This is a genomic window from Sphingomonas natans (assembly GCF_030546695.1).
GTDB classification, from domain to species: Bacteria; Pseudomonadota; Alphaproteobacteria; order Sphingomonadales; family Sphingomonadaceae; genus Sphingomonas_I; species Sphingomonas_I natans.
Window position 1 is genome coordinate 455,051 of record NZ_JAUOTP010000004.1, and the last position, 50,663, is coordinate 505,713.

The 50,663-nt window shown below is 67.4% G+C and carries 45 protein-coding genes and 2 tRNA genes (1 of these 47 cut by a window edge); 18 read left to right on the forward strand and 29 right to left on the reverse strand.

Translation table 11 applies throughout. The features are described from left to right. The 3 genes in view from Q4F19_RS11665 to Q4F19_RS11675 are tightly spaced (at most 47 nt apart) and all read right to left on the reverse strand, a layout consistent with a single transcriptional unit that may run on beyond the window. Positions 1-335: the 5' portion of a DSD1 family PLP-dependent enzyme gene (locus tag Q4F19_RS11665; protein ID WP_303542714.1), read on the reverse strand. Its footprint begins 811 nt before the window's first position; 335 of the gene's 1,146 nt are visible here — the first part of the coding sequence; the start codon lies at positions 333-335; its stop codon lies off the left edge, out of view. Further along, a complete protein-coding gene (locus Q4F19_RS11670; RefSeq protein WP_303542716.1) occupies positions 332-1,027 on the reverse strand; it encodes a VC0807 family protein in 696 nt (231 codons plus the stop codon). Before Q4F19_RS11670 ends, Q4F19_RS11665 begins: the two co-directional genes overlap by 4 nt. 47 nt (positions 1,028-1,074) lie before the next feature. Next, on the reverse strand, positions 1,075-1,842 hold the full coding sequence (locus Q4F19_RS11675) for a Coq4 family protein (RefSeq protein WP_303542718.1): 768 nt from the start codon (positions 1,840-1,842) through the stop codon (positions 1,075-1,077). An 80-nt stretch (positions 1,843-1,922) separates the two neighbouring features. Between Q4F19_RS11675 and Q4F19_RS11680 the strand changes: the two genes are divergently transcribed. After that, positions 1,923-2,597, forward strand: coding sequence for a TetR/AcrR family transcriptional regulator (locus tag Q4F19_RS11680; RefSeq protein WP_303542720.1), 675 nt, complete (start codon positions 1,923-1,925; stop codon positions 2,595-2,597). Between the two features lie 20 nt (positions 2,598-2,617). After that, on the forward strand, positions 2,618-2,989 hold the full coding sequence (locus tag Q4F19_RS11685; protein ID WP_431312395.1) for an HU family DNA-binding protein: 372 nt from the start codon (positions 2,618-2,620) through the stop codon (positions 2,987-2,989). A gap of 51 nt (positions 2,990-3,040) precedes the next feature. Here Q4F19_RS11685 and Q4F19_RS11690 read toward each other — a convergent pair. The 4 genes from Q4F19_RS11690 to Q4F19_RS11705 all read right to left on the reverse strand — a co-directional run bounded on the left by Q4F19_RS11690 (position 3,041) and on the right by Q4F19_RS11705 (position 5,644). Continuing rightward, positions 3,041-3,116 (reverse strand) — tRNA-Thr (locus Q4F19_RS11690). Between the two features lie 16 nt (positions 3,117-3,132). Further along, on the reverse strand, positions 3,133-3,999 hold the full coding sequence (locus Q4F19_RS11695; protein WP_303542722.1) for a hypothetical protein: 867 nt from the start codon (positions 3,997-3,999) through the stop codon (positions 3,133-3,135). Further along, a complete protein-coding gene (locus Q4F19_RS11700; RefSeq protein ID WP_303542724.1) occupies positions 3,996-4,331 on the reverse strand; it encodes a hypothetical protein in 336 nt (111 codons plus the stop codon). The genes Q4F19_RS11695 and Q4F19_RS11700 overlap by 4 nt, the downstream gene beginning before the upstream one ends. Continuing rightward, complete coding sequence (locus Q4F19_RS11705) at positions 4,328-5,644, reverse strand: replication-associated recombination protein A (protein ID WP_303542725.1); 1,317 nt, start codon at positions 5,642-5,644, stop codon at positions 4,328-4,330. The genes Q4F19_RS11700 and Q4F19_RS11705 overlap by 4 nt, the downstream gene beginning before the upstream one ends. A gap of 217 nt (positions 5,645-5,861) precedes the next feature. Between Q4F19_RS11705 and Q4F19_RS11710 the strand changes: the two genes are divergently transcribed. The 4 genes from Q4F19_RS11710 to Q4F19_RS11725 all read left to right on the forward strand — a co-directional run bounded on the left by Q4F19_RS11710 (position 5,862) and on the right by Q4F19_RS11725 (position 8,506). Then, on the forward strand, positions 5,862-6,461 hold the full coding sequence (locus Q4F19_RS11710) for a PadR family transcriptional regulator (protein ID WP_303542726.1): 600 nt from the start codon (positions 5,862-5,864) through the stop codon (positions 6,459-6,461). A gap of 166 nt (positions 6,462-6,627) precedes the next feature. Continuing rightward, complete coding sequence (locus Q4F19_RS11715; protein ID WP_303542727.1) at positions 6,628-6,963, forward strand: DUF2218 domain-containing protein; 336 nt, start codon at positions 6,628-6,630, stop codon at positions 6,961-6,963. 125 nt (positions 6,964-7,088) lie between these two features. Next, on the forward strand, positions 7,089-8,150 hold the full coding sequence (locus Q4F19_RS11720) for an NF038122 family metalloprotease (protein WP_303542728.1): 1,062 nt from the start codon (positions 7,089-7,091) through the stop codon (positions 8,148-8,150). Between the two features lie 77 nt (positions 8,151-8,227). Then, the gene (locus Q4F19_RS11725; RefSeq protein WP_303542729.1) at positions 8,228-8,506 is read left to right on the forward strand and encodes a hypothetical protein; all 279 of its coding nucleotides are present in this window, start codon (positions 8,228-8,230) and stop codon (positions 8,504-8,506) included. Positions 8,507-8,580: 74 nt separating this feature from the next. Here Q4F19_RS11725 and Q4F19_RS11730 read toward each other — a convergent pair whose 3' ends face one another. Then, positions 8,581-9,072, reverse strand: coding sequence for a MarR family winged helix-turn-helix transcriptional regulator (locus Q4F19_RS11730; protein WP_303542731.1), 492 nt, complete (start codon positions 9,070-9,072; stop codon positions 8,581-8,583). Between the two features lie 81 nt (positions 9,073-9,153). Between Q4F19_RS11730 and Q4F19_RS11735 the strand changes: the two genes are divergently transcribed. Together Q4F19_RS11735 and Q4F19_RS11740 are read left to right on the forward strand one after the other, a co-directional pair. Further along, entirely contained in the window at positions 9,154-10,248 is a 1,095-nt protein-coding gene (locus Q4F19_RS11735) for a branched-chain amino acid aminotransferase (RefSeq protein ID WP_431312396.1), read from the forward strand. 43 nt (positions 10,249-10,291) lie between these two features. Beyond that, positions 10,292-10,366, forward strand: a tRNA-Gln gene (locus Q4F19_RS11740). A 27-nt stretch (positions 10,367-10,393) separates the two neighbouring features. Here the strand turns inward: Q4F19_RS11740 and Q4F19_RS11745 are convergent. Together Q4F19_RS11745 and Q4F19_RS11750 are read right to left on the reverse strand one after the other, a co-directional pair. Further along, positions 10,394-10,951, reverse strand: a complete 558-nt coding sequence (locus Q4F19_RS11745; protein WP_303542732.1) for a hypothetical protein — start codon at positions 10,949-10,951, stop codon at positions 10,394-10,396. 9 nt (positions 10,952-10,960) lie between these two features. Further along, entirely contained in the window at positions 10,961-11,629 is a 669-nt protein-coding gene (locus Q4F19_RS11750) for a peptidylprolyl isomerase (RefSeq protein WP_303542733.1), read from the reverse strand. Positions 11,630-11,741: 112 nt separating this feature from the next. On the opposite strand from Q4F19_RS11750, the gene Q4F19_RS11755 reads away from it, so the two are divergent. Both Q4F19_RS11755 and Q4F19_RS11760 read left to right on the forward strand, forming a co-directional pair. After that, positions 11,742-12,872, forward strand: coding sequence for a purine-nucleoside phosphorylase (locus Q4F19_RS11755; RefSeq protein ID WP_303542734.1), 1,131 nt, complete (start codon positions 11,742-11,744; stop codon positions 12,870-12,872). 63 nt (positions 12,873-12,935) lie between these two features. Then, entirely contained in the window at positions 12,936-16,229 is a 3,294-nt protein-coding gene (locus Q4F19_RS11760; protein ID WP_303542736.1) for a TonB-dependent receptor, read from the forward strand. An 87-nt stretch (positions 16,230-16,316) separates the two neighbouring features. Here the strand turns inward: Q4F19_RS11760 and Q4F19_RS11765 are convergent, their stop codons facing one another. From Q4F19_RS11765 to Q4F19_RS11805, 9 genes are all read right to left on the reverse strand, one after another. Beyond that, positions 16,317-17,063, reverse strand: coding sequence for an HAD-IIB family hydrolase (locus tag Q4F19_RS11765; RefSeq protein WP_303542738.1), 747 nt, complete (start codon positions 17,061-17,063; stop codon positions 16,317-16,319). Then, complete coding sequence (rpe, locus tag Q4F19_RS11770; protein WP_303542739.1) at positions 17,060-17,740, reverse strand: ribulose-phosphate 3-epimerase; 681 nt, start codon at positions 17,738-17,740, stop codon at positions 17,060-17,062. The genes Q4F19_RS11765 and rpe overlap by 4 nt, the downstream gene beginning before the upstream one ends. Next, positions 17,737-18,549: a Cof-type HAD-IIB family hydrolase gene (locus Q4F19_RS11775; RefSeq protein WP_303542741.1), complete on the reverse strand. Its 813-nt coding sequence runs from the start codon at positions 18,547-18,549 to the stop codon at positions 17,737-17,739. The genes rpe and Q4F19_RS11775 overlap by 4 nt, the downstream gene beginning before the upstream one ends. Continuing rightward, positions 18,546-19,979 carry a glucose-6-phosphate dehydrogenase gene (gene zwf / locus Q4F19_RS11780; protein WP_303542743.1) on the reverse strand — a complete coding sequence of 478 codons (1,434 nt, stop codon included), beginning with the start codon at positions 19,977-19,979 and terminating at the stop codon, positions 18,546-18,548. The genes Q4F19_RS11775 and zwf overlap by 4 nt, the downstream gene beginning before the upstream one ends. Positions 19,980-19,989: 10 nt before the next feature. Further along, complete coding sequence (gene gnd, locus Q4F19_RS11785) at positions 19,990-20,967, reverse strand: phosphogluconate dehydrogenase (NAD(+)-dependent, decarboxylating) (protein WP_303542745.1); 978 nt, start codon at positions 20,965-20,967, stop codon at positions 19,990-19,992. Next, the gene (gene tkt / locus Q4F19_RS11790; protein ID WP_303542747.1) at positions 20,964-23,057 is read right to left on the reverse strand and encodes a transketolase; all 2,094 of its coding nucleotides are present in this window, start codon (positions 23,055-23,057) and stop codon (positions 20,964-20,966) included. The genes gnd and tkt overlap by 4 nt, the downstream gene beginning before the upstream one ends. A 50-nt stretch (positions 23,058-23,107) precedes the next feature. Beyond that, on the reverse strand, positions 23,108-23,800 hold the full coding sequence (gene rpiA, locus Q4F19_RS11795) for a ribose-5-phosphate isomerase RpiA (protein ID WP_303542748.1): 693 nt from the start codon (positions 23,798-23,800) through the stop codon (positions 23,108-23,110). A 5-nt stretch (positions 23,801-23,805) separates the two neighbouring features. Continuing rightward, positions 23,806-25,464 (reverse strand): M28 family metallopeptidase, encoded by a 1,659-nt coding sequence (locus Q4F19_RS11800; protein ID WP_303542749.1) that lies wholly within the window; start codon positions 25,462-25,464, stop codon positions 23,806-23,808. Positions 25,465-25,573: 109 nt separating this feature from the next. Further along, positions 25,574-26,779 (reverse strand): L,D-transpeptidase scaffold domain-containing protein, encoded by a 1,206-nt coding sequence (locus Q4F19_RS11805; protein WP_303542751.1) that lies wholly within the window; start codon positions 26,777-26,779, stop codon positions 25,574-25,576. A 213-nt stretch (positions 26,780-26,992) separates the two neighbouring features. On the opposite strand from Q4F19_RS11805, the gene Q4F19_RS11810 reads away from it, so the two are divergent. After that, complete coding sequence (locus Q4F19_RS11810) at positions 26,993-27,175, forward strand: hypothetical protein (protein WP_303542753.1); 183 nt, start codon at positions 26,993-26,995, stop codon at positions 27,173-27,175. A gap of 39 nt (positions 27,176-27,214) precedes the next feature. Here the strand turns inward: Q4F19_RS11810 and Q4F19_RS11815 are convergent, their stop codons facing one another. Then, positions 27,215-27,706 (reverse strand): superoxide dismutase family protein, encoded by a 492-nt coding sequence (locus Q4F19_RS11815; RefSeq protein ID WP_303542755.1) that lies wholly within the window; start codon positions 27,704-27,706, stop codon positions 27,215-27,217. Between the two features lie 121 nt (positions 27,707-27,827). Here Q4F19_RS11815 and polA point away from each other — a divergent pair, with 121 nt between their 5' ends. The 3 genes from polA (at position 27,828) to Q4F19_RS11830 (ending at position 32,907) form a co-directional block, all read left to right on the forward strand. Next, positions 27,828-30,611, forward strand: a complete 2,784-nt coding sequence (gene polA / locus Q4F19_RS11820; protein ID WP_303542757.1) for a DNA polymerase I — start codon at positions 27,828-27,830, stop codon at positions 30,609-30,611. Positions 30,612-30,734: 123 nt separating this feature from the next. After that, positions 30,735-32,309, forward strand: coding sequence for a lipopolysaccharide biosynthesis protein (locus tag Q4F19_RS11825; protein ID WP_303542759.1), 1,575 nt, complete (start codon positions 30,735-30,737; stop codon positions 32,307-32,309). 217 nt (positions 32,310-32,526) lie between these two features. Then, positions 32,527-32,907 (forward strand): VOC family protein, encoded by a 381-nt coding sequence (locus tag Q4F19_RS11830; RefSeq protein WP_303542761.1) that lies wholly within the window; start codon positions 32,527-32,529, stop codon positions 32,905-32,907. Between the two features lie 25 nt (positions 32,908-32,932). Here Q4F19_RS11830 and Q4F19_RS11835 read toward each other — a convergent pair whose 3' ends face one another. From Q4F19_RS11835 to Q4F19_RS11855, 5 genes are all read right to left on the reverse strand, one after another. Then, on the reverse strand, positions 32,933-34,219 hold the full coding sequence (locus Q4F19_RS11835) for an MFS transporter (RefSeq protein ID WP_303542762.1): 1,287 nt from the start codon (positions 34,217-34,219) through the stop codon (positions 32,933-32,935). Positions 34,220-34,691: 472 nt separating this feature from the next. Beyond that, positions 34,692-35,333, reverse strand: coding sequence for a GDSL-type esterase/lipase family protein (locus Q4F19_RS11840; RefSeq protein ID WP_303542763.1), 642 nt, complete (start codon positions 35,331-35,333; stop codon positions 34,692-34,694). A gap of 51 nt (positions 35,334-35,384) precedes the next feature. Continuing rightward, positions 35,385-38,024, reverse strand: coding sequence for a TonB-dependent receptor (locus Q4F19_RS11845; RefSeq protein WP_303542764.1), 2,640 nt, complete (start codon positions 38,022-38,024; stop codon positions 35,385-35,387). Between the two features lie 136 nt (positions 38,025-38,160). Next, on the reverse strand, positions 38,161-38,895 hold the full coding sequence (locus tag Q4F19_RS11850) for a DODA-type extradiol aromatic ring-opening family dioxygenase (protein WP_303542818.1): 735 nt from the start codon (positions 38,893-38,895) through the stop codon (positions 38,161-38,163). A gap of 62 nt (positions 38,896-38,957) precedes the next feature. Continuing rightward, entirely contained in the window at positions 38,958-39,965 is a 1,008-nt protein-coding gene (locus tag Q4F19_RS11855; protein ID WP_303542766.1) for an LLM class flavin-dependent oxidoreductase, read from the reverse strand. Between the two features lie 91 nt (positions 39,966-40,056). Here Q4F19_RS11855 and Q4F19_RS11860 point away from each other — a divergent pair, with 91 nt between their 5' ends. Both Q4F19_RS11860 and Q4F19_RS11865 read left to right on the forward strand, forming a co-directional pair. Beyond that, positions 40,057-41,163 (forward strand): NADH:flavin oxidoreductase/NADH oxidase, encoded by a 1,107-nt coding sequence (locus Q4F19_RS11860; protein WP_431312397.1) that lies wholly within the window; start codon positions 40,057-40,059, stop codon positions 41,161-41,163. A gap of 76 nt (positions 41,164-41,239) precedes the next feature. Further along, positions 41,240-42,301, forward strand: coding sequence for an NAD(P)-dependent alcohol dehydrogenase (locus tag Q4F19_RS11865; RefSeq protein WP_303542770.1), 1,062 nt, complete (start codon positions 41,240-41,242; stop codon positions 42,299-42,301). Between the two features lie 33 nt (positions 42,302-42,334). On the opposite strand, the gene Q4F19_RS11870 is transcribed toward Q4F19_RS11865, so the two are convergent. Further along, complete coding sequence (locus tag Q4F19_RS11870) at positions 42,335-43,831, reverse strand: ArnT family glycosyltransferase (protein WP_303542771.1); 1,497 nt, start codon at positions 43,829-43,831, stop codon at positions 42,335-42,337. Positions 43,832-43,998: 167 nt separating this feature from the next. Between Q4F19_RS11870 and Q4F19_RS11875 the strand changes: the two genes are divergently transcribed. After that, on the forward strand, positions 43,999-45,411 hold the full coding sequence (locus Q4F19_RS11875) for a UdgX family uracil-DNA binding protein (protein WP_303542772.1): 1,413 nt from the start codon (positions 43,999-44,001) through the stop codon (positions 45,409-45,411). Between the two features lie 69 nt (positions 45,412-45,480). After that, positions 45,481-47,256 carry a retroviral-like aspartic protease family protein gene (locus tag Q4F19_RS11880; protein WP_303542774.1) on the forward strand — a complete coding sequence of 592 codons (1,776 nt, stop codon included), beginning with the start codon at positions 45,481-45,483 and terminating at the stop codon, positions 47,254-47,256. Here the strand turns inward: Q4F19_RS11880 and Q4F19_RS11885 are convergent. From Q4F19_RS11885 to Q4F19_RS11895, 3 genes are all read right to left on the reverse strand, one after another. Then, on the reverse strand, positions 47,253-48,080 hold the full coding sequence (locus Q4F19_RS11885) for an aldo/keto reductase (RefSeq protein WP_303542820.1): 828 nt from the start codon (positions 48,078-48,080) through the stop codon (positions 47,253-47,255). The genes Q4F19_RS11880 and Q4F19_RS11885 overlap by 4 nt on opposite strands. Before the next feature lie 298 nt (positions 48,081-48,378). Continuing rightward, positions 48,379-48,612 (reverse strand): hypothetical protein, encoded by a 234-nt coding sequence (locus Q4F19_RS11890; RefSeq protein WP_303542776.1) that lies wholly within the window; start codon positions 48,610-48,612, stop codon positions 48,379-48,381. Positions 48,613-48,616: 4 nt separating this feature from the next. Then, positions 48,617-50,663, reverse strand: a 2,047-nt coding sequence (locus Q4F19_RS11895) for a coiled-coil domain-containing protein (protein ID WP_459112941.1), incomplete at its 5' end; no start/stop codon positions are given.

A 50,663-nucleotide genomic window follows, 5' to 3' on the forward strand; every position in this document is an offset into this window, starting at 1 on the left:
AGCGCGATCAGCCGATGGATCGCCGCGGGCGAGACGACCGGCGAGGTGATGTGAAGCCCCCGCGTCACGCCGTGCTCGGCGAGCACCTCCGCCTCGCCGATCTTCGCGCAGCAGATCCCGATCGCGCCCGCCGTCATCTGTCGTCTGGCGATGTCGGGGCTCTTGTGCGTCTTGGCGTGCGGCCGCAACTGCAGCCCTTCCGCGCGGGCGAACCCCGCCATGCGGGCGATATTGCGATCGAGCGCGTCCACATCGAGGATCAGCACCGGCGTGTTCAGGCCGGCGCGCGAGCCTTGCTGGTCGCGCAGATGCCCGTGAAGCTCCTCGTCGGTCATGACGACAGCCCGATTGCGGGCTCGGCGGCCGGAGACCGGGCCGCCGACAGGCGCGCTTTGCCGTAGAGCAGGCTCACCGTGACGAGGATCGCGTCGCTGGCCAGGTCCCACAAGGGCGAGATCATCAGAAACTCCCGGGTCGAAAGGTAGCTCGCAAACACCAGGTTGATCGCAGACTTGACCGTCAGCCCGACGACCCAGCCGATCGTTAGCTCGCGGTAGGTCGCCCTGACATGCGGCTTGGCGGCCTCGTTGTCGAACGCCGCGCGCTGCGCGGGATCGTTGCCCGTCGCCAGCTGCCGCGCCATGTAGAACAGGAGCGGTCGCGCGATCATCAGCGAGACGAGAAAGCCGATCGCCAGCAGCCCATTCTCCATCGCGCGACCGATCAGCGCCCCGCGCTCGTCCTGCGCAATCAGCAGGGCGGTCATCCGCACCATGACGCTTTCGGCGGCGAACAGGCCGAGGAAATCGACCGCACGCGTCCTCGCGAGGCTGAAAGCGAGCCAGAGCAGCGGCGGCACGCCGGAGATGGCGAGCGGCACTACACTGTTCGGCGGGAAATGCGGTGCCGCCCGACCATAGAGGATCGCGGGCGCGACCATGTTGATCGCGACGCTCTTGGCCAGGGCCGATGCGGCGACATGGGAGGTCAGCCGTCTTGCGGGTGTGGGGTGCGGGGCCATCGCCATATCCGAAAATCCTCGTCTGGAGCCGGGTCTTTGCGCGGGGCGCTCGATTAGATCGCGGCGCTTGCCGCAAGATAGGCGACCGGTTCGGCGATCCTGAGCCGCCCGCGCGCCGCCTCGAGCGGCTCGGCGAGCAGCAGCTCATATTCCTCGCCCAGCAGCCAGGCCGCGCGGCGGCCATGGCGATAGCCTTCCCAGATTGCGCGGACCTTGACCCTGCCTGCCGCCGAAGAGACGTTCTGAAGCGCGGCACCGGCCGCGATCGCAGCCCATCCGAGGCCGCCGGTCTGCGCATAGGAAAAGGCGGTGAGACACGCCTCGCCCAGCGGATCGTCGGCACGATAGCCGGTCAGGATGTGCCAGATGTCGTGGACGTCGCGCGTGCGCCGGCCGTACCAGGCATAAGGGTGCCGCGCATCGCGCAGCGGATCGTCGCTCCGGCTTATTGCCGCCAGGCCCATCGCCGAATAACCCGTCTCCTCCAGAAAGCTCCGGTACGCGGCGCCGACGCTGCCGGCGGCGTAGCCGCTCACCGCGCCGGGCTCCGACAGCCGCTCGGCCAGCTCCACCTGCCGACAGGCGATCTCGCCGCCGCCGGGCGTGCGCAGCAGCCGATCGTAGCCGGCTTTGGCGACACCCGCGTTCAGCGCGCGCATGATGCGAAATACCTGCGCGGTATCGTCCGCATCGGCCAACAGTCGGCGCAGCGCCGCGAGCGCGGTGCGCCAGTCCTTTCGGCCCGAAATCAGCGTTGCGACATGGGTCTGCGTCATCTCGTCCTCGCTCATTCGGTTCGCCTGCGGCACCTGCTTTGCCACCGCCTATCGCGATTGTTATATGAGCAAAGCTCACGTTCGCGAACTCGCGTTCGGAGCTTGGGGAACATGTCTTGAAAGCAGTGCGATCTCAACGTGCTAAGCCCCGCCTGCCGCAGCAGGAGCGCGCACGGCAGAAGATCGAACTCATATTGGAAGCGGCGATCCGGCTGTTGAGCAAGGACCGCGCAGCGCTCACGACCAATGCGGTGGCGGAAACCGCCGGGGTCAGCATCGGCACGCTCTACCAATATTTCGCCGATAAGGACGCGATCCTCGACGCGCTGGCGGATCGCGAAACCGCCAGGCTCTCCCAGCGGATCCGGTCCGCCATCCAAGGCCCAACCGGGCTGCCGCTCGCCGAGCAGATCGCCCTGATCATCGAGGCCGTGACATCCAGCTATGGCGGACGGCGCCACGTCTACCGTCTCGTGATGGAACATTCCCTGGCGCGCGGCGGCGGCCGGATCGCGCCGCTGATCGAGCAGCTGGTGACGCTGCTGACCGCCGAGGACGGGACCGCTACGACCGAATCCGGTCTCTCCACGCGCCATGCCGACGCCTTCGTCCTGACCAACGCCTTCGCCGGCGTGATGCGCGCAATGATCCTGTGGCAGGATGCTGCGTCTCCGCCGCGGGAGCAGATCCAGGCGTCCTTGGTCCGGCTGATCACCGGCTTCAGATCGCCCCCGCCACCCGAGCCACGCGGCAACCCCTCCGCGCCGCGGGGACCGAGTCGCGCAGCGGCGCGCAACTGATTAGCGCCAATTACACGGCGATGTTCGACATTCGTCGAATTATCGGTCGTCCGGGACCTGCCGCGTTGACCGCCTTCTGGGGGGCGCGATCATTCCAAGCTCGATGCTTGGAGGATCGTATGAATAAGCAACACCTTATCAACGAAGTGTCGCAGACGACGGGTCTCGGTCGGGACGCCGCCGGACGCATCATCGAAGCCGTTCTCAGCAAGATTGGCGAGCAGTTGGTGAGCGGCGAAGAAGTCCGCCTCGTCGGCTTCGGCAAATTCTGCGTCGGCAAGCGCAAACCCTCGACGGGCCTCAACCCGCGCACCGGCGAGCCCATCAACATCGCCTCGGTCGCACAACCCAAATTCCGCCCGGGCAAGATCCTCAAACAGATGGTCAGCTGACCGCTGTGTGCGGCTTGTGAATGGCCGCGCGGCTCACTCGTGATCTGAATATGGTGCCGGTTGCAGGAATCGAACCCGCGACCTTCGGTTTACAAAACCGCTGCTCTACCAGCTGAGCTAAACCGGCGTTGGCGCCTCATGCGTCAGGGAACGCCGAAGGTCCAGCCTTCGGTGAGGCGCACCGCGGACATGCCACGCGGGCTCCAGAGCGCGGGATCGTCGGCCGCGCGGCGCAGCCACGCCGCGGTCAGCAGCGCGTCGCTGCGATGATCGTCGATCGGGCCCGTGCCCGCGACCGGATCGCTGGCGATGGCCGGCGCGACCAGAGCGGCATTGAGCGCCTCAATCGTGCGCAGCTTGGTGCCGCCGGTCTTGCCCGCGCGCCGCGCGGCGATGCTCGTATAGACTTCGACCAGCAGCGCGCCCGCCGCCGGTACGCGCTCGAACGGCCAGAACGGGATCCGACCCGCCAGTGCGTGGAGCACGCGCATCCCCGTCAGGCTCGATCGCCCGACCTGCGATGCGCCGACGAGGTTGAAGCAGGAATAAGGCCGCACGCCGAGCGGCCGCGCCGCGATCTCGGTCGCGCGCATCCGCCCGTTGCCCGCCCGTCGGAACAGCGCGCCGGTCGCGCGACCGATCCGGAAATGCGGGGCATGATCGGCGACGAAGCGCGACACCGCATGATGCGGCTCGCCCGCCGAGCGCGCCTCGACATAGGCCCACAAGGCACGCGCATCGGTGGGCGAGCCGGCGTCGCCCGGAAAGAAGGCGCCTTCGTCGGCAAACGGCAAGGAGGGCGACAGATCCAGCCCGATCAGCATCCCTCGCGGCGCCTGCGCGATCAGCCAGTCGAGCACGTCCGCCCTCGACCAGCGCGCATGCGGCGGCATCACGAGCTCGGGCGCGGTGCTTCCGCTTGCGCATTCGGCGATCGCGATCCCGCTTTGTCGCTCGCCGACCGCGCCCGACCAGTCGATGCAGGCGAAAGCGTCGAAGCCGAGCGTCACGTCCCCTTGCGCGGCCGCTTGGGCTTGCGCGCCAGAGCCGCGTCATGCGCCTGTTCGATCGTCGCCCAGACGCGCTCGGGATCGTCGCTCGCATAGCGGACGAGCACCGCCGGCCAGCCTGCATAATGCGGCGTCTGCCAGAAGGTCGCGGGGTCGGTCTCCTTCAGCATCTCCACCGTGTCGCGGTCGATATGCAGGCAGAAGCTGCCCTCCTCGCGCGCCGACGTGACGACCGGATAGCCGTTCGCCTTGGTCGCCGGGCCGCCATAATGCGTCGTTCGCTCCGCGCCGGGCAAGCTGGCGGCGAAGTCGAACACCGCCTGCCAGTTCACGTGCCCCGCTCCTCGCGCAGCGTGTGCCAATACGCGAGCCGCTCGCGGATCTTGACCTCGAAGCCGCGCGGCACGGGCTCGTAGAAGGTCTGCGGGCTCATCTCGTCCGGCCAGTAATTGTCGCCGGAGAAGGCGTCGGGCGCGTCATGGTCATAGCCATAATCCTTGCCGTAGCCGATCTGCTTCATCAGCTTGGTCGGCGCGTTGAGGATGTTGGCGGGCGGCATCAGCGAGCCCGTCTCCTTCGCGCTGCGCGCCGCCGCCTTCCACGCTTTGTAGCCCGCATTCGATTTCGGCGCGGTCGCGAGATAGATGAGCGCATTGGCGATCGCGAGTTCGCCCTCCGGCGATCCCAGGAAATCGTAGCTGTCCTTGGCCGCGAGGCACTGGACCAGCGCCTGCGGATCGGCGAGCCCGATATCCTCGGACGCCATCCGCACCATCCGCCGGAGCAGATAGAGCGGCTCCTCCCCCGCGACGAGCATCCGCGCGAGATAGTAGAGCGCCGCCTGCGGATCGGAGCCGCGCACCGCTTTGTGGAGCGCGGAGATCAGGTTGTAATGGCCCTCGCGATCCTTGTCGTAGACGGGCATCCGCCGGTGCAGCAAAGCCGCCAGCCCCGCCGGATCCAGCGCCTCGCCGACCTCGCCGATCGAGAACAGGGTCTCGGCCTGGTTCAGCAGGAAGCGTCCGTCGCCGTCCGCGCTCGCGATCAACGACGCGCGCGCATCGTCGGTCAGCGGCAGCGGCCGCCCCTCGATCGCCTCGCCGCGCGCGAGCAATTTGCCGAGCGCCACGCTGTCGAGCCGGTTGAGGATCAGCACCTGCGCACGGCTCAGCAGAGCGGCGTTCAGCTCGAACGACGGATTCTCGGTCGTCGCGCCGACCAGCACGACCGTCCCGTCCTCGACGTAGGGAAGAAAGCCGTCCTGCTGCGCGCGATTGAAACGGTGGATCTCGTCCACGAACAGCAAGGTCCGCTTGCCCGCCCGCGCCAGTTCGCGTGCCTCGGCGAAGATCTTCTTGAGATCGGCGACGCCCGCGAAGACCGCCGAGATCATCACGAAGCGCAGCGCCACCGCATCGGCGAGCAGCCGCGCGATGCTCGTCTTGCCCGTGCCCGGCGGCCCCCACAATATCATCGACGATAGCCGCCCCGCCGCCACCATCCGCCCGATCGCGCCGTCGGGGCCAGTCAGATGCTCCTGTCCGATCACCTCGTCGAGCGATTGCGGGCGCAGCCGGTCCGCGAGCGGCCCGGCTTCGCTCAGCGCATCGTCGGGCGGAAGATCGGCGGCGAAGAGATCAGGCATCACCACGAAATATAGGATCTGTTTGGTCGAGCGTAAGCCGTCTTGGCCGATCGCCCGGCTACCCACGCCTCATCCAATGGCGCGTGGGAGAAGGGGGCAAGCCAACTGCCCGCTCGGGTCCGATAGATATCGCGGACCACTTCCGCTGCGCTCACCAAAAACAGCCTTGCAAAACTTATTCTAAGATATATCTTGAGTCGCATGAAAGGAAACAAACATGTTTAGAGGCTTTGGCCATCACAATCATCGCTTCGGTCCCCGCGGAGGCTCCGTCCGACGCGGCCCGTTTGAATTCAGCTGGTCGCTCGAAGGCGACGAGCGTGGCTTCGGCGGACGCGGCGGGCGCGGCGGTGGACGCCGTCGTGTCTTCGACGGAGACGAGCTGAAACTCGTCCTGCTCGCTCTGCTCGCCGAGGCACCGCGTCACGGCTATGATCTGATCCGTCAGATCGAGGAGCGCACGGGCGGCGGCTATGCGCCCAGCCCCGGCGTCGTCTATCCCACGCTCACTCTGCTCGACGAGATGGACCTGATCGAGGAGGTCAAGGAAGAAGGCGCGCGTCGCCGCTTCGGGATCACCGCATCGGGCCGCGCCTGGCTGGAGGAACGCCGCGAGCAGGCGGACGCTCTGCTCGCCCGCCTCGAGGCGATCGGCGCCGAGCGCACCCGCAGCGATCACGCTCCGATCCGGCGCGCGATGATCAACCTGAAGCTGGCGCTGCGCGAATCCGCGATGGAAGCGGACGGCGACACCGAACGCGCCCACGCCATCGCCGAGATCCTCGACGAGGCGGCGCGCAAGATCGAGCGGCTCTGATCATGCCGAGGCTGGAGGTTCTCCGCCGCCGCCTCGGCATCGATACGCCTGCCGCAGCGCTCCATCCCTTCGCGCTGAGCCTGGCGCGCGTCGCCCCGCCTGTCGAACGGCATGGCCCGGCCTCGGCGGGCTCGGCGCCCAGCACTCCCCTTTCGAAAGCAAATCGATGACCGATACGATCACCGCCGCCGCGCGCGTCCCCACCGCCAGCGCGAGCAAATATCTCCAGCAATTGTGCAAGCATTGGTCGCACAATCTGCAGGTCGAATTCACCCCCGAACACGGCACGATCACCTTCCCCCGCGAAGGCCGCGCCGGCACTTTCCCCGGCGACGGCCTCGTCACCTTCGATGCTGCGCCCGACACGCTCATCGTCCGCATCGACGCGACCACACCCGAGCAGCTCGAAGCGCTACAGGGCGTCCTCGCCAGCCACCTCGACCGCTTCGCCTTCCGCGAGGCGCCCTTGCCGTTCGCCTGGGAACGCGCGGACCCCGCCTGACCACGCATCCGAACCTGTTCAGCTGCGAAACGCGGCGTCCCGACTTAACGGTTGATGAATGATTATGTCGTTGTTAACCATGCGAATCGGGATGTCTGACGGGCCCATCTGAACAGGGGGACGTCATGAAGAGAGTTCGCTTTTCCGCATTGGTCGCGGCGACATTGCTGGGTGGCGCAGTTGCGCCCAGCGCGCAGGCGCTCACGATCAATCTCGTTAATACCGGCGGCGTTGAAGTCGGCACCGCTGCCTATACCGGCTTTCGTGCCGCTGCCGATTACTGGCAGTCGGTGCTTCTGGACGATGTGACGCTCAACTTCAGCGTCGGTTTCAGCTCGACGGGCTTCGCCCCGACGACACTTGGATCGACGAGCAGTGCAGCAAGCAGCAAATCGACCGGAGCCTGGAAGACGGCGTTGACCGCCGACGCCAGCACGGCTCTTGATACGTCGGTCGTGGCGCACCTTCCGGCCGTCGTCAGCCAGACCGTGAACCTCAACAATACTGTCCAGAAAGCGCTGGGCATCTACACCGGCAGCGCGACCGCGACCGATGCGACGATCCGTTTCAACAGCGCGCGGGCTTTCGATTTCGACACACGCGACGGTTTCCAGACGGCGTCTTCGGATTTCATCAGCGTCGCCGTTCACGAAATGGGGCACGCTTTGGGCTTCACCAGCGCCGTAGCACAGGCTACGACCAACCTTTCGCGCCCCTCCAACACGGATCTATTCCGTTACAAGGACGGTGCCTGGAATATCACTTGGGGCGGCGATCCTTATTTCTCGATCGACGGCGGTGCGACCGAGTTCATGGGCAATGCTGGCTTTTCGGCAGGCCCTGACGGCTTTCAGACATCGCACTGGCGCGAGGGTGGCCGCATCCATGACGGCGTGAGTTGCACCATCTTGACCGAGCCGCAGGTCGGCATCCTCGATCCCACCGGCGGCATCTGCCAGCAAGGGATTGTCACCGCGCAGGATCTCGCCATCTTCGATGCGATGGGCTGGGATCTCAATCAGAATATCCTGCAGAATCTCACCTATCAGAAGACCACGTCTTCGATTTTGACGGACTATCTCGCCAGCCAGGCGCCCGAATCGTCGACCTGGGCGATGATGATCGTCGGCTTCGGCTTCGTGGGAGCGTCCATGCGGCGGCGGACGACGCGCGTAACCTTCGCTTGAAGCACGATGGTGCCGTCGGCCTTTCGGCCGGCGGCACTTCGCTCGTTATCATCCGATCGGCTCGATGGAAGAATGTGATGCAGGTCATGATGGCTTTGGCGCTGGTCGCCGCAGCGCCCGGCGCTCCGCTGAGCCAGACGGAGAAGCGCGTCCTCGCGCAGGCGATCGCATGCCCGGAACGTCTTGCGGACGACCGCGCCCGTATCCGGAACGTAGAAGAATATTTCAGTCGTTATGGCCAGTTCCGACCGAATTCGCATGCCGGCGAGCGGATGGCGTATCGTGATGCCGTGCTGCGGACGAAGAATTGCGCGCCTCGAGATGCAGCGCTCATCCACACTTTTCCCGAAAACTGAGCGGCCCCCCGGCCGATCGCTTCAGCCGGCCAAACCTCGGTCGTCGACGGAGTGCGTTCCGTCGCCCGAAGACTCTAGCGGCGCTCCCGGCCGAGTTCGGCAATGCGCGCGCGTTCGGTTGGGGGGATCATCAGTTCCAGCACGCGCCAGAAGCCGGACACTGCCTCCTGCCCCGCCTGGCCATAGGCCGCGGACAGATTCTCGCGGATCATCGCGAACAGGTCGGCCTCCAGCGCGGCGCCCTTCTCGGTCAGCCGCAGCAGCCGCTGGCGGCGATCCTCCTCGCCCGGCACGATCTCGACGAGCTCGCGCTGCTGCAATTCGGTCAGCACGCGCCCCAGCGATTGCTTGGTGATGCCGAGCAGGCGCAGCAGCTCGCCGATCGTCAGCCCGGGCTGACGCGCGACGAAATAGAGCGCACGATGATGCGCGCGGCCTAGTCCCTGCTCGGCCAGAATGCGATCGCTCGGCCGGTAGAGATTGGCATAGCCGAAGAAGAGCAGCTCGGTGCCGCGGCGGATTTCGGCTTCGCGAAGGAAGAGCGGGGATGCGGACGGGACAGTCATGTTGACCCTTTCTGCCACGCGGATTAGGGCAGCGCAACCGATCCGGCCCTATCCGTCCTCTTCCGATCGCATTTGGAGAAAATGAGCATGACCGCCGCGCTGTCCTTCACCCGCGAGGAGCATCCGGCGCTCATCCCCGCCAGCGATCGCGCCGTTTTCCTGGAGAATCCCGGCTTCGGCAAGGTTTTCACGGATCATATGGTCACGATTCGCTATGCCGAGGGAAAAGGCTGGCACGATGCCAAGGTCACCGCCCGCGCGCCGCTCGTGCTCGATCCCGCGACCGCCGTACTCCATTATGCGCAGGAGATTTTCGAGGGGCTCAAGGCCTATCGCCTGCCCGATGGCGGAGCGGCCCTGTTCCGCGCCGACGCCAATGCGCGCCGCTTCCAGGAAAGCGCACGCCGCATGGCGATGGCCGAGCTGCCCGAGGATCTGTTCCTCCAGTCGTGCCGCGAGCTCGTCGCCGCCGATCGCGACTGGATCCCGGAGGCCGAAGGCGGCGCGCTCTATCTGCGCCCCTTCATGTTCGCCTCCGAGGTCTTCCTCGGCGTGAAGCCCGCGTCCGAATATCTCTACATGGTCATCGCCTCGTCCGTCGGCGCCTATTTCAAGACGCCGACGGGCGTCACGCTGTGGGTGTCCGACGATTATACCCGCGCCGCCCCCGGGGGCACCGGCGCGGCCAAGTGCGGCGGCAATTACGCCTCCAGCCTGATCGCGCAGCAGGAGGCGATCCGCGAGGGCTGCGATCAGGTCGTGTTCCTCGATGCGGTCGAGCGCCGCTGGATCGAGGAACTGGGCGGCATGAACATCTTCTTCGTGTTCGAGGACGGATCGATGCAGACGCCTCCGCTCGGCGGCACGATCCTGCCCGGCATCACGCGCGAGAGCCTGATGCTGCTCGCGCGCGACGAGGGCCTGACGATCCGCGAAGAGCCCTATTCGATCGATCAATGGGAGGCCGATGCCGCCAGCGGCCGCCTGCGCGAGAGCTTCGCCTGCGGCACCGCCGCGGTCGTCACCCCGATCGGACGCGTACGCGGACGCACGCGCGATTTCCGCATCGGCAATGGCGGGATCGGCGTCGCGACCGACCGGCTCAAGGCGCGGCTGGTCGATATCCAGCGCGGCCTCGCACCCGATCCGCACGGCTGGATGGAACGCCTCTTCTAGAGCTTCCATCCCGCGCATGCCCGGCTATAAGCCCGGCCGCTGTTGGGGCGTCGCCAAGTGGTAAGGCAGCGGCTTTTGGTGCCGCCATTCGGAGGTTCGAATCCTCCCGCCCCAGCCAGCATCGCACGGCCGAGCGCGCATCGCCTCAGTCGCGCCAATCGTCGATCGCGCGCTCGTAGGACGCCTGCGCCTCGTCGCGAACCTGTTCCAACCTCGCGAACGCCTCCTCCTGCTCACGCCGCAAATCGCTTTTTTCCTCGGCGAGCGCCTTCTCGCGTCTGACGATCGCGGCGAGCGCTTCGGCATTCTGCTCTTCGGCCCGCGCGATCGCGGCCTCGGCCGCGTCGAGCGCCGCGCGGCTCGGCCGTGGCTTCGCCTTCTTCGCCTTCTTCGCGCTAGGCGCGGTCTCGGCCGCGCCGTCCGCCAGCCGCTGTTTCTTCGGCTTGTCCGCGGGCAGCGCCGCGATCTGCTCCGCCTCGGTGCCGCGCAGCCGCTTGATGACCGTGCCCGGCGCCGCCAGCGGCTCGGCCATCAGCTCTTCGTCGGTCACCTGCTCGGCGATGCCGCGCCCGAACAGGTCCTTGCTGCTGCCCCACGCCGCGAGCGCCGCCTTCTTGGTCGGCGCGGCGACATAGGCGTCGTGAAAGCCGATGACGGTGCGAAAGACCTTGAGCTTTGCGGCCTTCGTCTTGGCCTTCGCCACCCGCCCGGCTCAGCCGCTGCGGCGCGCGGTGAGGATCTTGACCGGCGCGACGAGCATCTGCCCCTTCATCGTCGCCGGGCCGCCCGTCGCCGAGGTCGGCTCGTCCATGATCTTGCGAACGAGGTCCATGCCCTCGATCACGCGCCCGAACGCTGCGAAGCCCAGATTGTCGCCGGGCTGGCTGGGATCGGCATCCATCTGCGGCGATGCGCCGACCATGATGAAGAAGTCGGCCGAGGCTGAGCCCGGCGCCGCGCGCGCCATCGAGATCGCGCCGTCGACATGGTGGACGCCCGTCTTGGTCGTCGGCTCGTGCGCGATGCTGGGGAATATCTTCTTGGGATCGTTGCGCAGCCCCGCCTGGATCAGTCCGAAGCCCGGCTGGACCTTGACCGCACGATAGAAGCCGATCCCGTCGAAGCGTTTGGCGTCGACATATTTGAGGAAGTTGGCGGTCGTGATCGGCGCGCGTCCCTTCTCCAGCTCCAGCACGATCGCCCCTTCGCTCGTCGTCAGCACGACCTTGACCGTCGCGGGCTTCGGCGCGGGCGCGGCGGGCGGCGAGGACGGGGGCAATTCCCGGGCGACAGCCGCATCCGTTGGGCTGGCCTGCGGCGGCGTCTGCGCGATCAGAGGAGCGGCGAAAAGGGCCAGAGCGGACAGGAGGTGCAGCTTCATGGCCACAGCCTAGCGGAAAGCGTGCGCTGACCGCCAGCCTGAAGGGAACCCCCTTGGAGACGCCCCGACCCGCTGCTAATCGCCGCTCGCAAGCCCGGGGCATAACAGAGGCTTGGCAGGAGGGGTCACGTCGTCGCACGAGGCCGCTTTGGGGGTTAAGGTTCATCTTCTGCTCGCCTGTGCGGCTGCCGTGTCGGCGGCAGCGCCTGCGTTTGCGCAATCGCCCGCGACCAGCGTCGCGACGGTGAAGCCGCTCGAGATCCGGATGGTGATCGTCACCGCCTTCGAGATCGGCGAGGATGTGGGCGACAAGGCGGCCGAATATCAGGCGTGGGCGACGGTGATGCCCGAAGTCCTCCCTTTCCCGGCCGGCTTCCGTCACCTGCGCTACGATCCCAAGAAGCAGGCGCTGCTGATCATGACCGGCATCGGCACGAATCGCGCCGCCGCCTCGACGATGGCGCTCGGGCTCGATCCGCGCTTCGATCTGACCCATGCTTACTGGCTGGTCGCCGCGATCGCCGGCGCCAACCCGCACACCGCCACGGTCGGCTCGGCCGCTTGGATCGGCGATCTCGTCGATACCGATTACGGCTATGGCGTCGATCCGCGCGAAGCGCCCAAGGGCTGGACGACCGGCATGTTCCCGCGCGATCGCACCGCGCCCTATCAGGGCAAGCCGGGCGACACGCAGTATAATCTCTATCCGCTCAACAAGGGCCTGCGCGATTGGGCGTTCACGCTCACGAAGACTGTGAAGCTGCCCGACACACCGGTGCTGCAGCAGATCCGCGCCGGCTATGCGGCGAGCCCAGCCGCCGCGAAGCCGCCCTCGGTCCTCGTCGGCGACGAGGCGACCGGGCAGACCTTCTGGCACGGCACGCTGCTGAACGACCATGCCGAGCGCTGGGTCGCCTACTGGACCGGCCGGCCGAACAGCTTCGTGATGACGGGCATGGAAGATACCGGCATCGCCAATGCGCTGACGATGCTCGGCCGGCTCGGCAAGGCGGATCCGGCGCGGCTGATGATGCTGCGCACGGGCAGCAATTTCACGACGCAGCCGGCCGGCGGCGATGCGGCGGGCAGCCTGATCGGCGAGCTGAAGGGGCTCTCCGCGCTTCAGCCGTCGCTGGATGCCGCCTTCGCGGTCGGCGGCACGGTCGTGAACGAGATTACCGGGAATTGGGGCCGCTACCGCGACACCATTCCCGGCGCGGCGGTGGGAGCCGCCGCGAAGTAAGAGCGTGATGAACAATCGCACGAGGCGGCAAAAGCCGCCCGCGCACATAAGGGGTCTGACTACATGCGGAATTATCTCTACGCCGGTGCCTGTGTCGCGGCGTTGTGCGTCAGCGGCGCGGCCAGCGCGCAGGAAGTCACTTCGTCGGTCCGCGGCCAGGTCACGGCCGCCGGCGCGCCCGTCGCGGGCGCAACCGTCACCGTCACGCACGTGCCGTCGGGCACCAAGGCGGTCACGCGCTCCAGCAGCGACGGCGCCTTCTCGGCATCCGGCCTGCGCGTCGGCGGCCCGTTCACCGTCACGGTCAATGCGCCCGGCTTCGCCGACAGCACCGTCACCGACGTCCAGCTCGTCGCCGGCCAGCCGCTCGCCATCCCCTTCGCGCTCGAGCCGCAGGGCGACGAGATCGTCATCAGCGCGACCCGCGCCAAGACGGTCAACCTCGCCGCGGGCCCCGGCACCAACATCACGCGCGAGGATATCGAAGGCGTCGCCACCGTCGCCCGCGACATTCGCGACATCGTCCGCCGCGATCCCTTCGCCACGATCGATCCGGGCCAGAGCCGCGGCGTGATGATCGCCGGCCAGAATGCCCGCCTTAACAAATTCTCGGTCGATGGCCTGCGCTTCTCGGACAATTTCGGCCTCAACGTCGGCGGCCTGCCGACCGCGCGCGGCCCGGTGCCGATCGACGCGATCGAGCAGATGTCGGTCAAGATCGCGCCGTTCGACATTTCCGAAGGCGATTTCCAGGGCGGCGCGGTCAACGTCGTGCTGCGCTCCGGCACCAACAGCTTCACCGGCTCGGGCTTCTACAGCTATAACAGCGACGATCTGACGGGCAGCAAGACCCGGCCCGGGATCGCCAACCCGACCGGCAAGATCAATCTCGACTATCAGTCCAAGAATTTCGGCGGCTTCCTCGCGGGCCCGATCATCAAGGACAAGCTCTTCCTCGCGGTGTCCTACGAGCATCTGCGCGAGGGCACGCCGATCCAGATCGGCACCGCGGGTTTCCCGTCGGTCGTGCCCAACCTGACCGACGCGCAGATCTCGAACGTCTCGGCAATCGCCCAGTCCGTCTATAATTACGACACGCTCGGCGTGCAGCAGACGACGATCGAGACCGACGAGAAGTGGACGGTCAAAGCCGACTGGAACATCACGACCGGCCAGCGCCTCTCCGCCACCTGGATCCACAACAACAGCAACAACGCTTCGACCGCCGGCTTCTCGTCGACCGTGCCGACGACGCCCGCGCTCGGCCTCCAGTCGGACAATTACCAGCGTCCCGAGAAGGTCGACAGCTATGTCGCCCAGCTCAACTCCGATTGGTCGAGCAAATTCCACACCGAGGTTCGCGGCAATTACCGCAAATATGATCTGACGCCGGTCCCGTTCGGCGCGTTCGATTTCTCGCAGATGCAGGTCTGCCTGGATCCGACCGCGGCGACGCAGCAGAATGGCGCGGCCAATACCAACGCCACGCTCTGCTCGCAGGGCAGCACAGCGGCCCCCGGCGCGGCACGCCTCTATCTCGGCCCGGATCGCTTCCGCCACTTCAACTATGTCCGCACCAAGCAATATGGCGGCGACCTCGCGGTCCGCTGGGAAGCCGGCCAGTTCTCGATGAAGATCACCGCTGCCTGGAGCCATCTGGACGTCGCCAACGCCTTCACCTCGGACGCGCTCGGCACCTATTATTTCGACAGCCTCGCCGATTTCCAGGCGCGCCGCGCGGGCACCGTCACGCTCGCCGGCTCGGTCACGGGCGATCTGCTCGATACGCTCGCGAGCTTCAAATATGATCAGTATACGGTCGGCGGACAGGTCGCCTGGGATCCCAATTCGGATCTGAACATCACGGCGGGCGTCCGCACGGACACCTATGGCGGCATCTCGGCGCCGCCGCTCAACAACTTCTTCTACGGTCGCTACGGTTTCACCAACCAGAGCGCGATCAACGGCAAGGACGTCATCCAGCCGCGCCTGCAGGCGACCTGGAAGCCGCTGAGCGACGTGCGCGTGCGCGGCGGCATCGGCCTGTTCGCGGGCGGTTCGCCGGACGTGTTCCTCGGCAACAGCTATTCGCAGTCGGGCGTCTATGCGAACACGGTGACGATCAGCCGCAACACGAACGCTCCCGGCTGCCAGGGCGGCATCTCCGATGCGCTCTGCTCGGCCGCGCTCGATGGCGTGACCGGCAAGAGCTTCTCGCCGCTGCTGACCGATTATCTGCGCACCAACACCGCCTCCCTCTCCGTTGCCAACACCAATGCGATGGATCCGGGCTACCGGATGGAATCGACGTGGAAATCGAGCCTGTCGGTCGATTGGACGCCGAAGTTCGATGGCTTCATGGGCGGCGGCTGGAATGTCGGCGGCGACGTCTATTATGGCTGGGTCAATTATGCGCCGATCTACAAGGATCTGCGCCTGCGCCAGATCGGCGTCGCGGCGGATGGCCGCCCGCGTTACGCCACGCTGACGCCGACCAGCGCCAACACCGATCTGCTGCTCACCAACAGCCGCGACGGCTACTCGCTCGTCACGGTCGCACGGATCGACAAGAGCTTCGATTTCGGCCTGTCGGTGGGCGTCAGCTACACCTATCAGGACGTGAAGGATCGCAGCTCGATGAACGGCACCACAGGCGCCGGCACCTACGGCCAGAATGCGATGGTCGATCCGAACATCGCCGCCTACGGAACTTCGATCTACGAGATCAAGAACAGCATCAAGTTCCACTTCGATTTCGATCACGCCTTCTTCGGCGACTATAAGACGCGCTTCAGCCTGTTCGGCGAGCGTCGCTCGGGCATTCCGTACAGCCTGACGATGGCCGATACCGTCGCCACCCAGAGCCATGGCAACGTCTTCGGCGTGACGGGCTCGAACAACCGCTTCCTGCTCTATGTGCCGAACGTCTCGAGCATCACCGCCGATCCGATCGTTTCGTATGACAGCGCGGCGACCTTCGCCTCGCTCCAGAATTTCGTGCAGACGAACAAGCTGAAGCAGGGCCAGATCATCGGCAAGAACACGATGCGCGCGCCCCATTGGTTCAAGATCGATCTCCACGTCGATCAGGAAGTGCCGGTCCCCGTTCTCAAGGGCGGGCGCCTCAAGTTCTTCGCCGATGTCGAAAATGTGCTGAACTTGCTCAACAAGGATTGGGGATCGCTCCGCCAGGTCAGCTTCCCGTACCTCGCGTCGGTCGTGAACGTCGCCTGCGCGACGACCGTGGGCAACAACTGCACCCAGTATCGCTACTCGAACTTCTCGAACCCCGCCGTCGACAATGTCGGCCGCGTCTCGCTCTACGCGATCCGCGTCGGCGCCAAGTTCGAATTCTAAAGGACCAAATCGGGCCTGAAGGGGCGGCGGCGCGAAAGCGTCGCCGCCTTTTCTTTATCCGCCCCAGCTTCGCTGGGGAGGATCAGATCACTTCAAACACGCCACCACAGCCGCGATCGCCGTCATCGTCTCGGCCGGATCGCGCACCTTGATGCTGTCGATCCCCGCCGCGCGCACGGGATCGTCGTTTCCGCCCGGATAGATGGCGTCGCCCATGAACAGGATCGCCTCGCGCGCGACACCCGAATGCTCGCAGAGCTTCTCGATCGCCCACGCCTTGTCCACGCCTTTGCGCGTGATGTCGATCGAGGTGGACCCGCCGACCTTCACCGAGAGCCCCGGAATATCTCGCTCGACGATCGCCTGCATAGCGCGGCGCTTCTTCTGATCGGGATCCCACTTGTCCTTGGCCTCGAGCGGGGCTTCCTGCCCGAGCGCGGAGAAGGTGATCTGGCTACCGCGATCCTCGATCTGTGCGCCCCAGGTCTTCTCATTATCGTAGCCGCATTCCTTCGCCGCCTTCTGGAGCGCAGCGAGGATCTCGTCATGCTCGGCGCGCGAGAAATCGTCGGCATAGATGCGCGCCCATGCGCCGTCCTGATAGCGGTACAGCTTCGATCCCGTGGTCGGCATCAGGAACAGCCGTTCCAGCTTCGTGCCGGCGGGCAGACGCGAGGCGACCTGCTTGTCGAATTGCGGCCAGTCCCCGCCCGAAATCACCGCGACCGAGGCGACGTCGAGCAGCCCCTTCAGCGTCGCCGCCATATCGTCCTTCAGCGGCTGCTTGCTCTCGGCCAGCGTCCCGTCGAGATCGAAAGCGATCATGCTCTTCACGCGCATCCTCCTTGTTGGCCGGCGCAGCGGCGAATGCCGTCCATCGCCGCACCATAATCCTGTGTTCCGAAGATCGCCGTGCCCGCGACGATCACGTCCGCGCCCGCCTCGACCACGCTGCGCACCGTCTTCGCATCCTGCCCGCCATCCACCTCGATATGCGGATGCAGCCCGCGCTCGGCGCACAGTGCGCGCAGCGCCGCGATCTTGGGCAGCATCTCGGGCAGGAATTTCTGCCCCCCGAAGCCGGGATTGACGGTCATCACCAGGATGATGTCGGCGAGATGCAGCACATGCTCGATCCAGACGAGCGGCGTCGCCGGATCGATGACGACGCCGGATTTCTTGCCGAGCTCACGCACCTGGCTCAGCACGCGGTGGAGATGCACGGTCGATCCGGGCTCGGCCTGCACCAGCAGATGATCCGCGCCCGCCTCGGCATAAGATGCAAGCGAGCGTTCGGGCTCGACGACCATCAGGTGCACGTTGAGCGGCTTGGCGGTCGCCCGGCGGATCGCGCGCACCACCGGCGGGCCGAACGAGATTTCCGGCACGAAGCGGCCGTCCATGATGTCGACATGGATCCAGTCCGCGCCCGCGCGATCCACCGCCGCCACCTCCTCCGCCAGCCGACCGAAATCGGCGGCGAGCACGGACGGGGCGATCAGCAGGCTCATTTTGCCCCGATCATCGGCAGCAAGATCTCGTCGATCGCGTGCGCGACACCGTCCTCGTCGTTCGAGCGCGTCTCGCGCGTTGCGGCGGCGCGCACTTCGGCCGGCCCCTGCCCCATCGCCACCGAGAAGCCTGCGCGCGCGAACATCGGCAGATCGTTGCGCTGGTCGCCCAGTACCGCGACCTCGTCGAGGCTCAGGCCATGCGCCTTGGCGAGCGCTGCGATCCCATGTCCCTTGTCCGCCAGCGGCGCGGTGACATCGAGATAATAGACCTGCGATCGCGCGACCGTCGCGCCGTCGCCAAGCGCGGCCGAGACCTTCTTATCGAGATCGGCGAGGAAATCATGCTCGTCCGAGACGCCGACAATTTTGTCGAACGGCCCCTTTACCTCGGATGCATCCCGGAACATCACCGGCTCGGCATTGGCCGAACTGCGTTCGGAATCCATGTGCGTGTTGGCGACATCCTGCGCATACCATTTGCCGTGCGCGAACAGCCACAGCGCGACCTTCGTCTCCACCAGCATCGCGATCGCCTTGTCGGCGACGGCCGGATCGATATGCTCGGCCGAGACGATCGCGCCATCGGGCTTCACGATCGTGCCGCCATTGAACGCGCCCATCGGATGGGTCAGCTTCAGCGCGTCGGCGATCCACAGCATCCCGCTCGCCGGCCGCGCGCTGATCAAAGTGAACGGCACGCCGGCATCCTGCAGCCGTCCGACCGCGGCGATGACTTCGGGCGAAAGCTTCTTGTCGGACCGCACCAGCGTGCCGTCGACGTCGGAGATGACGAGGCGGATGCTCACGAGATCGAGTGCCAGCTGCGGCCGTCGCGCTCCAGCAAGTCCGCTGCCGCCGGAGGCCCGTCGCTGCCCGCTTTGTACGCGTGGGGCTTGCCCTTCTTGCCCCAGGCATCGAGCAAGGGCTGCACTGCCGCCCAGCCGCCCTCGATCTGGTCGGCGCGCTGGAACAGGGTCTGGTCACCGATCAGCACGTCATAGAGCAAGGTCTCATATCCCGTCCGGTGGCCGATATCGAAGCGATCGGCATAAGCGAAATTCAGCGCCACCGGCACGGGCGCCACGATCGGCCCCGGCGCCTTGGCGGCAATCTCCAGGCTCACGCCCTCGTTGGGCTGGATCTGGAGGATCAGTTTGTCGGGCGGCAATTTGCCGCCTTCGGCGTCGGGGAAGAGCGACAAAGGCGCATCGCGGAAATGGATGACGATCTCCGTGTCGCGCGCCGACATCGCCTTGCCCGTGCGCAGGTAGAAAGGCACGCCCGACCAGCGCCACGTTTCGACCGCCACCTTCAGGGCGACGAACGTCTCGGTCCGGCTCTTCGGATCAACATCGGCCTCGGCGACATAATCGACGACCTTGCTCGTGCCGATTTTGCCCTTCGCATAGCGGCCGCGCACCGCATCGTCGGGCGAGATCGGGCGCACCGCCGCGATGACCTTCGCCTTCTCGGTTCGGATCGCATCGGCGGAGAGATCGCCCGGCGGCTCCATTCCCACCAGCGACAGCAACTGGAACAGATGGTTGGGCACCATGTCGCGCAGCGCGCCGGTCGCATCGTAAAAGGCGCCGCGCGTCCCGACCGTTACCACTTCGGCGGCGGTGATCTCGACATGATCGATATAGCGGCGGTTCCACACCGCTTCCATCAGCGCATTGCCGAAGCGCGTGACGAGAATGTTCTGGACCGTTTCCTTGCCGAGGAAATGGTCGATCCGGTAGATCTGCTCTTCGGACGCGCGCGCTAGAATGAGCTTGTTGAGCGCCCTCGCCGACTCCAAGTCGGTCCCGAACGGCTTCTCGATGACGACGCGGCGGAATCCGTCCTTCTCGTCGAGCAGGCCGACATCGCCCAGTGCCTCGACGATCGTCCCGAAGAAGCCGGGCGCGGTCGCCAGATAGAAGACGACGTTGCCCGTCAGCTCCTTCGCCAGCGCGGCGAACGTCTCGGGCTTGGTGAAGTCGCCCTGCCGGTAATGCACGTTGGCCGACATGTTCGGCCAGTCGCTCTTGTCCTCGATATAATCGTCGAGCACGTCGCGCAGCGACTGGTCGTCCCCCTCGGTATGAGCGACGCCGAGCACCCGCGTCCCCTTGCCGAGCAATCCATCGCGGACGAGATTGACGAGCGCCGGCGCGAGCAGCCGCCGCGTCAGATCCCCGAGCGCGCCGAAGATCACGAAGGTCGCAGGCGGCGCGACCGGGGGTTTCCTCACTTGGAAGCGCTCATTGCGGCATCTCGACATGCCCGCCGAAGCCGAAGCGCATCGCCGACAGGAGCTTGTCCCCGAATGTATGCTCGACGCGGCTGCGATAGCGCGCGAACAGGGCTGCGGAGAGGACGTAGGCGGGCACCGCCTCCTCCATCGCCGCATCGATCGTCCATTGGCCCTCGCCGCTGTCCGCGACATGGCCGGTGAACTGGTCCAGCTTATGATCCTTGGCGAGGCCGATTGCGCCGAGATCCAGCAACCAGGACGAGATCACGCTGCCGCGGCGCCACACCTCGGCCACGTCCGGCAGGTTGATGTCGAAGCGCTCATCCTCGGCGAGCTTTTCCGAAGCCTTGCCCTTGAGCACATCAAAGCCCTCGGCATAGGCTGCCATCAGGCCGTACTCGATGCCGTTATGGACCATCTTCACGAAGTGGCCCGCGCCCGCCGGCCCGGCATGGATATAGCCTTTCTCGGGCCGCGGGTCGGCATCGTCGCGGCCGGGCGTTTTGGAGATCGTCCCGATCCCCGGCGCGAGCGCATCGAAGATCGGGTCGAGCAGGGTCACGGTGTCGGCGTCGCCGCCGATCATCATGCAGAAGCCGCGCTCCAGCCCCCACACGCCGCCCGACGTGCCGACGTCGACATAGTGGATGCCCTTCTCGGCCAAGCCCTTCGCGCGGCGGATATCGTCCTTATAGAAGCTGTTGCCGCCATCGATGATGATGTCGTCTGCCGCGACGAGTCCCGACAGCGTCTCGATCGTGCTCTCGGTCGGCCCGCCCGCGGGCAGCATCACCCAGAAGATGCGCGGGCCGTCCAGCTTGGCGACGACATCCTCCAGCGATGCCGCGGCGATCGCGCCGTCGCCGGCCAGCGTCTCCACGGCCTTGGCATCGCGATCATAGCCGACGATCTCATGGCCATGCTGCATCAGCCGCCGCGCGATTCCCGCGCCCATGCGGCCGAGGCCGATCATCGCCAGCTTCATGCCTTCGATCCTTCCAGAAGTTCGCGCGCCATCTTGACGACATTGTCGATCGTGAAGCCGAATTTCTCCTGCAGCTTCGTGATCGGGGCGGACGCACCGAAGGTCGACATCGTGATCGTCCCGCCGTCGCTCGTCACATAGCGGTCCCAGCCGAGCGAGCCCGCCTGCTCGATCGCGAGCCGCTTCGTCACCTTCGGCGGCAGCACGCTCTCGCGATAGGCGCGGTCCTGCTTCTCGAAGAGATACCAGCTCGGCAGCGAGACGACGCGCGACTTGATGCCCTCGGCGGTCAGTTTCTCATGCGCCTGCACCGCGAGCGGCAATTCGCTGCCCGTCGCGATCAGGATGAACTCCGGCTCGCCGCCCTCGGCATCACCGAGCACATAGCCGCCCTTCTCGAGCCCGTCGGCGCTCGCATATTTCGAGCGGTCGAGCGTCTGAATCGCCTGGCGCGAGAAGATCAGCGCAGTCGGCTCGTGCGTGTGGGTCAGCGCGACCTTCCACGCGACTGCGACCTCGTTGGCGTCGCCCGGCCGGATCGTGTCGAGCCCGGGGATCGCGCGGAGCGTCGCAAGATGCTCGATCGGCTGGTGCGTCGGCCCGTCCTCGCCCACGCCGATACTGTCGTGCGTGAACACGAAGATGGTCGGCACCTCCATGATCGCGGCGAGCCGGATCGGTGCGCGCATATAGTCGGAAAACACCAGGAAGGTGCCCGTGTACGAGCGCAGATACGAGAGCGCCATGCCGTTGGCGATCGATCCCATCGCATGTTCGCGGACGCCGAAATGCATGTTGCGCCCGCCATAGCTGCCCGGCTCGAACGCGCCCGCGCCCTGGAAGGTCAGCAAAGTCTTGGTCGATGGCGCGAGATCGGCTGCCCCGCCGATCAGCATCGGCACGTGCGGCGCGATCGCGTTGAGCACCTTGCCGCCCGCATCGCGCGAGGCCAGCCCCTTGGCGTCCGCTTCGAAGGTCGGGATGTCGGCCTGCCAGCCGTCGGGCAATTTGCCCTGGCGCAGCAGATCGAGCTCGGCCGCCTGTTCGGGGAAGGCGCCGCGATACGCCTCGAAATCCGCATCCCACTTTTCGCGCAGCGGCACCGCGCGCTCGGTCATCGCGTCCTGCAGCAAGGTCTTCACCGCATCGGGGACCAGGAACTGCGCATCCTCGGGCCAGCCATAGGCTTTCTTGGTGGCCTTGATGACCTCCTCGCCCATCGCATCGCTATGCGCCTTCTGCGTGCCCTGGATCGGGCTGCCATAGCCGATCACCGAATGGACGACGATGAAGGTCGGCCGGTCGTCGGTCGCCTTGAAGCTCTCGATCGCGCGCGCGAACTCGCCGCGGTCATTCGCGTCGTTCACATGGATGACGTGCCAGCCATAGCCTTCGAAGCGCTTGCCGACATCCTCGGTGAAGGCGAGATCGGTGCCGCCCTCGATCGTGATGTGGTTGCTGTCATAGACCCAGCACAGGTTGGACAGCTTCAGATGGCCCGCGACCGAGGCCGCCTCTTGGCTGACGCCCTCCATCATGTCGCCGTCGCCGGCAAAGGCGTAGACGTCGTGATCGAACAGCGTGAACTCGCCGCGGTTGAAATGCGCGGCGAGCGCGCGCTCGGCGATCGCCATGCCCACCGAATTGCCGCAGCCTTGGCCGAGCGGGCCCGTTGTCGTCTCCACGCCGGTCGTCATCCGATATTCGGGATGGCCGGGCGTCTTGGAATCGAGCTGGCGGAACTGCTTGATGTCGTCGAGGCTCACCGCGGGCTTGCCGGTCTCGTTGCCGTCCGCGTCGATCTCCTTCACGCCAGCGAGGTGCAGCAGCGAGTAGAGCAGCATCGAGGCATGGCCGACCGACAGCACGAAGCGATCGCGGTTCGGCCAGTCTGGCTTGCCCGGATCGTAGCGCAGGAACTGACTCCACAGCGTATAGGCAACCGGGGCGAGCGCCATGGGCGTGCCGGGATGGCCGCTATTGGCCTTTTGCACGGCATCCATCGCCAGCGTGCGGATCGTGTCGATCGCGAGCCGTTCGGGGGAGCCGTCCTCGCGATAGGCGGAGAAGTCGGCGGTCTGATCGTTCATGGAAAGTCCTTCGATTGGCGCCTGAACGAAGTGCCGGCGGGAAAGATGCGCTAGATGAGGCTTGGACCGCTCGGCCTGTCGCACCGTTTAACGGATTCGTCTTCACCGACCATCAGCACATCGATCTCGTCGAGAAAGAGGCCGTGGCCCAGCAGGCCGGGGATGGCCGAAAGCAACGCCGCCAGCCGGGGCAGATCGCTCATGTCGGCAAAGTCGCAATCGGCGAGCAGATTGCCCTGATCGCTGATCCGTCCTTCGCGCAGAAGCGGCTCCCCGCCGAGGCGACCGACCGCCGCCAGCACGGAGGCGCGCGCGAACGGCAAGATCTCGATCGGGATCGCGCGACTCAGGGTCGCGACGCTCTTCGATCCGTCCGCGATCGCGATCATCCTCGCCGCCGCCTGCGCGACGATCTTCTCGCGCAGCATCGCCCCGCCGCCGCCCTTGATCGCGCGGAGTGCCGGATCGATCTCGTCGACCCCGTCGACGCACAGATCAACCGCCGCGACATCCGCGAAATCGAGCACGGCGAGCCCGGCCGCCTGTGCCGAGCGTGCCGTCCCAAGCGAGGTCGCGACCGTCGTCACGCTCAGCCCCTCGGCTACCCGCCGCGCCAGCGCGCTCACGACGTGCGCCGCGGTCGTCCCCGTGCCGAGACCGACGAGCATCCCGCTCTCGATCTCGGCCACGGCGGCCTCGGCCGCACGCGCCTTTTCCGCGTCACGGTTCGGAAGGTTGGCCATCGCGCTTACTTGCGCGCGGTCGCCGTCTTGTCGCGCGCTGCTTTGAATTCGCTGTCGGCGCTCCACTGCGGCCATTCGCGCGAATTGGCGAGCTGTTCGCCAAGGCCGAACAACAGGTCCAGGTCCTGCACCGCACCCGTCAGATCCGTCTTGGAATCCCATTCGTCGGCGGGCTGGTGATAGCGGTCCTTGGTGTAAGCCGCTGCCAGTTCCTCGCCCTTCGCGGTGCCGCCGACGACGAGATCGTTGCCGCCCTTGAACGAGATTGCCGGCACGCCCTGCTTGGCCATTGGAAAATGGTCCGATCGGAAGAAGCCGCCGGCTTCCGGATGCGCCTCGGGCGTGAACGTCCGCCCGGCCTTGGCGCCTTGGGCGATCAGATCGTCGAGCAGGCCGAGCTTGGCGCTGCCCGAGATCGAGAAATTTTTCGCCGGCCCGTTCATCTGGATGCCGTCCATGTTGATCGCGCCGACCGTCGTCGCGAGCGGATAGAGCGGGTGCGTCGCATAATATTCGGAGCCGAGCAGCCCCTTCTCCTCGGCGGTGACCGCGAGGAACAGCACCGAGCGCTGCGGCTTGGGCGCCTTGGCGAAAGCGCGGCCCATCTCGATCAAGGCCGCGACGCCCGAGGCATTGTCGTGCGCGCCATTGTAGATCTTGTCGCCCTTCGCGTCCGCCAGCCCGACGCCGAGATGGTCCCAATGCGCCGAATAGATCAGCGTCTCGTCGGGCTTGGTCGCGCCCGCCACGCGGCCGACGACATTGTGCGAGACGATCCGACCGCTCGTCGCGGTCAGGTCGATCGACAGCGTCGCGTTGAGCGGCATCGGCTTGAAGGCGCGCGTCTGCGCCGCCTTCTTCGCTCCGTCGAAATCGAGCCCCGAGGCGCGGAACAGCTGCACAGCCAGATCGCGCTGGATCCAGGCTTCGACCGGCGCATGGCTCGCCTTGGGATTGTCGCGGACGATGTCGAACATCACGTTCGTGTTCGAATTCTTCACCGTCGCCCACTCGTAGGAGGCCGGCTTGCTCTCGTGGACGATCAAGGTGCCGATCGCCCCGCGCCGCGCAGCCTCCTCATATTTGTACGTCCAGCGACCATAATAGGTCATCGCCTTGCCGCCGAAATCTCCCTTGCCGGTCTCGAAATCGGCATCGTTGATCAGCACGACGATCAGCTTGCCGCGCACGTCGACGCCCTTGAAATCGTCCCACTTCTTCTCGGGCGCGGTGATGCCGTAACCGACGAAGACGAGCGGCACGTTCTTGATGTTGATGGCCTTGGTACCGTCCAGCGGCGCGCGCACGGCGATCTCCTCGCCCTGCGCCAGCGCCTTGGTCGTGCCGCCCTCGGTCAGCGAGATGGTCGGCGTGCCGATATTCTCGGAGCGCAGCAGCGGCACGTCCTGCGTCCAGGCGCGGGTGCCGCCGGCCTTGGGGTCGCCCGCGGGCTCGAGACCGGCCTCGGCCATTTTCGCCGAGATATAGGCGACCGACTTTTCCTCGCCCGGCGTCGCGGGCCCGCGGCCCTCATAGGCGTCCGAGGCCAGCGTCTCGATATGACCCGCAATCCTCGCCGCCTCGAAATGCGAGGGCGCGGTCTGCGCCATCAGCGGCATCGCGCCGATCACGAACGCCACGCCGCACAACAAGCCGCTCTTCATCTTACGCCCTCTCGAAAGTCAGGGCGCCTGACTGCCCCTTCGCCCGGCCGTCAGCAAGAGGCAGACTCACTGTCCTGGTTCGTTGGTCACAAAACCAGGCGCAGTGCGCTCAGTTGGAGGCGATCTGCATGTCGCGCAGCGGCCGTCCGTCGAGGCGGGCAATCACCTCGGCATCGCGCCCATAGGGATCGCCATAGGAAACGAGATCGCCATTCGCGTCACGGTCCAGCGTGAAATAGACGAGATAGACGTTGTAGCGCTTCGGCAGCGCCAGCGTCTTCGTATCCGTGCCGGCCAGCGCCTCGTCGAGCTTCGCACCGTCCCCGCCGTCGGACATCAGTTCGGTCGCGAGCTGGTCGATATCCTTCACGCGGATGCAGCCGTGGCTCAGTGCGCGCTGATCCTTGGCGAAACCGCCTTTCGACGGCGTATCGTGCAGGTAGATCGCCTGGTCGTTGGTCAGGTTGATCTTGAGCCGGCCCAGCGCATTTTTCGGCCCGGGCAGCTGGCGCACGCTGTAGCCGCCGGCCGAGGCCTTGAAGATATAGCCGGCCTTGCCCGGCCGCAGGTTCGAGCTCTTGATGATGCTCGCCGGCACATACCAGGACGGATTGACGACGAGCGACGGCGCATCGCCCGCGATCCACGGCGTCGGCGTGTCCTTGGCGCCGACCACGACCGTATAGGTCGAGAGCACCGCGCCGTCGTTGATCCGCTCCAGTTTGTAGCTCGGCACGTTCACATAAAGATACTCGGTGCCGAGGTCGCGCGGCATCCAGCGCCAGCGCTCCATGTTCGCGCGGATGCGGTCGCGCGAAGCGCCGTCGGACGTATCGGCCAAGGCGGCCTTCAGCGCCTTGTAGCGCTCGTCCACCGGCAACAGGCTCTGCAGATACGAGCGCACCTTGCCGCGCTCGATCGCGGCGTTCAGGACCACCGGATCGACCGAGCCGTTGCCGCGATCGATATGCCAGCCCAGATCCGCGCGATCGCCGACCCGGCCATATTGATAGTCATGCGCGAGCGTCAGCGCGGCGCGCTGCGCGACCGCGTCCAGCGCCGGGCTCTCCCCCTGCTCCGCCGCGGCCTTGAGCGAGGCGAGCCCATAATCGGTAGGACGCAGGCCTTCGTCCGCCGAACCTTCGATCGCGCCGATCAGATCTTTCGCCGCAGCCTTGGTCCACACAGTGGCCGGCGCAGGCGCCATCGCCGTTTCGGCCACCGGCACGATGCTCGCCTGCTGCTCGGGAACACTGGCTGCGCCCATTCCGCAAAAGGCTGCACCGGCGAGGAGAAGCAGGCGATCGATCTTCATGGCAACGCTCCCAGAACCTTGAATGCCGGAACGAAGCTACGGCTGTCGCGATCCACGGGATTTGAAAGTCAATATAAATTTATCAGTGCCGCAACGGCTCGACGCCGCAGATAAACGGTTCACCGCAGCTTTCCGCTTCGCAAACAAGAAATTTGTGCGGCGGAGGCGAAACGTTTGGCACAAACCCGCGTCCGGGCTCGTTCTTGCCATCCTATGTCACAGCTTAACCCCACCCCCCAGCCGCAGTCGGAGCGGATCGTCGCGGTCGGCCTCCTGACCGAGCAGGATCTGGGCGTACTTGGGCAGGGTTTCCGCCGTGCCTTCCGGCTCCAGCACGATCATGACTTTCACGATCTGCTAGCGGCGATCGATCGCGCGGACGCCGAGGCGCGCTGACCGGCTTCCCCTCCCGCGCAGGGAGGGGAACGGGTTCTCTTACTTGAACGCCCCGCAGGCTACCCGATCGCCCGCGCCCCCGATCGGCTGCGTCGTATAATCATCCGCTTTGGCATGGATCACGATCGCCGATCCGTCGGCGTCGTGCAGCGGCGCCATCATCGTCAGCGTCGTGAACAGCTCGGCCTTCGCCGTGCCGTCTGCGCCCGCATAGATGTTGGGCAGGTCGCCCGTGTCGTTGGCGGCCGGGTTGAGCAGGCCGTGCGCGGCCGGCGTCGCGCTGTGCGTGTGCGCGCCGGCCATCTTGAACGCCGCATCCGAGCAATCGGCCTTTTCGTGGATATGGATTGCGTGCCAGCCCGGCGTCAGGCCGGTCGCGTCCACCTTGATCAGCAGGCCCTTGGGCGCCGCGATCAGGTCGACCGATCCGGCCGAGGCGCCGGCATTGTTCTTGAGCGGCACGACATGCGCGACCGCGGCGGCGGGCAGTGCCGCGGCGGCGATCAGCGCGAGCATATGAGAAAAGCGCATGAGCGGGTCCTTCTGCTGATGGATCGAGCGTGACGCGTAACTCGTGCATCGCGCGCGCCGTTCCTTGTCCGCCGATAAACGGGCGATGCAAGGGGCTTCAAGCGCTGCTACAGATGCGCCGATGGCCGCCAATCACCTCTATCTGGTCGACGGCTCGGGCTATATTTTCCGGGCATATCATCGACTTCCCCCCCTCACCAACCGCCACGGCGTCCCCGCCGGCGCGGTCTATGGATTCACGACGATGCTGTGGAAGCTCGTCGAGGACCTCAACAAGCCTGTCCTGAGCGACGTCGAGGGAGCCGGAGGGCCGACCCATCTCGCGGTGATTCTGGACGCCTCGTCCAAGACTTTTCGCAACGACATGTACGATCAGTACAAGGCGCACCGTCCCCCGCCGCCCGAGGATCTGGTTCCCCAGTTCCCGCTGATCCGCGTCGCCACGCGCGCTTTCTCGATTCCCTGCATCGAGGAAGTCGGGCTCGAGGCCGACGACATCATCGCCTGCTATTCCAAGGCCGCGCTCGCCGCGGGCTGGCAGGTCACGATCGTCTCGTCGGACAAGGATCTCATGCAGCTGATCGAGCCCGGCCGGCTCGACATGCTCGATACGATGAACAATCGCCGCCTCGGCGCCGAGCATGTCCGCGAAAAGTTCGGCGTCGCGCCCGAACAGCTCGGCGACGTCCTCGCGCTGATGGGCGACAGCGTCGACAACGTCCCTGGGGTTCCCGGCGTAGGACCCAAGACCGCGAGCGAGCTGATCCAGACCTACGGCACGCTGGAGGCGGTGCTCGCCGCGGCACCCGAGATCAAGAAGCCCAAGCTCCGCCAGAACCTGATCGACCATGCCGACAATGCCCGCCTCAGCCGCGAGCTCGTCCGCCTGGTCTGCGATCGCCCGCTCCCCGAGCCACTCGAAGCCCTCGCGATGAAGGGCATTCCGCCCGAGCCGCTCAAGGCATTCCTGACCGACATGGGCTTCCGCTCGCTGCTGACCAAGCTCAGCGGCGCCGAAGCCGCGACCGAGGCGATCGCCCCGCGCGTCGAGGATGCGCAGCCGTTCGTCCACAAGGATTACGAGACCGTCGTAACGGAAGCCGATCTCGATCGCTGGATCGAAGCCGCGCGCGCCGCGGGCCGCTTCGCGGTCGATACCGAGACCGACCATGTCGATTGCGTCCGCGCCAAGCTCGTCGGCATCAGCCTCGCCACGCAACCGGGCAAGGCCTGCTACATCCCGCTCGCGCATGGCGATGCAGGCGACGATCTGCTCGCCGAAAAGCCCGTCCAGCTTGATCCTGCGCTCGTGCTGGCGAAGCTCAAGCCGCTGCTGGAGGACCCGTCGCTCCTCAAGATCGGCCAGAACATCAAGTACGACCTGATCATGTTCCGCAAGAACGGCGTCGATATCGCCCCCTATGACGATACGATGCTGCTCTCCTACGATCTCGACGCAGGGCTGGGCGGCCACGGCATGGACGATCTCGCCAAGCGCCACCTCGATCATGCCTGCATCGAGTTCAAGGCGGTGTGCGGGACGGGCAAGGCGCAGGTCACGTTCGACAAGGTGCCGCTCGACAAGGCCACCGAATATGCGGCCGAGGATGCGGACGTCACGCTCCGCCTGTGGCACCGCCTCAAGCCCCGCCTGGGGCGCGAATCCGCGACGCGCGTCTACGAGCTCGTCGATCGCCCGCTCGTCCCCGTCATCGCCGAGATGGAGCGCGCCGGCATCCTCGTCGACCGCGCCGAGCTCTCGCGCCTCTCGACCGAATTCGGCCACGAAATCACCCGACTCGAAGGCGTGATCCACACCGCCGCGCAAGGGCCGTTCACGATCGGCAGCCCCAAGCAATTGGGCGAAGTCCTGTTCGATCGCCTCGGCGCCGCCGGCGGCCGCAAGGGCAAAAGCGGCGTTTATTCGACCGACGTCACCGAACTTGAGCGGATCGGTCTCGGCGACGATGCCGCCGCCGAAGTCGCGCGCCTCGCGCTCGAATGGCGCCAGCTGTCGAAGCTCAAGTCCACTTACACCGATGCGCTCCAGGAGGAGATCAATTCGGTCTCCGGCCGCGTCCACACGAGCTTCTCGATGGCCGTCGCCCAGACCGGGCGCCTCTCCTCGACGGAGCCCAATCTCCAGAACATTCCGATCCGCACCGAGACCGGCCGCCGCATCCGCCAGGCCTTCGTCGCGCCGGCCGGATACAGCCTGATCTCGGCCGACTACTCGCAGATCGAGCTCCGCCTCGCCGCGCACATGGCCGACGTGCCGCAGCTGCGCGAAGCCTTCGCCAATGGCGACGACATCCACAGCCTGACCGCGCAGGAATTGTTCGGCGAGGTGAACCGCGAGACGCGCGGCCGCGCCAAGACGATCAACTTCGCGATCCTCTATGGCATCTCGTCCTGGGGCCTCGCCGGCCGCCTGGGCGTCGATCGCACCGAGGCGCAGGCGATCATCGATCGCTATTTCGATCGCTTCCCCGGCGTCCAGACCTACATCGCCGAGACCGTCGCCAAGGTCCGCGAACTGGGCTTCGTGACCACGCTCTTCGGCCGCAAGACGCACCTCCCCGGCGCGAAGGCCAAGACGGTCGGCGAACGCCAGTCGGCCGAGCGCCAGGCGATCAACGCCCCGATCCAGGGGACCTGCGCCGACATCATCAAGCGTGCGATGATCCGCATGCCCGCCGCCCTCGCCGAGGCCGGCCTCACTGGTACGCGCATGCTCCTCCAGGTCCATGACGAACTCGTCTTCGAGGCGCCCGATGGCGAGGTCGAGGCCGCCAAGCCCGTCATCCTGCGCGTGATGGCCGGTGCGGCCGAACCTCATGTCACGCTCTCGGTGCCCTTGGGCGTCGAAATCGGCCACGGCCCAAGCTGGGGCGCCGCGCATTGAGCCGGCGCGCGGGCGCCTTCAATGCAGTCCCCTCTCCCTTTCCGTTCGTCCTGAGCGAAGTCGAAGGACGTGCTGCGGGCGATGCCGCCAGCGGCACGTGCTTCGACAAGCTCAGCACGAACGATGTTCTGGTGGCCGCCCGTGGCTAACACCCACCCCACCGAAGGCCCCGGCGACATCGAGACGCTCGCGCAGGGCGGCCGCACCAATTTCTTCGGCTTCCTGCTGCGCCTCGCCGCGCGCCTGCCCTTCCTGTTCATCGCCGGGCGCTGGTATGGCGCGGACGCGCTCGGCCGCTTCGCTTATGCGACGATCATCGTCGAATTCGCCGGCCAGCTCGCGACGATGGGGCTCAAGCGCGGGCTCGCCCAGCAGCTCGCGACCACGCATCGCCCGCACGTCCATGTCGTCTGGGATGCGCTGCTCGTCAGCTTCATCGCGTCGCTCGTCGCCGCGGGCGCGCTCATCGCCGTGCCCGAAATCATGTTCCCGAACAGCGAGATCAACGGCAGCGATCGCCTGCTCGCGCTCACCATCTTCGGCTGGGCGGCGTCGGACATCGCGCTCGCGGCGCTCGCCTATCGCGGCGACATCGCCGCCACGGTCAAGGCGCGCTCGCTGATCGAGCCTTGGACGATCAGCATCGCCGCGTTCGGCTTCGCTTTCTATTCCACGCGCGACGGTCTGATCATGGCCTATGCGCTCTCGGCGATCGCCGCTTTCGTCGCCTCGCTCTGGCCGCTCTACCGCAATTATGGCCGGCCGAACAAATGGCGCCCCGAGCCGCTCCGCCTCCAGAAGATCGCGGTCAAGAACCTGCCCCTCGCCGGTGCGGACGCGATCGAATGGGGCTCGCGCCGGCTCGATATCGCGATGCTCGGCCTGTTCTTCTCGCCCGCGATCGTCGGCATCTATTATGTCGCGCAGCAGGTCGCCTCGCTGCCGCAGAAACTGAAGACCAGCTTCGATCCGATCCTCGGCCCGGTCATCACCCAGAATCTGGCCGAGGACAATCTGAAGGCGGTCGCGCGGCAGGTCCGCCAGGTCGGCTTCTGGATCATCGCCGCGCAGCTCGGCATCGCGCTCGCGCTCTCCATTCCCGGCAAGGCGGTGATGGGCCTCGTCGGCCCCGGCTTCGTCGGCGGCACCGGCGCGCTGGCCGTATTGCTCGCGGCCGAGGCGATCGCCGCGACCGCGGTCGTCAGCGAAGCGGCGCTGATCTACGTCGCCGCCAAGCGCAATTTCCTGATCTCGCTCGTGATGATCGTCAGCCAGGCGATCCTCTCGGTCCTGCTCGTCTGGCTGCTGCGCGCAGCCCTGCCGCACGTCGCCGCCTGGGGCTGGATCAAGCCGCGCCCCGATTTCCGCGACGATGTCATCGCCGCCGCCGGCCCCGCCATCGCGCTGATGCTCGCGCTCGGCGCCGCCTCGGTCGCCAAGGCGCTTTTGCTCCGCCGCATTCTCGGCGCGAAGGTCTCGGGCTGGCGCTGGTCGCTCGTCTTCGCGGCAATCGTCGCCGCCGTGGTCGGCTGGGCCGTCACCCGCCTGCCGCACAGCCTGGAATGGGTCGAGCTCGCGATCGGCGTGCCGGTCATCCTCGGCGTCTATGGCGCGATCGTCTGGCGCTTCGGTTTCACCAGCGACGACCGGGCGCTGTTTCGGAAGAGCCAGCCGGCGGCGGCGGGGAATCGCTCCTAAAGACCCAACCCCCGCTCATCCTGAGGAGCCCCTGAGCTTGGCGAAGGGGCGTCTCGAAGGACATAGAGCCTGGTGCCAGTCCTTCGAGACGAGGCTTCGACAAGCTCAGCCCCTCCTCAGGATGAGCGGGAATGGCACGAACGCCCCACCCTTGACACCCCATCCCCCCACCCGCGAAAGTCCCGCACCGGCCTCAGCGCCGGACAGGGGGAAGCGAATGGATGATCTGCTGTCCGCCAGGCCCGTCGCCTTCGTCCACGTCGCCGATCGCAATCGCGCGCTCGCTTTCTACGAGGGCGTGCTCGGCCTGCCCCTCCAGAGCGCCGATCCGTTCGGCGACTTCCTTGATCTCGGCGATGCGCTGCTGCGCATCACCGTCATCCCCGATTACGAGGCGCACCCCCACCCGGTGCTCGGCTGGAACGTCGCGGACGTCCGCGCCACAGCGGCCGCGCTCGCCGAGCAGGGGGTCGCGCTCAACATCTATGAAGGCATCGGCCAGGACGAGGACGGCATCTGGACCGCCCCCGACGGCCGCGTCCAGGTCGCCTGGTTCCTCGATCCCGACGGCAACGTCCTGAGCCTCTCGCAGACCTGAGCCGCGCTCACCGCAAAGCCGGAGCTCAGGCTCCGATCGTCGATCGCGCCCGCGTGTCGCTCATCTTGACGAAGACGATCAGCGAGACCGCGATCAGCCCCGCGACATACCAGTAGAAGCCCTGCTCGGCGCCGAGCGACTTGAACAGCAAGGCCACATATTCGGCGCTCCCGCCGAACACCGCATTGGCGATCGCATACGGCAGCGCCACGCCCAGCGCGCGGATATGCGCGGGGAACAGCTCGGCCTTCACCACCGCGTTGATCGCCGTATAGCCGCTGACCGCGACCAGCCCGCACATCACCAGCGCGAAGGCGAGCAGCGGATGCCCGCCCGTCCCGGCGATTGACCGGAACAGCGGAACCGTGCCCAAGGCGCCCAGCACGCCGAACGCGATCAGTAGCGGCCGCCGCCCGATCCGGTCCGACAAGGCGCCCACCGCGGGCTGCAACAGCATGTAGCAAAAGAGCGCCGCCGCCATGATCAAGGTCGCGGTCTCGCGACCGAAGCCGGCGGTGTTGACGAGGAATTTCTGCATGTAGATCGAGTAGGCATAGAAGGCGACGGTGCCGCCCGCGGTCAGCCCCATGACGAGCGCCACCGCGCGCGGATGATCGCGGAACAGCGCCAGCCCGCTCGATTTGGGCGCGCCTTCGGCCTTCGCCTCGGTGAAATCCCGCGTCTCCTCCATCCGCCGCCGGATGAAGAAGACCGCGATCGCCAGCGCGCCGCCGATCAGGAACGGGATGCGCCAGCCCCACGCCTCCAGCTCGGCGGGGGTCAGCACCGCCTGCAACAGCAGCAGCAGGCACAGAGCGACGAGCTGCCCCGCGATCAACGTCACATATTGGAAGCTCGAATAGAAGCCGCGATGCCGACTCGTCGCGATCTCCGACAGATAGGTCGCGCTCGCCCCATATTCGCCGCCGACGCTCAAGCCCTGCATCAGCCGCGCGAGCAGCAGCATCGCGGGCGCGAGCAGGCCGACGCTCGCGAAAGGCGGCGTCACCGCGATGAGCAGCGAGCCCACGCACATCAGGGTCACCGATAGAGTCAGCCCCGCCTTGCGTCCGTGCCGGTCCGCATAGACGCCCATGATCCACGCGCCCAAAGGCCGCATCACGAAGCCGACCGCGAAGATCGCCGCCGCGCTCAGCAATTGCGCGGTCGGATCGCTCTTCGGGAACAAGGCCGGCGCGAAATAGAGCGTGAAGGCGGAGTAAGCGTACCAATCGTACCACTCGACCAGATTGCCCCCCGACGCGCCGAGGATCGACCGGATCGGCGTGTGCAGCTTCGTCTCGACCATCATGCGCCGCCCCCTCAGCAAGGGTGTGGGGCATCGCCTGCCCTGCGGCAAGACCGGCCCCGCTTGGGCGCGGAAGTTGACAAAGTTGACACTACGTCACCCCCCACCTCGGCGCCTCCCCCGGAACGAGCGCCACGCAAAGCCGCATTTTCGAGGGTGGTTCGCCGCGCCTGCGCGCCGACCAGAGCCTGCGCTCGGACGGAGCGGCGCGAGGCGCCTAGGGGCGGCTGCGGTGAGCGCGAAAGTCATCGTGTCCGGCCTTTCGAATCAGGAGCGGACGAACCAGATGTCACATGAATTCCTACATTGCAAAGCGCGATCGGGGCGCTTTCGCGCCGTCGCGGCGGTAGAACTCCCCGCCCTGAAAAGGAGGGCTGGTGTGGGCGAAAACAAGGAGTGCCGCAGCGCTGGTGTCGACCCACCCCCGACCCCTCCCTTTCAGGGAGGGGAGCGGCCCTGCCATCTCGTGCCTGCCCTACTCCCCCAGCGCCACCGCCAGAGCCCGCTCCGCTTGCCCGCGTATCGCGCGATAGCCCGCCGCCGTCAGATGCACCCCGTCGGTGGTCAAGCCGGGCCGGATTCCGCCACGCCCGTCGCCGAGCGACGTCGCATAATCGACGGGGACGATGCCGCCCGGGCCGCATAATCGCGCCAAGCCTTCGTGCAGTACCGCGAACAGCTCGGGCCGCCCGAACAGGGGCCGCGCTTCGGGCCCGATCGGCGGCGGCATGGCGAGGATCACCGCGATCCCCGCCGCCTGCGCGCGCCGGGCCATCTCGGCGATGTTGGCGATCGCCGTGGTCGCCTCCGGGCCGGGATCGCCGTGCCACAGGTCGTTGGTGCCGGCCATGATGTGGACGACGCGCGGGCGCCAGGCGATCACGTCCGCATCGAAGCGCGCAAGCATGTCCCGGCTCGTCTGCCCGCCGATGCCGGCGTTGCGGCGCTTCTGCCCGCGGAAGAAACCCGGATCATATTGGAGCCACTGCTCGGTGATGGAGTCGCCTAAGAACACCGCATCCGGCCTTTGCGTGCGCGCCTCGCGGCCGTGCGCCCAGCGCCGGACCCGCACGCGCGCGTTCGCCGCCTTGCGCAGCGCCGTCCGAATGATCCCCAAGCCTGCCTCCGCCGCTGCGCCGTGCGTCCCCGTAGCCCGGCGGCGGCTCGCCTAGAAGCGCTTCCGCGCGGTCAGCCCCCATGTCCGCGGCTCGCCGAGGAAGGCGCCGAACAACTGGTTCGAGGTCGTCCCGAACGCGGTCACCGCCGCCGCGGTCCCCGGCATGCCGCCCGAACCGCCACCCTGCAGCGGCTCGCTGAACACCACCTGCTTATATTGGACATTGAACAGATTCTGCGCCCACAGCTCCAGGCTCCACTGCCCGTCGCCGATCCCGATCCGCGCATCGACGAGCCCGAAGCCCTTTTGCGCTTTCTCGGCGAGCAGGTCGGATCCGGTGTTGATGCGGCTCTGGTAGCGTCCGCCGACATAGGCCAGCGCGCGCAGCCGATCGCCGATCGCGGGCGTCCAGCGCACCGATCCGGTCGCGCTATAGGCCGGCGCGTTGGACAGCCGCGCGCCGGGCAGCAGGAACAGCACCGGCGGCAGCGAATTGTCGCCGGTCAGCGCATCGGGCGAACCGACGATGTCCTTGGCATAGCGCGTATCGGCATAGGCGAAGCCGCCACTCAGCACCCAGTCCGCCGCTGGCCGCAGCGCGGCATCCACCTCGACGCCCTTCGAGATCACTCCCGCCTTCGTATCGGTGCAGGTGGAATTGGCGGCGATATTGTCCGCATCGCGGCTGCCGAGCGACGCCGAACAGCCCTGCACGTTCGAGACGATGAAATTGGTGCCCGTATAGCTGTTGAGCTGGAAGTTGCGGAAGCGCTGGTGGAACAGCGCGACGTCGACATCGAACAGCCGCCGGTGCAGCTTGGCACCCAGCTCGATCGCGTCGACCGTCTCCGGCGCGAAGCCGAGGCTCGCCGCGGGCAAGGGCAATAGACGTCCCGTGTTGAACAGCCCGCCGCGATCGAGATTGAAGCCGCCCGCCTTGTAGCCGCGCGACCAGCTCGCATAGACGTTGGCGCCCGCCGCGACCCGATAGCCCAGGGCCGCGGTCCCCGACCAGCGATGCTCGGCGCGGCGCTCGTGGATGGCGCCGTTCACCGCATTGATGTTGCACGGATAGCCCGTCAGCGGCGCGAGCACCGAATTGGCGAGCGTCACGGCGCTCGCCGTCCCCAGCGCGCGCAGCCGGGCGATATCGTCAAGGTAGATGCCGCAGCCGCTGGTCGAACTTAGGTCGGCGTCGAGCGTCTTGCGATCGCGCGTATAGCGCGCGCCCAAAGTCAGCGAGAGCCGGTCGGTCACATGCACGATGTCGTGCGTGAACAGGGCCTGGTTGCTGTCGTGCTGGCGGAAGCGATCGAGCTCGCCCGTGCCCGCCAGCGGCACGTTGCGCACCGCCGCCGCCAGCGCATCCCCGCCATAAGCGCGCGCGAAGCCGCTGAGATTGGCGAAGCCGTAGGCCGGGAAGGCGGCGAAGGCCCCGCCCAGCGCGCCGATCCGCGCCGAGGCGAGCCGGTCATAATCCGCTCCGTAGGCCATATTGTCCTGCAGCGTCAGCCGCTCCTCGCCCCAATAGCCGCCGACGAGCCAGTCGAGCCGGCCGCCGAACGCCTCGCCGCGCGCGCGCAATTCCTGGCTGAAATTGCGGAAGCGGATGAAGCCCGTTCCGTCGCTCGGCCGGCGGATCAGATCGAGGCTGGAGAAATCGGCGTCCTGCCCGCGGATGAACCGGTTCGAGCGCCACGCGGTGATGCTGTCGATCGTGACCCCGCCGAGCGTCTTGGTCGCGTTGAGCGCGATGCCGCCGTCGGTCACGTCCTGTCGGAAGCTCTGCCCCGGCGAGAGCGCGACCTTGCGCGCGCTGCTGTCCTCCAGCACGACCCCACCCGGCATCGCCCGGATCAACGCCGCGATCGAAGACGGCGCGGTGACGAGGCTGCCGCCCGCCGCGCCCGGCGTGCTGCTGCGCAGGTCGCGCACCGTATTGTACACGCCCGCGCAGCATTCCTCGTCGCGCCTGGCGTAATCCACCGTCAGCGTCGCCGCGAAGCTCGCGTCGGGCTCGAAGCGCAGCTTGCCGCGCAGCAGCCAGCGATCGCGATCGTTGATGTGCCGCCCGGAGACGACGTCCTCGATGAAGCCCTGCCGCTTCAGATTGACGCCGTCGATCCGCGCGGAGAAGTGCTCGCCGAGCGGGCCGGTGATCCCCGCCGACAGCCGGCGATAGTCGTAATTGCCGACGCTCGCCTCGGCGAACCCGCCGAGCGTGCGCGACGGCTGCGCGGTGACGATGTTGATCAACCCGGCCGAGGCGTTGCGCCCGAACAGGGTCCCCTGCGGCCCGCGCAGGACCTCGATCCGCTCCAGCGGCCCCAATTCGGTCAGCGCCACCGCGCCGCGCGCGCGATAGACGCCGTCGACGAAGGTCGCGACCGAGCTTTCCAGCCCCGCATTGTCGCCGACCGTCCCGATCCCGCGGATGCGCAGTCCCGCGCCGCCCGCCTCGTTCGAGGAGGAGGAGACGAGCAAGGAGGGCGCGAGCATGTTGAGCGTGCGGATATCGACGACCCCGCCGTCGCGCAGCGCCTCCGCCCCGATCGCCGTCACCGCGATCGGCACGTCCGAGAGCGCCGTCGCCCGCTGCGTCGCGGTAACGAGGATCTCCGCTTCCGCGTCACGCGCGACATCGGGGACCCCGGCGGCACCCACCGCCGCCAGCAACGCGATCGCAAACATCAGGACTCCCTCGCAAACCCGCGCGGCCCACTAGCAGGCGGCGGCGGCATTGCGCGTGCAATCTTGCGAATGTGCGAAGCGAAGTTTGCGGACTATTCCGCGCCATTCGATCGCGCGGATCTGGCCCAAGGCTGCGTCAATCGAAGCGATAGCCCGAGATGCGCGTGCTCAATACCTCGCCGGCGAAAATGCGCTCGCCCGCGCCTTGCGCCGCGCCGGCCGCGACCATCAGCGGGATCAGATGCTCCTCGCGCGGATGCGAGAAGGCGCCCTGCGGCGCGTCCCTCCACCGGCCCAGCGCCGTATCGCGCGCCACGCCGGTCAGCGCCGCCGCATCGCCCAGCCACGCATCGAACGCCGCCGACGGCGCCAGCGCACGCGGATCGCCATAAGCGCGCATATTGTGGAAGCTCATCCCCGATCCGACGATCAGCACGCCCTCGTCCCGCAGCGGCGCCAGCGCGCGCCCCGCGGCGAGATGCAGCGCCGGATCGAGCGAACGATCGACCGACATCTCGACGACCGGCACGTCCGCCTCGGGCCACGCCACCTTGAGCGGCACGAACACGCCATGATCCAGCCCGTGCGCGGGATCGACCACTGCCTTGATGCCTGCGCCCTCGATCAGCTGCGCCGCGCGCGCCGCCAGCGCCGGATCGCCCGGCACGGGGAAGGTCAGTTCGTAGGTGTGCGGCGGGAAACCGTAATAATCGTAGATGAGCGACGGCGCGGCCGATCCGGTGAAGGCGAAGCCGTCCGTCTCCCAATGGCCCGAGACGAGCAGGATCGCGCTTGGCGGCGCGGGCAGGCTCGCCGGCAGCCCGCGCAGGAAGGCGGCCATTTCGGTCCACATGCCGCGCGGATCGTCCATGAAGAAGCAGGGGCCGCCGCCATGCGGAATGAACAGGGTCGGCTGGCGCAGCGCGATCTCGCTCACTCGGCCGCTTCCGCCAGCACCTGCGCGCCCGCCGCTTCGGCGATCAGCCCGTAGCTCCGCTTGCGCAATTCGGGATCGAAAATGTCGGAGACGATGACGAGTTCGTCCGCTCCCGTCTCGGCGACCAGAGCCGCCATGCCGCGCGCCACCGTCTCCGGCCCGCCGACGATCGATCGCGAGAGGAAGCCCTGCGCCTGCGCTTTCTCCTGCGCCGTCCAATAGCTGTCGATATCGTCGATCGGCGGCTGGCTCAGCCCGCGCGTGCCGCGAAACAGGTTGGCGATCGACATCTGCTGCGTCGTCGCCAGGAAGCGCGCTTCCTCGTCGCTCGGCGCGGCGATGATGTTGACGCCGATCGCCGCGTGCGGTCGCTCGAGCTGCGCCGACGGCTGGAAGCGCTCGCGATAGACCTGCAGCGCCTGGAGCAGAGCCTGCGGCGCGAAATGCGAGGCGAAGGCGTAAGGCAGGCCCAGATGCGCGGCGAGCTGCGCGCCGAACAGGCTGGAGCCGAGGATCCACAACGGCACGTGGCTGTCCGTCCCCGGCACCGCCTGCACACGCTGCCCGGGCTGGAGCGGCCCGAGCAATTGCTGAAGCTCCTGCACGTCCTGCGGGAAATGCTCCGAGCTTTGCGGATCGCGCCGCATCGCGCGGAACGTCATCTGGTCGGTTCCCGGTGCGCGGCCGAGCCCGAGATCGATCCGCCCGGGGAACAGCGCGTCGAGCGTCCCGAACTGCTCGGCGATGACGAGCGGCGAATGGTTGGGCAGCATCACCCCGCCCGCGCCCACCCGGATCCGGCTCGTGCCCGCCGCGACATGCGCGATCGCCACCGCCGTCGCGGCAGAGGCGATGCCCGGCATATTGTGATGCTCGGCCATCCAGAAGCGCGTGTAACCCTGCGTTTCGGCGAAGGCGGCGAGATCGCGTGCATCGTCCAGCGCGGTCCGCGCGTTGCCGCCCTCGCGGATACGGACGAGATCGAGGATCGAGATCGAAGCCATCTTTTTCTCCAGACGCACGCTTCTTCGCACATGCGGCATTGAAACCTACCAGCTGGTACATAAGTGCCGTGCCGGAAAAAGGGAGGCCTTGATGGCATCGAAATTATTCTCGCCACTCACCGTCGGCGGGCTGGAGCTCGCCAACCGCATCGTCATCGCGCCGATGTGCCAATATTCGGCCGAGGATGGCGCGATGAGCGACTGGCATCAGCAGCATCTGGGCATGCTCGCCCAATCCGGCGCGGGCCTGCTGACGATCGAGGCGACGGCGGTCGTGCCCGAGGGCCGCATCTCTTACGGCGATGTCGGCCTGTGGGACGATCGCACCGAGGCGGCGATGGGCCGCGTGGTGGAGAGCATCCGCCGCTGGTCCGACATGCCGATCGCGATCCAGCTCGGCCATGCCGGCCGCAAGGCCTCGACCGATCTCCCCTGGAAGGGCGGCAAGCAGATTGCGCCCACGGCTGAAAATGGCTGGCAGCCAGTGTCCGCATCGGCCGCCCCGTTCACCGCGGGCGACGCGCCGTCGACCGCGCTCGACGCCGCCGGCCTTGCCCGCGTACGCGACGCGTTCGTCGAGGCGACCCGCCGCGCCAATCGCCTCGGCATCGATGCGATCCAGCTCCACGGTGCGCATGGTTATCTGATCCACCAGTTTCTCTCGCCGCTCTCGAACACGCGCACCGACCAATATGGCGGCAGCCTCGAGAACCGGATGCGCTTCCCGCTCGAGTTGTTCGATGCGGTCCGCGCCGCCTTTCCGGCGGACAAGCCGGTCACGATGCGCGTCTCGGGGACCGATTGGGTCGAGGGCGGCTGGGACATCGCGCAGACGATCGCCTTCGCGCAGGCGCTCGAGGCGCGCGGGTGCGCCGCGATCCACGTCTCCTCGGGCGGGCTCGACGAGCATCAGAAGATTCCGGTCGGCCCCAATTATCAGGTGCCGCTCGCGCGCGCGGTGAAGCAGGCGGTGTCGATCCCGGTCGTCGCGGTCGGGCTCATCACCGATTACGACCAGGCCGAGGCGATCGTCGCGACCGGCGATGCCGATCTCGTCGCTCTGGCCCGCACGATCCTCTACGATCCGCGCTGGCCCTGGCATGCCGCAGCCCATCTCGGCGCGCGCGTGGAGGCGGCGCCGCAATATCTGCGCTGCCAGCCGAGCCGGTTTCGCGACCTGTTCACTACCGAACGGTAGAAAAGTCGCCGGAGCGTTGCTATAAGGGGTGCGCGCCTTCCCTGGGCGCGCACCCATACCCAGATTCAGGATCCTCATGCCCAGCCAGGCCAAAGCTTTCGCGGCTCAGTCCGCGACGACCCCGCTCGCTCCGTTCAGCTTCGATCGGCGCGATCCCCTCCCCACCGATGTCGCGATCGACATCGCTTATTGCGGCGTCTGCCACTCGGATCTCCACACCGTCCGCGCCGAATGGGACGGCACGATCTTCCCCTGCGTCCCCGGTCACGAGATCGTCGGCCGCGTCACCGCCGTCGGCAGCGACGTCACGAAGTTCGCGGTCGGCGAGATCGTCGGCGTCGGCTGCATGGTCGGCAGCTGCGGCACCTGCCCGTCCTGCACCGAGGGCCTCGAGAATTACTGCACGAACCCCGGCTTCGTCGGCACCTATAACGGCCCCGACAAGCATAATGGCGGCCACACGATGGGCGGCTATTCGGACAAGATCGTCGTCGATCAGCATTTCGTGCTGAAGATCGCGCATGGCGAGGCGGATCTTGCCGCGGTCGCGCCCCTCCTGTGCGCCGGCATCACCACCTACTCGCCGCTCAAGCATTGGGGTGCGGGTCCGGGCAAGAAGGTCGGCATCGTCGGTCTGGGCGGGCTCGGTCATATGGGCGTCAAGATTGCCGCCGCGATGGGCGCGCATGTCGTCGCCTTCACCACCTCGGCCTCCAAGATCGAGGACGCAAAGAAGCTCGGCGCGCATGAAGTCGTCGTCTCGCGCAACGAGGACGAGATGGCCGCGCATGCCGGCAGCTTCGACATGATCCTCAATACCGTTGCCGCCAGCCACAATCTCGATGCGTTCACCGCGTTGCTGAAGCGCGAGGGCACGCTCGTGCTGGTCGGCGTTCCCGAACATCCGCATCCCTCGCCGAATGTCGGCGCGCTGATCTTCCAGCGAAAGGCGATCGCCGGCTCGCTGATCGGCGGCATCGCCGAGACGCAGGAGATGCTCGATTTCTGCGCGCAGCATGGCCTGACCGCGGATATCGAGATGATCCCGATCCAGGAGATCGAGACCGCCTACGAGCGCATGCTTAAGAGCGACGTGAAGTATCGCTTCGTGGTCGACATCGCCTCGCTGGCGGCCTGACCCTCGTCTCCCCTCCCGTGCGCGGGAGGGGAGCTACGCCTTCAGCGCGAAGACCAGCCGCCATTTCCTGTGGAAGCGCACCGCGCCCACCTGCCGGTAATCGCGCACCAGCGCCGCGCGCATGATGTTCCATGCCACCGGATTGCGGTCGGGCCCCGGCCGATCGGTCACCACCACCACGCTCGGCCGCGACGCGATCACGCGGCGCAGTTCGGCGCTCTGATCGGTGCCGATCGCGTGCGATTCCTTCTTCTGGTTCAGATGGTTCGGGAAGGCATAAGGCGAAGCAAGCTTCGCGCCGGTCAGCAGATACAATGCCGGCTCGCCATCGAAGACGAACAGCCGATCGGTCAGGTGCGGCCGGATCGCGGCGACGAGATCGGCGCTCTGCTGCTCGCCACCGCGCGCGCGCAGCCGCACCGCGCTCATACCCACCGCGATCGCTAGCCCCAGACCCAGCACCACGATCGCGCGCCACCGGTCGCGCCGTCCGACATCGAACGCGGGCGCGGCGAACACGGCGAGCGGCGCCACGAGCGGCAGCGCATAATGTTTGTAGAGGCTGCCGAGCGCGAAGAAGCCGATCACCGCGCCGATCAGCCACACCAGCAGGAACAGCCGCGCGCGCTGCGCCTCGTCGCTCCGCTGGCGGACGCGCAGGCCGACCGCCGCCGCCGCGATCAGCGGCAGGCCGAGCGCGACGATCGCCGCCAGCCGCTTGCCGAGCTTGTACGCCGCCGTCCCCGGCCGATCGCCGATCGAGACGAAATTGGCATAAGCGAAGGCCTCGCCATGGCCCGCAGCCGCGTAGGCGGCAAATGCCAGCAAGGTCGGCAGGATCGCGATCGCGATCCACAAAGCGGCGATGCCCGGCAAATGCGCGTCGATCCCGCGCCTGCGCGCCGTCCACAGCAGCGCCAGGCCCATCGTCACGCCTTCGAACAAGGCGGTATATTTGATCTGGATGGCGATCCCGATCAGCGCCATCGCCAGCGCGCCCTGCGCGACGAAGCGGCGATCCTCGGCCGGAGGCGTGGCCAGCGCGCGCAGCACGATCAGAGCCGCGCCCGCCACGAGCGGATTGTAGAAGACCGGCGCCTGCCCGCCCGCGCCATCGAACACGATCGTGAAGATCAGGGAAGCGGCACCCGCCAGCCGTGCCGCCGTGGGACTGGCGATGCTGCGCGCGAGCTGCACGACGAGGAACGCGGTCGCGCCCGCAAAGAGTGTCGCGACGATCTGATATTGGAGGATGCCCGTCCCGCCCAGCGTCCGGACGCCGGCATAGAGCAGGAACAGCCCGATCGGCTTGCGATCCCAGATGTCTACATAGGGCAAAGCCCCGTGCAGCAGCCGATCGCCCACCAGCAGATAAAATTGCTCGTCCACCTGGACGAACGGATTGCCGAACCACCAGCAGCGCAGGATCGCGGCAAGGCCCAGCATCAGCAGCGCATCGCGCCAAACATTGGCCAGGGTGCCCGCGCGGGCGCCGAGCGGACGGGGAAGCGGAAAGGCGCGGCTCGCCATCGTCGGTCCTGCGACAGGGATTGGATCGATCGCCGCGCTAGCGGCGCGGCGTTGCATCCGCATTGCACGATATTTCATCGGCATTTTGCCGCCCGCTTGGTCTAGGAGCGACATGCCGCGCCTCCTATATCGTTGATATGGCTCCCGCAAACCGCTCCGCCTGATCCATGCCCGTCGCGACGCTGGCGTCCGAGGACGATTTCGACGGCTGGCGCGCCGCGGCGCGCGCCTACGTGCTTGCGGATATTCCGCCCGAACAGGTGATCTGGCAGATCGGCGATCAGGCGACCGATCTCTTCGGCGGCAGCCCCGCTGCGGCACCTGTGCCGCAGGGCGCCGGCTTCTCGGTCCCGCGTGCCTTTCTCGATCTGGCGCGGACCGTGGTCTGCCATTCCGATCCCGAACGTTTCGCTCTGCTCCATGCCGCGCTCTTTCGCCTCGTGGCTGAACCGCGCCTGATCGACGATCATGCCGATCCGCTCGTGCGCAGGCTGGAACGCATGGCGAAGGAGGTCAGACGCGACATTCACAAGATGCGCGCCTTCCTCCGGTTCCGCGAAGTCGCCGGGGAGGATAGGCCGCGCTTCGTCGCCTGGTTCGAGCCCGACCACCATATCGTGCGGACCAATGCGGATTTCTTCCTCAATCGTTTCGCATCGATGCGCTGGACGATCCTGACGCCCGAGCTGTCTTTGGATTGGGACGGCGAGAGCTTGCGCGAAGGCCCCGGCGCCACCCGCGCCGACGCGCCCGACGGCGATCCGCTCGAGGAGACGTGGAAGACCTATTATGCCAGCATCTTCAATCCGGCGCGCGTCAAGATCGGCGCGATGCTGAAGGAGATGCCGCGCAAATATTGGAAAAACATGCCGGAGACCGCGTTGGTCCCCGAATTGATCGCGGGCGCGCAGGCGCGGGAGGCGAATATGGTCGCGGCCAGCCGGGAGGGTCTCGTCAAGGACGGCATCGGCGCCAATCGTGCGGGCGCGTGGGAAGCGCTGCGCACCGAGGCCGCCGGCTGCACGCGCTGCCCGCTCTACAAGCCCGCGACGCAGACCGTGTTCGGCGAAGGCCGCGTCGATGCGCCCTTGATGTTCGTCGGCGAGCAGCCGGGCGATCAGGAGGATCTCGCCGGCCGGCCGTTCGTCGGCCCCGCCGGCCAGATGTTCGACAAGGCGCTCGCCGCCGCGGGGATCGATCGCGCGACCGCTTATGTCACCAATGCGGTCAAGCATTTCAAATATGAGCAGCGCGGCAAGCGCCGCATCCACGCCAAGCCCAATGGCAGCGAGATCGATGCCTGCCGCTGGTGGATCGATCAGGAGCGCGATCTGATCCAGCCGAAGCTCACCGTCGCATTGGGCGCCACCGCCGCGCGATCGATGCTGGGCAAGGTCGTCACGATCGGCGGCGCGCGCGGGATGCCGCACCGGCTGGAGGATGGCGGCGAGGGCTGGGTCACCGTCCATCCCAGCTACCTGCTCCGCATCCAGGACCGCGCGCAGGCCGACGAGGAATATGCGCGCTTCGTCGAGGATCTGAAGCGGATGAAGGCGCGGCTGGCCGAACTTATCGGCTGATTTCGGACGGATTGTGTCCGACCCACCTTCCCGGCAATGTCGCGCGGGCGATTCCGTGAGGGTTGGGGAATGTCGAAACGCTGGCTCCGCTATGTGGCCGTAGCCTTGCTCGCGCCGCTGCCGTCGCGAGCGCTGGCGGCGTGCCAGATTCGTCAGTTCCTCGAACTGCCCGTCACCATGTCCGGCCCGCGCCCGATCGTCTCGGCCAGCATCGGCGGCAAGGATGCGCGCCTGATCCTCGACAGCGGCGCCTTCTTCAGCACGCTCTCGCGCGCCTCGGCGCAGGAATATGGGCTGCAGCTGGCGGCGGCGCCGTCCTGGTTCCGGCTGCGCGGCATCAATGGCGATGCCTCGGCCTCGTTCGCCACGGTCAAGGATTTCGGGCTGGCGGGCGCGACCTTGCCGCGCGTCGATTTCATCGTCGGCGGCTCGGATACCGGCACGGTCGGCCTGCTCGGGCAGAATATCCTCGGCATCGCCGATGTCGAATATGATCTGCCCCACGGCCATGTCCGGCTGATGAAGGCGGACGACTGCGCGGTCGATTCGCTCGCTTACTGGGCGACCGGGCGCCCATATTCGATCGTCCCGCTCGTGCCCCGACAGCCGCCGTTCCAGACGCACACGATCGGCACGGTCACGATCAACGGCGTCAAGCTGAAGGCGGTGTTCGATACCGGCGCGGGCTCCTCGATCCTGACGCTCGCCGCCGCCAAGCGCGCAGGCGTCACGCCCGAGAGCCCGGGCGTCGAACCCGCCGGCATCGCCACCGGGCTGGGCTCGAAGAGCGCGCGCAGCTGGATCGCGACCTTCGCCACGATCGAGATCGGCGGGGAGGCGCTCAAGCACCCGAAGATCCGCTTCGGCGACGTGACCTTGGGGCAGGCCGACATGCTGATCGGCGCCGACTTCTTCCTCTCGCACCGCATCTACGTCGCCAACAAGGCGTCGAAGATGCTGATCACCTACGAAGGCGGCCCGCTGTTCGGGCTGAACCCCCGGGGCGCGGTCGATCCGGAGGGCAAGAAGCTCGATCTGACCGACAAGACCCCCGAGCCGACCGACGCCGAGGGCTATAGCCGGCGCGCCGCGATCCTCTCCTCGCAGGGCAGGTTCGAGCCCGCGATCGCCGATCTGGATCGCGCGATCGCGCTCGCACCCGCCGTCGGCCGCTATTTCGGCCAGCGCGCCATCGCCCGCTTGGCCAACGGCCAGCTCCTGCTTGCCGCCGCCGATTTCGATCGCGCGCTCCAGGCCGATCCCGGCGATGCGGACGCGCGCATCGCCCGCGCCGGCATGCGCCTCGGCGGCCGCGATCCGAAGGGCGCGGCCGAGGATCTCGCGATCGTCGACAAGGCGCTGCCGCCCACGTCGGACAAACGCCTCGTGCTCGGCCAGATGCTCGATGCGGCGGGCCAGCTGGATGCGTCGGTCGGCAATTTCGATGCCTGGCTCAAGAGCCACCCGCAGGATGCCAAGCGCGCGGTCGCGCTCAACGGCCGCTGCTGGGTGCGCGCGCAACTGAACCGCGATCTCGATGGCGCGCTCGACGATTGCAACGCCGCGCTCAAGCAGCGCCCCGGCACCGCATCCTATCTCGACAGCCGCGCGCTCGTCCGCTTCCGCCGCGGCGAGCTGGCCGCGGCGCTCGCCGATTACGATGCGGCGCTGAAGGATTATGTCCCGCCGAAGATCGCGCCGCGCAGCGCCTGGACGCTCTATGCGCGCAGCCTCGTCAAGCGCCGGTTGGGCGACACCGCCGGCGCCGAGGCGGATCGCGCCGCAGCGCTCGCCGCCGCCCCCGGCGTCGAGGAGCGCGCGCGCAGGATGGGGCTGAGCGGCTAGACCCCCATTTCCATCACCGCCGGATCGGGACCGATCCGGCCGTCGGCGCGATCGAGCGCCTCGATCGTGCGCAGATCCTCATGGTCGAGCGCGAAATCGAACACGTCGAGATTCTCGGGCAGCCGCCCCGCATTGGCGGTCTTCGGGATCACGTTGAGGCCGCTGTCGATATGCCAGCGGATGATCGTCTGCGCGGGCGTCTTGCCGTGTTTCGCCGCGATCCGCCCGATCACCGGATCGGCCAGCGCCTCGCCGCGCCCCAAGGGCGACCAGCTCGTCGTGACGATGCCGTGATTTTCGTGGAAGCGGCGCAGCTCGCGCTGCTGGAAGCCGGGATGGAGCACCACCTGGTTGACCGCGGGCACCACGCCCGTCTCGTCGATGAGCCTCTGCAGATCGGGGATCCGGAAGTTGGAGACGCCGATCGAGCGCACTCGCCGCTCCTCACGCAGCCGGATCATCGCCTTCCAGCTGTCGAGGAAGCGATCGATGCGCGGCACCGGCCAGTGGATCAGATAGAGGTCGAGCTCGTCGAGCCCGAGCCGCTTCATGCTCGCGTCGAACGCGGCGAGCGTGCTGTCATGCCCCTGATCGGGATTCCATAGCTTGGTCGTGACGAACACCCAGTCGGGGCAATCGCGCACCGCCGCGCCCACGCCTTCCTCATTGCCATAGACCTTGGCGGTATCGACATAGCGATAGCCCGCCGCCAGCGCCGCGCGCACGATCGCCTCGGTCTCGGCAGGCGGCGTCTGGAACACGCCGAGCCCAAGCTGCGGGATCGCCCGCCCGTCGTTCAGGAGTTGCGTCGGCACGTCGGTCATGAAGGTCACCTTTTCATCCTCCCCGGCACGGGGAGGGGAACCATGCAGAGCATGGTGGAGGGGGCTGAAAACGCGCGCAACGCCAGAGGAGATCCCCCTCCGTCATCGCTCCGCGATGCCACCTCCCCGTACCGGGGAGGATCATCCCTAACGCCTCAACCGCCGCACCAGCAGCACGAGCCCGCCCAACGCGCCGATTCCGGCGAGCGCGATCAGCGCGAAACCGCCCCCGGTCCACAAGGCCGCCGAGATCAGCAACATCATGAAGTCCCCGATCGCGAGCGTCAGCCCGACCATCTCAGTCGGGGCGCTCGAACTCGGACACGACCCGCGCGCCGCCGCGCAGCAAGGTGCCGCCGGCATGGTCGCGGCAGGCGACCTCGGCCTCGTCGATCGACAGGCAGGTCGCGATCGTCCGCCAGCCGATCCACGTCCCCGCCTGCGCCAGATACCAGTCGCGGCTGCCCCGCCCCGAAATCATCGCTTCCCAGATCGTCTTGCGCTGGTGGATGACGCGATATTTCCTCGCCACCGGCTTACTCCGCCGCCAGCAGGGTTTCCGCGCCGCCGAGATCGACCGAGACGAGCCGCGATATGCCGCGCTCGATCATCGTCACCCCAAACAGGCGGTGCATCCGGCTCATCGTCACCGCATTGTGCGTGACGACCAGGTAACGTGTGTCGGTTTCTTTGGTCATGGCCGCCAGCAGATCGCAGAAGCGCTCGATATTGGCATCGTCGAGCGGCGCGTCCACCTCGTCGAGCACGCAGATCGGCGCGGGATTGGTCAGGAACAAAGCGAAGATCAGCGCCACCGCGGTCAGCGCCTGCTCGCCGCCCGACAGCAAGGTCAGCGAGCCGAGCCTCTTGCCCGGTGGCTGCGCCATGATCTCGAGCCCCGCCTCCAGCGGATCGTCGCTGTCGATCAACGCGAGATGCGCCTCGCCGCCGCCGAACAACGTCCCGAACAGGCGCCGGAAATGCCCGTCGACCGCCTCGAACGCGGCGAGCAGCCGCTGCCGCCCCTCGCGATTCAGGCTGCCGATCGATCCGCGCAGGCGATTGACCGCCTGCCCCAGCTCGTCGCGCTCCTCGGCATTGGTCGCGCGCGCTTCCTCCAGTTCGGCCAGCTCGCTCTCGGCGACGAGATTGACCGGCCCCAGCCGCTCGCGGTCTGCCACAAATCTTTCGTAGCGCGCGGCCTCCTCCTCGGCCGGGCGCAGCGAGGCCGCCTCGAAGCCGATCTTCTCGGGCAGAGTCGCCGCCGGGCACTGGAAACGATCGCCCGCCGCGCGGCTCAATTCGCCGCGGCGCGTCTCCTGATGCTCGGCATGCGCGGTCAGCGTCGCGCGCGCCTCGCGGGCGCTCGCCAGCGCCTCGTTCGCCTGCGCGGCCGCCGCCTCGACGCGGCGCAATTCGGTCTCGCGCCCGCTCTCCGCCTCGCGCGTCGCCCGCGCCGCCGCGTCTGCGGCAGACGCCGCCTCGGTCGCACTGGAAAGCGCTTCGGCGAGTTCGCTTGGCCGCGTCGCGAGCGTCGCATGTTCGGCCTCGGCGGCGGCGAGGCGCTTGGCCATCTCGTCGATGCGCTTGGCCGCATCGCCCGCGCGCGACCGCCAGCCCTTCGCCTCGGCGCGCGCGGCCTGCTGGCGGCGCTGGTCGCGATCGATCGACTGGCCGAGCGCCGCCGCCATTCCCCGCGAGGTCGCCAGTTCGGCGCGCACCAGATCGGCCGCGCCATTGAGCCTATCGAGCGCCGCGCGCGAGACGCTCCGATCGGGCAGGGTCGCGACGTCCGCGCGCGCCTTGTCCTCGGCCGCCTTCGCCTCGCCGAGTTCGGCATCCGACCGTTCGCGCCGATCGCCGAGCGCGGCGAGCGACGCCGCATGCCGCTCGATCGCGCCCTGCGCCGTGTCCTCGCGCCGCCGCGCCGCGCGCAACTGCTCCTCCCCCGCCGTCAGTGCGCGCCGTGCCGTCTCCAGTTGTTCGCGCGCCGTCCGCTGCATCAGCCCCGCCGCCTCCAGCGCCGCGCGCGCCGTCTCGGCCTCGCCGCGCAGGTCCGGCAACGTCGCCTCGATCTCGCGCAGCCGATTGGCGCGCACCAGCCGTTCCGCCGCCGCCGCGCCGACGTCGCGCGCCACGAACCCGTCCCACCGCCGCAGCCGCCCCGCGCGCGTGACGATCCGCTGCCCCACCGCCAGCGGCCAGCCTTCGTCGCTCTCGACCACGCCGATCTGCGCGAGCCTGCGCGCCAGCGCCTCCCCGCCCGACACGAACCCCGCCAGCGCTTCGACGCCCTCGGGAAGCACGGGGTCGCCCGCTTGCCCGACCGCCCCCGTCCACGCCCGTGCGCCCTCGCCGCCGATCGGCGCGTCGAGATCGTCGCCCAACGCCGCCGCCAGCGCGCGCTCATAGCCCGCCGCCACCGTCAGCCGGCTCAGCGCCCGGTCCCCGCCGTCGCGCGACAGCCCGGCCGACAGCGCCTTGGCCTCGCTCTCGGCCCGCGCCAGCGCCGCCGCCGCGAGCCCCGATCGCGTCTCGGTCTCCTCGCGTGCCAGCGCGGCCTGCTCGCGCGCCGCTTCCGCC

Coding starts and splice junctions, on each gene's coding strand:
- Q4F19_RS11670 (WP_303542716.1), bottom strand. CDS start 1,027: ATGGCGATGGCCCCGCACCCCACACCCGCAAGACGGCTGACCTCCCAT.
- Q4F19_RS11685 (WP_431312395.1), top strand. CDS start 2,618: ATGTTCGACATTCGTCGAATTATCGGTCGTCCGGGACCTGCCGCGTTG.
- Q4F19_RS11705 (WP_303542725.1), bottom strand. CDS start 5,644: ATGCCTGATCTCTTCGCCGCCGATCTTCCGCCCGACGATGCGCTGAGC.
- Q4F19_RS11710 (WP_303542726.1), top strand. CDS start 5,862: ATGTTTAGAGGCTTTGGCCATCACAATCATCGCTTCGGTCCCCGCGGA.
- Q4F19_RS11715 (WP_303542727.1), top strand. CDS start 6,628: ATGACCGATACGATCACCGCCGCCGCGCGCGTCCCCACCGCCAGCGCG.
- Q4F19_RS11720 (WP_303542728.1), top strand. CDS start 7,089: ATGAAGAGAGTTCGCTTTTCCGCATTGGTCGCGGCGACATTGCTGGGT.
- Q4F19_RS11725 (WP_303542729.1), top strand. CDS start 8,228: ATGCAGGTCATGATGGCTTTGGCGCTGGTCGCCGCAGCGCCCGGCGCT.
- Q4F19_RS11730 (WP_303542731.1), bottom strand. CDS start 9,072: ATGACTGTCCCGTCCGCATCCCCGCTCTTCCTTCGCGAAGCCGAAATC.
- Q4F19_RS11735 (WP_431312396.1), top strand. CDS start 9,154: ATGAGCATGACCGCCGCGCTGTCCTTCACCCGCGAGGAGCATCCGGCG.
- Q4F19_RS11750 (WP_303542733.1), bottom strand. CDS start 11,629: ATGAAGCTGCACCTCCTGTCCGCTCTGGCCCTTTTCGCCGCTCCTCTG.
- Q4F19_RS11760 (WP_303542736.1), top strand. CDS start 12,936: ATGCGGAATTATCTCTACGCCGGTGCCTGTGTCGCGGCGTTGTGCGTC.
- rpe (WP_303542739.1), bottom strand. CDS start 17,740: ATGAGCCTGCTGATCGCCCCGTCCGTGCTCGCCGCCGATTTCGGTCGG.
- gnd (WP_303542745.1), bottom strand. CDS start 20,967: ATGAAGCTGGCGATGATCGGCCTCGGCCGCATGGGCGCGGGAATCGCG.
- tkt (WP_303542747.1), bottom strand. CDS start 23,057: ATGAACGATCAGACCGCCGACTTCTCCGCCTATCGCGAGGACGGCTCC.
- rpiA (WP_303542748.1), bottom strand. CDS start 23,800: ATGGCCAACCTTCCGAACCGTGACGCGGAAAAGGCGCGTGCGGCCGAG.
- Q4F19_RS11800 (WP_303542749.1), bottom strand. CDS start 25,464: ATGAAGAGCGGCTTGTTGTGCGGCGTGGCGTTCGTGATCGGCGCGATG.
- Q4F19_RS11805 (WP_303542751.1), bottom strand. CDS start 26,779: ATGAAGATCGATCGCCTGCTTCTCCTCGCCGGTGCAGCCTTTTGCGGA.
- Q4F19_RS11810 (WP_303542753.1), top strand. CDS start 26,993: ATGTCACAGCTTAACCCCACCCCCCAGCCGCAGTCGGAGCGGATCGTC.
- Q4F19_RS11815 (WP_303542755.1), bottom strand. CDS start 27,706: ATGCGCTTTTCTCATATGCTCGCGCTGATCGCCGCCGCGGCACTGCCC.
- polA (WP_303542757.1), top strand. CDS start 27,828: ATGGCCGCCAATCACCTCTATCTGGTCGACGGCTCGGGCTATATTTTC.
- Q4F19_RS11825 (WP_303542759.1), top strand. CDS start 30,735: ATGTTCTGGTGGCCGCCCGTGGCTAACACCCACCCCACCGAAGGCCCC.
- Q4F19_RS11830 (WP_303542761.1), top strand. CDS start 32,527: ATGGATGATCTGCTGTCCGCCAGGCCCGTCGCCTTCGTCCACGTCGCC.
- Q4F19_RS11835 (WP_303542762.1), bottom strand. CDS start 34,219: ATGATGGTCGAGACGAAGCTGCACACGCCGATCCGGTCGATCCTCGGC.
- Q4F19_RS11845 (WP_303542764.1), bottom strand. CDS start 38,024: ATGTTTGCGATCGCGTTGCTGGCGGCGGTGGGTGCCGCCGGGGTCCCC.
- Q4F19_RS11850 (WP_303542818.1), bottom strand. CDS start 38,895: ATGGACGATCCGCGCGGCATGTGGACCGAAATGGCCGCCTTCCTGCGC.
- Q4F19_RS11855 (WP_303542766.1), bottom strand. CDS start 39,965: ATGGCTTCGATCTCGATCCTCGATCTCGTCCGTATCCGCGAGGGCGGC.
- Q4F19_RS11860 (WP_431312397.1), top strand. CDS start 40,057: ATGGCATCGAAATTATTCTCGCCACTCACCGTCGGCGGGCTGGAGCTC.
- Q4F19_RS11865 (WP_303542770.1), top strand. CDS start 41,240: ATGCCCAGCCAGGCCAAAGCTTTCGCGGCTCAGTCCGCGACGACCCCG.
- Q4F19_RS11870 (WP_303542771.1), bottom strand. CDS start 43,831: ATGGCGAGCCGCGCCTTTCCGCTTCCCCGTCCGCTCGGCGCCCGCGCG.
- Q4F19_RS11875 (WP_303542772.1), top strand. CDS start 43,999: ATGCCCGTCGCGACGCTGGCGTCCGAGGACGATTTCGACGGCTGGCGC.
- Q4F19_RS11880 (WP_303542774.1), top strand. CDS start 45,481: ATGTCGAAACGCTGGCTCCGCTATGTGGCCGTAGCCTTGCTCGCGCCG.
- Q4F19_RS11885 (WP_303542820.1), bottom strand. CDS start 48,080: ATGACCGACGTGCCGACGCAACTCCTGAACGACGGGCGGGCGATCCCG.